Source organism: Streptomyces sp. 3214.6 (assembly GCF_900129855.1).
Lineage (GTDB): Bacteria > Actinomycetota > Actinomycetes > Streptomycetales > Streptomycetaceae > Streptomyces > Streptomyces soliscabiei.
In genome coordinates, this window is sequence record NZ_LT670819.1 from 1,260,490 (window position 1) to 1,317,496 (window position 57,007).

Consider the following 57,007-nt stretch of genomic DNA (forward strand, 5'->3'; position numbering starts at 1 on the left):
CCGCGAGCGGCGGCGGCTCCTCGGGTGCGTCGGGGGGCGCCGCCGGGACGGGAAAGGACGCGGCCGGTGGCGGCTCACCGGGCTCCGGCGGCGGGGCAGGGCCGGCGGCCGGAAGCACGGGCGGGGGGACGGGCGGAACAGGCGGCGGAGGCGGCGGGGGCGGGGGTGGCGGTGCGGGGGATCCGCGCAGCGCTCAGGCCGGGGTCAAGGACGCGGTGGGCGGCGACCCGACGTCCGACACGGTGTACAGCGTCCCGGCCGGTCAGGCGTTCGACGTGACGGACCTCGTGGTGCAGAATCCGCAGGGCGACTCCGGTACCGTCGTCATCTCCTCCGAGAGCCGGACCCTGCTGACCCTGGCGTTGCAGAACTTCCGTGACCAGGACTACCACTTCGTCACCCCGATCGTGGTGCCCGCCGGGGGGCGGATCACCATGACGGTGACCTGCAGCCAGGTGGGAAAGCCGGTGGGCGGCCCGACGCCGGGCCAGTGCGACGAGTCGGTGCTGGTCGGCGGGACGCTGCGGGAGGCGGCCGCACCCAGTCCGAGCACCTCCCCCTCCGCGGCCTGAGCCCGCGCGGCCGGAACTCGCCCGGCACGGCGAGACGGCGAGACGGCGAGACGGTACGGCCCCCCGGGCACGATCCCGGGGGGCCGTGCCTGCTCACGCGTCGCCCGGCTCGTCCTGCTGCTCCTCCTCGGCCCGTTGCACGAACAGCCCCTGGACGTCGGCGGGTTCCTCGTCGACCTCCTCGGCCTGCCGCTGGACCGCCGCGGACGGCTCGGGAGCGGCCGCCGCCCGCTCCGCGCCCTGGGTGGCCGGGGCCGGGGCGGACAGGACGCGTTCGGCGTTCGCACTGGCCTCCCGCTCGAACCGGTCCGAGGGGTCGCTGACCCGGATCCCGCCGGGTGCCGCGGCCCCGTCGACCGGGCCGCTGCGCTGCTGGATCACATGGGTCAGCTCATGGGCGAGCGTCGTGCGCCCGGCATGGGAGGACGGGTCGTAGGCGTCCCGCTGGAAGACGACGTTGTTGCCGACGGTGTAGGCGTGTGCGCCGACGGACGTCGCCGACTCGTGCGCCGCGTCGCCCGTGTGCACCCGCACGTCGGAGAAGTCCGCGCCGAGCCTTGCCTCCATGTCGGAGCGGACATCGGCGCCGAGGCTCTGCCCGGAGCCGGACCCGATGACGTCGTGCACGGGCGAGCGCCGAGGCGAGGAAGCCGACGGGGCCGAGGGGGTCGAAGGGGTCGACGGTGTTTCCTCGTCCTGCTCGCGCTGCAGCATGGCGCCCACCGCACTGTTGCCGACGGCACGCTGCAGCGTGCCCATGCCCGACGGGCCCAGAACATCGGGGCGACCCGCGGCCGCCGCCTTGAACAGCCGCGAGTCGTCGGCCTGGGACCGCCCGTGGCCGGCTTGTTGATGGTCGTGTTCGTGGTCATGGTCGTGGTCGTGTGCGTGGTCAGGCATTCTCGCTCCCTGGGACGTCCAGCGGCAGACCTCACTGACCCTGACACTGCCTCAGGGCGTGCACCAGGTACAGGCGTGCGACCGCTTACGGGAGTGCAGCCGGCGCTGCCCGATGGGGCAGACCCCGGAGGTGGCGCCCCGGGCCTCACGGCGTCGTGTCAGATGGCTGCGCGAATGGCCTGTTCGAAGCCCTCGACGTGACTGCGGGCGAGTTGTGCCGCCTTGTCGGGGTCGCCGGCGACGATCGCCTCGATCAACGGGCCGTGCTCTTCGATATGGCCGGCCATGTCGGTCAGCCGGTCCACGAACAGGCACCAGATGCGGGTGGCCAGGTTGTCGTGGCGGACGAGAGTGTCCTCCAGGTAGGGATTGTGCGTGGCGGCGTAGATGGCGCGGTGCACCTGAAGGTCGAGGTGCATGAGCTCGGCGGCGTCCTGCGGCCGGGAGTCCGGGCTCTGCAACTCCCGTAGGAGGTCCGTCAGCGTCGCCCGGTCCGCGGCCGTGGCGCGGCGCGCCGCCTGGGCGGCGGCCAGCGGTTCCAGTTCCTGGCGCACCTCGGAGATATGGGCCAGGTCGGTGATGTTGACGTCGGTGGCGAAGGTGCCGCGTCGGGGGTAGGTCGCGATGAGGCGTTCGTACTGGAGTCGTTTGAGGGCCTCGCGCAACGGCGTCCGTCCGACGCCGAGGGACTGCGCCAGCTGGTCCTCGTTGATCGGCGCGCCCGGGCGGATCTCCAGCATGACGAGCCGGTCGCGGACGACACGGTAGGCGCGTTCGGCGAGGGACAGCTCCTCGCCCCCTGGCTGCTCGGTCGCCGCCTGCTGCATGAAGCCCCCTTGACCTGTCCGGCGAGCTCCCATACCTTACCGCACAGGCTGATATATCAAATGCTCTTCAGTTGACTCCCAGGATGGTGTGCAGATGGCAACGGACCCGTCGATCACCACGGCCGGCTCCTCCCTCTCCCTCCCGCTCAGCGAGCTCGACCCGGATGTCGCCACCGCGGTGGCCGCCGAGCTGCACCGCCAGCAGTCCACCCTCGAGATGATCGCCTCGGAGAACTTCGCCCCGGCCGCCGTCATGGAGGCCCAGGGCTCGGTCCTGACCAACAAGTACGCCGAGGGCTACCCCGGCCGCCGCTACTACGGCGGCTGCGAACACGTCGACGTCATCGAGCAGTTGGCCATCGCCCGGGTGAAGGAACTGTTCGGTGCCGAGGCCGCGAACGTGCAGCCGCACTCGGGCGCCCAGGCCAACGCGGCCGCGATGTTCGCGCTGCTCCAGCCCGGCGACACGATCCTCGGCCTCGACCTCGCGCACGGTGGGCACCTGACCCACGGCATGCGCATCAATTTCTCCGGCAAGCTGTACAACGTCGTGCCGTACCACGTGCGCGAGTCCGACATGCGCATCGACATGGACGAGGTCGAGCAGCTCGCTCTCGCCCACCGGCCCAAGCTGATCGTCGCGGGCTGGTCGGCGTACCCCCGGCAGCTGGACTTCGCCGCGTTCCGGCGGATCGCCGACGCGGTGGGCGCGTACCTGATGGTGGACATGGCGCACTTCGCCGGTCTGGTGGCCGCGGGGCTCCACCCGAGCCCCGTGCCGTACGCCGATGTCGTCACGACCACCACGCACAAGACCCTCGGCGGCCCGCGCGGCGGGGTGATCCTCAGCCGCGCCGACCTGGCCAAGAAGATCAACTCCGCGGTCTTCCCTGGCCAGCAGGGCGGCCCGCTGGAGCATGTCGTCGCGGCGAAGGCGGTGGCCTTCAAGGTGGCGGCGAGCGAGGAGTTCAAGGAGCGGCAGCAGCGCACTCTGGACGGTGCCCGTATCCTCGCCGGACGGCTGCTGGCCGACGACGTGGCCGAGGCCGGCATCACCGTGCTGACCGGCGGCACCGAGGTCCACCTGGCCCTCGTCGACCTGCGGAACTCCGCGCTCGACGGACAGCAGGCCGAGGACCGGCTGCACAGCATCGGCATCACCGTCAACCGCAACGCCGTGCCGTTCGACCCGCGCCCGCCGATGGTCTCCTCGGGGCTGCGGATCGGCACCCCCGCGCTGGCCACCCGGGGCTTCGGCGAGGCGGAGTTCCGGGAGGTCGCCGACATCATCGCCCAGGCGCTGAAGGAGGAGCGGCTCGACGGCGAGCGCGCGAGCCTGCTGCGCGACCGGGTCGGGAAGCTCGCCGAGGCGTTCCCCCTCTACCCCCACCTGCCTCACCCGTCGCACCCGACCCACCCGTCCCACCTGAACGGAGACGCGGCATGACGACCAAGCCGCTGCCGGAGCATCCGGACTGGCTCTGGCGCAACCCCGAGCCGCGCTCCTCGTACGACGTCGTCATCGTCGGCGCGGGCGGCCACGGCCTGGCCACCGCCTACTACCTCGCCAAGAACCACGGCATCACCAACGTCGCCGTCCTGGAGAAGGGCTGGCTGGCCGGCGGCAACATGGCCCGCAACACCACGATCATCCGCTCCAACTACCTGTGGGACGAGAGCGCGGCGATCTACGAGCACGCGCTCAAGCTGTGGGAGCGGCTCCCCGAGGAGCTGGACTACGACTTCCTGTTCAGTCAGCGCGGCGTCCTCAACCTCGCGCACACCCTGCAGGACGTCCGCGAGGGCATGCGCCGCGTGGGCGCCAACCGCCTCAACGGGGTCGACGCCGAGTGGCTCGAACCGGACGAGGTCGCCAAGGTCTGCCCCATCCTCAACGTCTCGTCCCGCACCCGGTATCCGGTCCTCGGCGGCACCTTCCAGCCGCGGGCGGGCATCGCCAAGCACGACCACGTCGCCTGGGCACTGGCCCGCCGGGCCGACGAGATGGGCGTGGACCTGATCCAGGGCTGTGAGGTCACCGGCTTCCTCAAGGACGGCGACCGCGTCGTGGGCGTCGAGACCAACCGCGGCCGCATTCACGCCGGCCGGGTCGGCCTCGCGGCCGCCGGACACAGCAGTGTGCTGGCCGCGCGGGCGGGCGTCCGGCTGCCGGTGCAGTCGCACCCGCTCCAGGCGCTGGTGTCCGAGCTGCACGAGCCGGTGCATCCGACGGTCGTCATGTCGAACCATGTGCACGTCTACGTCTCCCAGGCCCACAAGGGCGAGCTGGTAATGGGCGCGGGCGTCGACTCGTACAACGGCTATGGCCAGCGCGGCTCGTTCCATGTGATCGAGCAGCAGATGGCCGCCGCCGTCGAGCTGTTCCCCGTCTTCGCCCGCGCGCACGTGCTGCGGACCTGGGGCGGCATCGTCGACGTCACCCCCGACGCCTCCCCCGTCATCGGCACGACCCCCGTCGAGAACCTCTATGTCAACTGCGGCTGGGGCACCGGCGGGTTCAAGGCCACCCCGGCCGCCGGCTGGACCTTCGCCCACACCATCGCCACGGGCGAGCCGCATCCGCTGAACGCCCCCTTCGCCCTGGAACGTTTCGCGACGGGCGCACTGATCGACGAGCACGGCGCCGCAGCCGTGGCCCACTGAAAGCCCGTGGAGAGAAGGACACCGTGCTGCTGATCACCTGCCCATGGTGCGGGCCGCGGAACGAGACCGAGTACCACTACGGCGGACAGGCCCACGTCCCCTACCCCGAGTCCCCCGCCGACCTCACGGACGAGCAGTGGGCCGAGTACGTCTTCTACCGCGACAACCCCAAGGGCCCCTTCGCCGAGCGGTGGATGCACGGCATCGGCTGCCGCCGCTGGTTCAACGTCCTGCGCGACACCGCCACCCACGAGGTGCTGAGCTCCTACCGGCTCGACGAGCCGCGCCCCGCACTGCCCCAGGCCGGAGGGAACCGATGACCGACCAGCCCTTCCGGCTCCCGCGAGGCGGCCGCGTCGACCGCGACACCGTGCTGCGGTTCACCGTCGACGGACGGGAGCTGACCGGCCATCCCGGCGACACCCTCGCCTCGGCGATGCTGGCGAACGGGGTCGTCAAGGTCGCCCCGTCGCTCTACCGCGGCCGCCCGCGCGGCATCGTCACCGCGGGCGTCGAGGAGCCCAACGCCCTGGTGCAGCTCGACGGTTCGTGCTCGGAGGGCATGCTCCCGGCCACGACCGTGGAGCTGTACGACGGTCTGGCCGCCACCACGCTCTCCGGGATGGGCCGGCTCGATCCCACCCCCGACCCCGCCGTCTACGACAAGAAGTACGTCCACACCGACGTCCTGGTCGTCGGCGCCGGACCGGCCGGGCTCGCGGCCGCCGCCGCTGCCGCCGGTTCCGGCGCCCGCGTGATCCTCGTCGACGAACAGCCGGAGCCCGGCGGTTCACTGCACTCCGACACCGAGTGGATCGCAGACGTCTGCACGGCCCTCGACGCCGCCCCCGAGGTCGTCGTACTGCCCCGCACCACGGCTTTCGGGTCGTACGACGACAACTATGTGCTGGCCCTCCAGCGGCGCACCGACCATCTGGGAGCCGCCGCTCCGGAGGGTGTCTCGCGGCAGCGGCTGTGGCACATCCGGGCTCGGCAGGTCGTCCTGGCGACCGGTGCGCACGAGCGCCCGCTGGTCTTCGCCGGCAACGACCGGCCCGGGGTGATGCTCGCCGCGGCCGTGCGCACCTACCTCAACCGGTATGCCGTGGCGCCGGGTTCGCGGGCCGTGGTGAGCACGACCAACGACAGTGCCTACGACACCGTCGCCGACCTGCATGCGGCGGGGATCGACATCGCCGCCGTGGTGGACGCACGCCCGCAGGTGTCCGACCGGGCCGCCGAGGTCGCTGCGGCGACCGGGGTCGGCGTGCTGACGGGCAGCGCGGTCGTCGACACCGCGGGCGATCACCGGCTCACCGGCGTCACCGTCCAGGCTCTCGACGACAGTGGCCAACTCACCGGTGAGTCGCGGTCGTTCGACTGCGACCTGCTCGCCGTGTCGGGCGGCTGGAGCCCGGTGGTGCATCTGCACAGCCAGCGCCAGGGCCGGCTGCGCTGGGACGAGAACCTGGTCGCCTTCGTCCCCGACGGGACCGTACGCGACCAGCAGGTCGTCGGTGCCGCCCGCGGGACGTACGACCTCGACGGCTGTCTGGCCGAGGGCGCGCGGGCCGGTGCGCGCGCCGCGACGGACGCCGGGTTCCCGGCTCCGGTGCCCACGGCCTCGTCCAGGACGGTACGCCCCGAGGTGCGCGCCCTGTGGCTGGTGCCCGCCCCCGCCGGCGAACCCGGCGGCTGGGACACCCACTTCGTCGACCTGCAACGCGACGTCAGCGTCGCCGACGTCTGGCGCTCCACCGGGGCGGGCATGCGGGGTGTCGAGCACGTCAAGCGCTACACCTCGCTCGGCACGGCGAACGACCAGGGCAAGACGTCCGGCGTCAACGCGATCGGGGTGATCGCCGAGGCCCTCGGCGCCGGCGCCTCGCCCGGCGAGATCGGCACGACGGCCTACCGGGCGCCCTACACGCCGGTGGCTTTCGCGGCCCTGGCCGGGCGGGAGCGCGGCGAGCTGTTCGATCCCGAACGCACCACCTCCCTCCACAGCTGGCATGTGAACCACGGCGCGGAGTTCGAGGACGTCGGGCAGTGGAAGCGCCCCCGGTACTACCCGGGGGCCGGCGAGGACATGGACGCGGCCGTGGCCCGCGAGTGCCGGGCGGCCCGTGAGGGGGTGGCGTTCATGGACGCCTCCACCCTCGGCAAGATCGAGATCCGGGGCGCGGACGCGGGCGAGTTCCTCAACCGCGTCTACACCAACGCCTTCAAGAAGCTCAAGCCCGGCACGGCCCGGTACGGCGTCATGTGCAAGCCCGACGGCATGATCTTCGACGACGGTGTGACGCTGCGCCTCGACGACGACCGCTTTTTCATGACCACGACGACCGGCGGCGCGGCAAACGTCCTGGACTGGCTGGAGGAGTGGCTGCAGACCGAGTGGCCCGACCTCGACGTCCACTGCACCTCGGTCACCGAGCAGTGGTCGACGATCGCCGTGGTCGGGCCCCGGTCGCGCGAGGTGGTCGCCCACCTCGCGCCCGACGTCGACCTGTCCGCCGAGGCCTTCCCGTTCATGGCCTTCCGCGAGACCACGCTGGCCTCCGGCGTCCCGGCCCGCATCTGCCGGATCTCCTTCTCCGGGGAACTCGCCTACGAGATCAACGTCTGTGCCTGGTACGGCCTGGCGGTCTGGGAGGAGGTGTACGCGATCGGCCGGCCCTACGACATCACCCCGTACGGCACCGAGACCATGCACGTCCTGCGGGCCGAGAAGGGCTACATCATCGTCGGCCAGGACACCGACGGCACCGTCACCCCGCAGGACGCGGGCATGTCCTGGGTGGTCTCGAAGCAGAAGGACTTCATCGGCAAGCGGTCCCACGCCCGCGCCGACACCTCCCGTACCGACCGCAAGCAACTGGTCGGCCTGCTGCCGACCGACCGCACGACCCGGCTGCCCGAGGGCACTCAGCTCGTCGCTCCGGACGTGCCCCTCACTCCCGAGGCCGGGCCGGTGCCGATGCTCGGCCACGTCACCTCCAGCTACCACAGCCCGGCCCTCGGCCGACCCTTCGCCCTCGCTCTCGTGGCCGACGGACGGGCAAGGATCGGCGAGACCCTGCTCGCCCCCGTGGGCGAGGATCTGGTGCCGGTCGAGGTGGCCGACTTCGTCCTCTACGACCCCGAAGGGACCAGGCGAGATGGCTGAGCCGACGATCGGCGCGGGCGCGGGCGCGGGCCCGGTGGCCCTGCGCACCAGCCCCGTGGCACATCTTCAGGAGCGGATGCGGGCCGCCACGGTCAGCGGCGACCGGGGCGTCGCGCTGACCGAGTGGTCGTTCGTCTCCATGGTGAACGTGCGGGTCGACCCCGCGTCCGAGGGGGCGGACCGCATCGAGAAGACCCTCGGCGCGCCGCTCCCCCGCCAGTGCGGCCACACCAGCGCGTTCGGCCCCCATACGGTGGTCTGGCTCGGTCCGGACGAGTGGCTCGTGCTGTCACAGGCCGAAGAGGCCTCTGTGGCCGCCGAGTTGCGGGAGGCGCTCGGAGCGGACCCGGGGTCGGTCGTGGACGTCTCGGCGAACCGCACCACACTGGAACTGAGCGGCCCGGCCGCCCGGCCGTTGCTGGAGAAGGGCTGCCCGCTGGACCTCCACCCCCGGGCCTTCGGACCCGGTCGGGCGGTGTCCACCACGGTGGGGCCTGTCGCGGTACTGCTCTGGCAGGTCGACGACACGCCGACGTATCGGCTCCTGCCACGGTCCTCGTTCGCCGACTACCTGACGCGCTGGCTGATCGACGCGATGGACGAGTACCGCGGTCCCGAGGTGCCCTGACACCGACCGGGTGACCCGGTGCGCCGCGCGGGCGGGAGCACCGGGTCCGTCGGCGCCGGCGGGCGTCAGACGACGCGGATCTCGGCGAGTTGGAGACGGTACTTGGCGGCCTCGTCGGAGGCGGGTGCGCCGAGCCTGGTGGCCTGAAGTCCCGCCCCCGGCCGCGCCGGTGTCGGTGCGGGGGAAGAGGCGTACGGCGTCGAGGTCGGTGTCGGCCCCGACGCGAGGGCGTCAGCCCGGAGAGGGCGGCGGTCCTCTTCCACGCCGTGCTCAACGGGGCTCCAGTTGCAGTGGGTGCTCGACCAGGACCTCGACATCGTCGGGCCCGTCACCGACTTCGTACGCCTGCTGATCGACGAGGGCCGCGATTCCGCGTGATCACCCCGCGGTGGGTTCGGCCGCCCCGGCCGGTTCGAGGCGCACCACGACGGACTTGGAGGTGGGGGTGTTGCTGACGGCCGCCGTGGAGTCCAAGGGGACCAGGACGTTGGTCTCCGGGAAGTAGGCCGCGCAGCAGCCTCGGGGCGTCGGAAAGGCGACCGTGCGGAAGCCCGGCGCCCTGCGCTCCACACCGTCCTCGTACTCACTGACGATGTCGACGAGGTCGCCGTCGACGAGGCCTCGGGCGGTGAGGTCGTCCCGGTGCACGAACAGCACCCGGCGGCCCTGGTGGATGCCGCGATAGCGGTCGTCGAGCCCGTAGATCGTCGTGTTGTACTGGTCGTGCGAGCGCAGTGTCTGCAGCAGCAGCCGGCCTTCCGGCACGCGCAGGATCTCCAGTGGGTTCACGGTGAAGTTGGCCCGGCCGGTGGCGGTGGTGAAGCGGCGCTCGTCACGCGGGGGGTGCGGCAGCGCGAAGCCGCCCGGCTGCCGCACTCGGGCGTTGAACTCCTCGAAGCCGGGGATCACCCGTGCGACGCGGTCGCGGATGTGATCGTAGTGGGCCTCGAAGTCCTGCCAGGGCACCCGTGGGTCATCGGTTCCGAGGGCGGCGCGGGCCATCCTGCAGATGATCGCCACCTCGCTGAGGAGGTGACCGGAGGCGGGGGGGAGCCGTCCGCGCGAGAGGTGCACCATGCCCATGGAGTCCTCCACCGTCACCAGTTGGGGCCCCCACGGGCGGGAATCGGCCTCGGTGCGGCCCAGGCAGGGCAGGATGAGCGCCTGTTCCCCGGTGACCGCGTGCGACCGGTTGAGCTTGGTGGAGATCTGTACGGTGAGTCGACAGGCGCGCAGCGCCCGCTCCGTCACCTCGGTGTCGGGGGCCGCGGCGACGAAGTTGCCGCCCAGCCCCACGAACACCTTCACTTCTCCGTCGCGCATGGCGCGGATCGTCTCGACGGCGTCATGGCCGTGGTGTCGTGGCGGTGCGAAACCGAACTCGGCGCCGAGCGCGTCGAGGAAGTCCTCGCCCGGCTTCTCGTGGATGCCCATCGTCCTGTCGCCCTGCACGTTGGAGTGCCCACGCACCGGGCACAAGCCCGCGCCCGGACGACCGATGTTTCCGCGCAGGAGAAGGAAGTTGACGACCTCCCGGATGGTCGGGACGGAATGGCGGTGCTGGGTGAGGCCCATCGCCCAGCAGACCACGATCTTCTCGGCGGCGAGCACCTCGCGGAACGCGGCCCTGATCTCCTCCTCGGACAGCCCGGTCGCCTCCAGGACGTCCTCCCAGGAGGTCGTCCGGGCGAGCCCCGCGAACTCCTCGAAGCCGTGCGTGTGCCCGGCGATGAAGGAGGCGTCGAGGACGGTGCCGGGCGCGTCGTCCTCCGCCTCCAGCAGCAGCCGGTTGAAGGCCTGGAACAGCGCCTGGTCGCCGCCCAGCCTGATCTGCAGGAAGAGGTCGGCCAACTGGGTGCCGCCGCCGAGCATGCCGGACGGCCGCTGCGGGTTCTTGAACCGGAGCAGACCCGCCTCGGGAAGCGGGTTGACGGCGACGACCCGGGCGCCGCGCTGCTTGGCCCGCTCCAGCGCGGACAGCATCCTGGGGTGGTTGGTGCCGGGGTTCTGGCCCACGACGAGGATCAGGTCGGCCTCGTGGAGATCCTCCAGGGTGACGCTGCCCTTGCCGATGCCGATCGTCTCGACCAGTGCCGAACCGCTGGACTCATGGCACATGTTGGAGCAGTCCGGCAGGTTGTTGGTGCCCAGCAGGCGGACGAACAGCTGATAGACGAAGGCAGCCTCGTTGCTCGCCCGGCCGGACGTGTAGAACGCGGCCTGGTCGGGGCCGTCGAGAGCGGCGAGCTCCCGGGCGACGACCGCGAACGCGTCCTCCCACGTGATCGGACGGTAGTGGGTGCCGCCGGCCGGACGGTACATGGGGCTGGTGAGGCGGCCCTGCTGGCCGAGCCAGTAGTCGCTGCGGCCGGCGAGCTCCTCCAGGCCGTGCTCTGCGAAGAACTCCGGGGTCACCCGGCGGACCGTGGCCTCCTCTGCGACCGCTTTGGCACCGTTCTCGCAGAACTCCGCACGGTGGCGGTGCTCCGGTTCGGGCCAGGCGCAGCCAGGACAGTCGAAGCCCTCCTTCTGGTTGACGCGGAGCAGCGTGAGCAGGGTGCGTCGTACGCCCATCTGGGCGCTCGCGTGGCTCAGCGAGGAGGCGACCGCCGGAATCCCGGCCGCGTAGTCCTTCGGCGGGCCCACCCGCAGTCCGGCGTCGCCGGGATCCTCAACGGGTGCTGTGCGGGTCATCTGGGGCGCTCCGCGGTGGGGGAGGTGGGGACGTATTCCGTCGCCGCGTCCAGCAGCCAGTCCGCCAGGTAGTCGGCGAAGGACGAGCGGACCAGTACCCAGAAACCGGCCGCGGGTTCGTCACGGGAGACCAGCACGATCTGGGTGCGGCCCAGGGTCGTCTGGACGCAGCGTCCGGGGCCGAAGGCGCGCGGGTGCAGGTCCAAGGCGCAGCCGTGGGCCAGGAGGTCGCGGGCGCGCGGGCCCGCCACGAGGAGCGTGGTGCGTTGGGCGGAGACGTCGGTGACGGAGACCGATTCGTCTCCGGCGGCCTCCCGGACACGGCTCTCCAGGTCGTGCTGTGTCCCCGGCGGGCCGACCAGCAGCCACTCGTCGGGGCCCAGCCACAGCGCCGTCAACTCCTCCGTGCGGACCGCCGTGTTGGGCTCCAGGGGCAGCTGGACGCCCAGTGCCCGCCCTACGGCGTCCCCCGCGGCTCCCTTGGCGTCCAGACGGACGTTCAGCTGGGCCAGGAAGGGGAGTTCGGCCAGCCGGACTGCGCCGCCGGAGCCGCGGGTGGCGTCCGCGAGGCGGTCGGCGGCGTGCGACAGGGGGCTGCTGAGTGCGGTGTCAGCCATCGCGACGGGCTCCCTCGGGGTCGTAGAGGACGGGGCTTGCGACGGTCACCGGGACCAGCCGGTCGCCGACGGGTGCGTAGAGCCGTTCGCCGATGCGGTCCCGGCCGCCCTTGATCAGGGCCAGCGCGAAGGTGCGGCCGAGGGCGGCGCTGCGGTAGCTGGAGGTGACATGGCCGAGCATCGGGACGGGCGGGGCGGGCAGCACGCTGTCGGCGACCAGGTGGGCGCCCTCGGGGAGGAAGGCACCGGGGTCCTCCGGGAGGAGGCCGACCAGGTGCTTGCGGTCACCGCGCGTGGTGTCGGCACGGGCGTAGGAGCGCTTGCCGATGAAGTCGGGCTTCTTCTTCGACACCACCCAGCTCATGCCGAGGTCCTGCGGGGTGACGGTGCCGTCGGTGTCCTGGCCGATGATCGGGTAGCCCTTCTCGGCGCGCAGCACGTGCATGGTCTCGGTGCCGTACGGGGTGATGCCGTACGGGGCGCCGGCCTCGTACAGCGCCTCCCAGAGGGTGCGGGCCTCCCACGGTGACACGTTGATCTCGTAGGCGAGTTCGCCGGAGAAGCTGATCCGGCAGACGCGTGCCCCGATGCCGGCGACGGTGGTCTCGCGCCAGGCCATGAACGGGAAGTCGTCGTTGGAGACCGCCAGTCGGGGCGCCAGCGCGCCGAGGACCGCGCGCGACTTCGGGCCGACCAGGGCGACCGTGGCCCACTGCTCGGTGACCGAGGTGCAGTGGACCTTCAGGTCCGGCCACTCGGTCTGGTGCCACTCCTCCATCCAGTCCAGTACGGCCGCCGCGTTGCCGGTCGTGGTGGTGACCAGGAAGCGGTCCTGGGCGAGGCGGATGACCGTGCCGTCGTCGAAGACCATGCCGTCCGGGCGGCACATCACGCCGTAGCGGATCATGCCGACCTTCAGGGTGCTCATCATGTTGGTGTAGAGCAGGTCGAGGAACGCGCCGGCGTCCGGGCCCTGTACGTCGATCTTGCCGAGGGTGGAGGCGTCCATGAAGGCGACGCCGTCGCGGGCGGCGGCGCACTCGCGCAGGACGGCCGTCTCCATGTCCTCGCCGTCCCGCGGGTAGTACCAGGGGCGCTTCCACTGGCCGACGTTCTCGAACCGGGCGCCCCGCTCGACATGCCAGGCGTGCAGGGGCGTGACCCGGACCGGGTCGTGCAGCGCGCCACGGTGGCGGCCGGCGAGCGCGGCGAAGGAGACGGGGGTGTAGGGGGGACGGAAGGTGGTCGTGCCGAGTGCGGAAATGTCCACGCCGAGGAGTTCCGCCACGACGCCGCTGGTCAGGACGCCGGACGTCTTGCCCTGGTCAAGGGCGGTGCCTGCCGTGGTGTAGCGCTTGGTGTGCTCGACGGAGAGCATGCCTGCGCCGGTGGCGCGGGACAGGTCGTCGACCGTGACGTCGCGCTGGAGGTCGACGAAGCGGGGAGCACCTTCGCGGCCCGGAACGGTGAACACCTGCATCGGCGGCGTGAGCCGGGGCTGCGCGGGCACCTGCGGGAGGCGAGGCGCCTCGCAGGAGTAGCCCTCGGCCTCGATCGCCCGGGCGCCGGCCGCCGCGCCCTGCGCGAGGACATCGGCCAGGTCGAACACACCGCTCGCGCTGCCCGCGACCTCGACGGCCTGACGGCCGGCGTCGGGCACGAAGGTGCCGAGCGCCTCGTCGTAGCGGAGCTTGCCGCCGGACTGGCTGAACAGATGCGCGACGGGGTTCCAGCCGCCGGAGACCAGGAGCAGGTCGGCCGCGAACTCGCGCTGTCCCGTGGTCTCGCCGTACGGGGCGACGGTCACCGCCGTCAAGCGTGCCTCGCCGTCCGTCCCGATGACGGCATGGCCGGGCAGCACCTCGATGCCGGCCGCGCGAGCGCGGTCCGCCCAGGCGCCGGGCGCGGGGCGAGTGTCGACGATCGCCGAGATGCCCACCCCGGAGGCCGCCAGGTCCAACGCCGCCGCGTACGCGCTGTCGTTGGTGGTGAACACGACCCCGTGACGGCCGGGGAGGACGCCGTGGCGGTGCAGGTGGGTGCGGGCGGAGGCGGCCAGCATCACGCCGGGGCGGTCGTTGTCCGCGAAGGCGAGGGAGCGCTCATGGGCGCCGGTGGCGAGGACGACCCGGCGGGCGCGGATGCGGTGGACGCGTTCGCGGGAGACGTTGGCCGGGGCTGCGGCGCCGAGGTGGTTGGTGCGGCGTTCCACGGCGAGGAGGTGGTTGTCGTCGTAGTAGCCGAAGACGGTGGTGCGGCGCAGGACGCATACGTCGGGGGCGGCGTCGAGCTGGGCGCTCAACTCGGCCGTCCAGTCGTCGAGTTCGCCGGTGCCGAGGAGGCTGCCGCCGAGGTCGGGCTCGGAGTCGGCGAGGATGACGCGGGCGCCGCTCTTCGCCGCCGCCGCTGCCGCCGCGAGGCCGGCCGGGCCCGCGCCGACGATCAGCAGGTCGCAGTGGGCGTGTACGGCGTCGTAGCGCGCCGGGTCGGGTTGCGTGGCGAGGCGGCCCTGGCCGGGGAGGCTGGTGGCGGCCAGCCCGTCGTAGAGCTCGACCGTGGTCGCGGGGAGCATCGGCTCGGGGAAGGGTTCCTCGATCTGGACGACGGCGTTGGGTTCTTCCGCGCCGGCGGAGAAGATGCCTCGGGGGCGGCCGAGTTTGATGCTGGTCGCTGCCGCGATGATGCCGTTGGCGAGGAGGGCCGACGCAAGGGTGTCGCCGCGGAAGCCCTGGTACCGGGTGCCGTCGAAGGTGAAGGTGAGTGGTGCGGTGCGGTCGACTCGGCCGCCGGTGGCCAGACGGTGGGGTTGGCTGTCGAGCCGTGCTGGGGGCTCTGCCCCCAGGCCCCCGGTCGGCCCTGAAGAGGCCTCGTCCTCACACTCCCCCAGAGGGGGGACCCCCGGACGGGCTGGATTTGCCGGACCGGGCTGAGAAGTGAGGGGAGGCGACTCAACCGTCTCCGGACGCTCCTCCCCCGTCCGGTACACCGCCAGGATCTCGTTCGTCGCTGTATTGCGTACCGCGTTGAACCAGCGGCGGCAGCCCGCCGCGTGGCTCCAGCGTTCGGCGAAGGGGCCCTTGGTGTTCTCGCGGAAGAACAGGTACTTGGCCCACTCCTGGTCGGTCAGGGCCGACGGGTCCGCCGGGTAGGCGACATGGGCCTGGCCACCGTAGTGGAACTCGGCCTCGTCTCGGGGCCCGCACCACGGGCAGGGGATGAGCAGCATGGTTCGGCTCCCTTGAGGGTCCCTAGTGGGCCACCGCGGCCGCGCCGTGCTCGTCGACGAGCGCGCCGGTGGTGAAACGGTCGAGCGAGAAGGGGGCGTTGAGGGCGTGCGGGGTGTCGTGGGCGATGGTGTGGGCGTAGACCCAGCCGACGCCCGGGGTGGCCTTGAAGCCGCCGGTGCCCCAGCCGCAGTTGAGGTAGAGGTTGTCCACCGGGGTGAGGCCGATGATCGGCGAGGCGTCGGGGCTGACGTCGACGATGCCGCCCCAGGTGCGCAGTACGTGGGCGCGGGCGAAGACCGGGAAGAGTTCCAGGGCCGCCGACATCTGCTCCTCGATGATGTGGAACGCGCCGCGCTGGGTGTAGGAGTTGTACGCGTCGATGCCCGCGCCCATCACCAGCTCGCCCTTGTGCGCCTGGCTGACGTACACATGGACCGCGTTGGACATGACGACGGTGGGGTGCACCGGCTCCAGCAGTTCCGACACCAGCGCCTGCAACGGGTGGCTCTGGAGCGGGAGTTCGATGCCGGCCATGGCGGCGAGGACGGAGGTGTGGCCCGCGGAGCACAGGGCGACCTTGCCCGCGGCGATCGGGCCGAGGGTGGTCTGGACGCCGATCACCCGGCCGCCGACCACGTCCAGTCCGGTGACCTCGCAGTTCTGGATGATGTCGATGCCGGCGGCGTCGGCTGAGCGGGCCAGGCCCCAGGCGACGTGGTCGTGCTTGGCGATGCCGGCCCGTGGCTGGTAGGTGGCGCCCAGGACCGGATAGCGCACGTCCGGGGAGATGTTGACGATCGGGCAGACCTCTTTGACGCGCTCCGCGTCGAGCCATTCCGCGTCCACGCCGTTGAGGCGGTTGGCCTCCACGCGGCGCACGCTGTCGCGGACGTCCTGGAGGCTGTGGGCGAGGTTCAGCACACCGCGCTGGGAGAAGAGGATGGGGTAGTCGAGCTCTTCCGCCAGTCCCTCCCACAGTTTGAGGGCGTGCTCGTAGATGCCGGCGCTCTCGTCCCACAGGTAGTTGGAGCGGATGATCGTGGTGTTGCGGGCCATGTTGCCGCCGGCCAGCCAGCCCTTCTCCAGCACGGCGACGTTGGTGATGCCGTGGTTCTTCGCCAGGTAGTGGGCGGTGGCCAGACCGTGGCCGCCGCCGCCCACGATGACGACGTCGTAGGACCGCTTCGGTTCGGGTGTGCGCCACAGCCAGTCGGGGTGCTCAGGGAGTTCGGCGCCGGGGGTGCGGGGGCTCATCGGGCGGCTCCGTCCGGCGCAGGGGACAGGTTCATAGGGCGCTCGCGTTCCTTTCGGCGGCCTCGACGACGTTGGCGAGGAGCATCGCCCGCGTCATGGGGCCGACGCCTCCGGGCATCGGCGCGACCCACCCGGCGACCTGCATCGCACCCGGGTGTACGTCGCCGACGAGCCCGCTGTCGGTGCGGGTGATGCCGACGTCCAGGACGGCCGCGCCCGGGCGGAGCATGTCGCCGGTGATCAGGCCGGGTGAGCCGGCGGCCGCGACGACGATGTCCGCCTCGCGCACATGCCAGGCCAGGCCCTTGGTGCCGGTGTGGCACAGGGTGACGGTGGCGTTCTCTGAGCGGCGGGTCAGCAGCAGGCCGATGGGACGGCCGACCGTGATGCCCCGGCCGATCACGCACACCCGCGCGCCGGCGATCGGCACGTCGTAGCGGCGCAGGAGTTCGACGATGCCGCGCGGGGTGCAGGGCAGCGGGGCCTCCTCGCCGAGGACGAGGCGGCCGAGGTTGACGGGGTGCAGACCGTCGGCGTCCTTGGCCGGGTCCATGCGTTCCAGTACGGCGTTCGCGTCCAGGTGGCGCGGCAGCGGGAGTTGGACGATGTAGCCGGTGCAGGCGGGGTCGGCGTTGAGTTCGTCGATGACGTCCTCGATCTGCTGCTGTGTGGCGTCGGCGGGCAGGTCGCGGCGCAGGGAGGCGATGCCGACCTGCGCACAGTCGCGGTGCTTGCCGCCGACGTAGGCGTGGCTGCCGGGGTCGTCTCCGACCAGGACGGTGCCGAGCCCCGGCGGCCGGCCGCCGGTGGCGGTCAGCTTGGCGACGCGCTCGGCGAGTTCGCGACGGATGTCGGCGGCGGTCGCCTTGCCGTCGAGGAGTTGTGCGGTCACCTGCGGTACCTCACCCTCACGGTCAGCCACGGAGGCGGGACATGGACGGGTCGAACAGGGGCTCCTCGGCGACGACCGCCTCGATACGCCGGTCGAAGTAGCCGATGTGGAGGGTGGTTCCGGGGGTGGCGAGTTCCGCCGGGAGCCACGCGTACGCGATGCCCTTGCCGATCGTGTAGCCGTAGGCGGCGCTGGTGACGTACCCGACCGCGCGGTCGCCGTCGTAGACGGGCTCCTTGCCCATGACCACCGACTGCGGGTCCTCGATGGTGAGGCAGGTGAGCCTGCGCCGTACCTCGGTCTTGCGGCGCTCCAGGGCCGGCTTGCCGATGAAGTCGCCCTTGTCGAGTTTGACGGCGAAGCCGACGCCGGCCTCGTAGGGGTCGTGCTCGTAGGTCATGTCGGTGCCGAAGGAGCGGTAGCCCTTCTCCAGGCGGAGGCTGTTGAAGGCGCCGCGGCCCGCGATGACGCCGCCCAGCGGCTGGGCCGCCTGCCACAGGGTGTCCCACAGTTTCCGGCCGAGGTCGGCGGTGGTGTACAGCTCCCAGCCGAGTTCGCCGACGTAGGACAGGCGCATCGCCGTCACCGGGACGCTGCCGATGTGGGCGCGCTTGGCGCGGAAGTACTTCAGGCCGTCACCCGAGAAGTCCTCGTCCGTGAGGGGCTGCAGGACCTTGCGGGCGAGCGGGCCCCACAGGCCGATGCAGCAGGTGCCGGGGGTGATGTCGCGGACCTGGACCGTGCCGTCGGCGGGCAGGTGGCGGGTGAACCAGTCGAGGTCCAGGTTGCCGTTGGCGCCGACCTGGAAGAGGTCCGGGGCGAGGCGGGCGACGGTGACGTCGCTGCGGATGCCGCCGTCGTGGTCGAGGAGCAGGGTGTAGGTCACCGAGCCGACGGACTTGGCGACCTTGCTGGTGGTGAGGCCCTCCAGGAAGGCGGCGGCGCCGGGGCCGGCCACCTCCAGCCGCTTGAGGGCCGTCATGTCGTACATCGCGACGGTCTCGCGGGTGGCCTGCGCTTCGGCGCCGACGATGGGCGACCAGTACTGCGCGGCCCAGTCGTTGGGCGTGGGGATGTTGCGGCCTTCGACGAGCCCCGCGTTGGCCTCGTACCACTGCGGGCGCTCCCAGCCGTTCGCCTCCAGGAAGAACGCGCCGTGCTCCTGCTGGCGGTCGTGGAAGGGGCTGGTGCGGATCGGGCGCGGCTTCCCGGACGGCTGGAGCGGGTGGAGGATGTCGTAGACCTCGACGAAGTTCAGGCAGTCGCGGGCCAGCACGTACTCCGGGGAGAGCTGGTGCTGCTCGAAGCGGTTGACGTCGCACTCGTGCAGGTCGAAGGACGAGCAGTGGCCGTCGACCAGCCATTCGGCCATGGCCCGGCCGACACCCGCCGAGTGCGTGACCCAGACGGCCTCGGCGACCCAGAAGCCCCTGACGTCCAAGGACTCGCCGAGCAGTGGGAAGTTGTCGGTGGTGAAGGAGAACAGGCCGTTGATGCCTTCCTCGACCTTCGCCTCCTGCGTGGCGGGGAGGAGGGATCGGGTCTCGGTCCAGGCGGGTTCGAAGTCCTCCTCGGTGAACTTCAGGACCGAGGGCATGTCGGCGGCCTCGTCGACTGAGAGGATCTCGTCGGCGGTGATGGGCATGGGGCGGTGGCCGTAGTAGCCGATGCCGATGCCGTCGAAGCGGTCGCGGTAGTAGAGGTCGGCGTCCTGGTGGCGCAGGATCGGGCGCACCGCCTCCTCGGTCTGGCCCGCGAGGGCCGGTACCGGGCCGGTCCAGGCGAGCTGGTGGGCGAGCGGCGTGAGGGGCAGGTTCATGCCGACCATGCGGGCGATCTTCGGTCCCCAGATGCCGGCGCAGCACACGACGATGTCGGCCGCGATCTCACCCTGGTCGGTGAGGACGCCGGTGACGCGGCCGTCGGCCTGCTGGACGTCGAGGACCTCGTGGCGGGCCAGGAACGTCACGCCGCGCTCGGTGGCCCGGCGGATCTGCGCCTCGACTGCGAGGACGGCCTTGGCGAGGCCGTCGGTGGGGATCAGGAGGCCGCCGAGGACCTTGTCGCGGTTGACCAGCGGGTGCTGCTCGACGCATTCGTCGGCGCTCAGGAGGCGGGCCTCGATTCCCCAGGCGGTGATCCAGCCGTGGCGGCGGTGCAGTTCCGTCAGCCGCTCGGGGGTGGTCGCCACTTCGAGGCCGCCGACCTGCAGGAAGCAGGGCTTGCCGTCGACGTCGAGGGAGCAGAACTTCTCGACGGTGTAGCGGGCCAGCTCGGTCATGGTCTTGGAGGAGTTCGTCTGGAAGACCAGGCCCGGGGCGTGTGACGACGAGCCCCCGGTGGCGGGCAGCGGGCCCTGGTCGACCACGGTCACTTCGGTCCAGCCGCGCGCGGAGATCTCGTCCGCGAGCGCCGCTCCCACGACACCCGCTCCGATGATCACCACTCGGGGTCCCGCCATCGCCGCACCTCCGGAATCAAAACCGATCGAGTTGCTTTCTGCGCAACATGGTTCAGGCTGCGCAACTCAATGTGCCTGTCGTCGAGGAGCGGTGTCAAGGGGTCCGTGACGTCGGAAAACAGCCCGGAAACGGGCCGGAACAGGCCCCGGGACGCGGCAATGCCCGGCGGGCGGTGCACACGTGTGCGCACCGCCCGCCGGGCATGTTCGACCGGCCTGGGGACTCGGCTACTTGAGCCAGGCGTCCACCTTGTCCTTGTTGGCCTCGACCCACTTCTTGGCCGCCGCTTCGTCGGACAGCTTGTCCTGCGCGATGTACTTGGCGACCTCGTTCTGGTCGTCGTTCGTCCAGTTGAAGTTCTTCACCAGGTTGTAGGCGGGGCTGCCGGACTTGGCGAACTTCGTGCTGACGATCTTGTTGAGGTTGTACACGGGATAGTCGCAGGCGATCTTCGCCGCGTCGGCGTCACAGCCCGTCTTGTAGGGGGGCAGGGAGACCTTCTTCAGCGGGACCTCGGACAGGAACCACTGCGGCTCGTAGAAGTAGCCGATCACCCACTTCTGGTTCTTCTCGGCGTCGCGGAAGGCCGTGATGAGGGCAGCCTCACTGCCCGCGTACACCACCTTGAAGTCCAGGTTCAGGTTCTTCACCAGCGCCGCGTCGTTGGTGACGTACGACGGGTCGCCGTCCAGGAGCTGGCCCTTGCCGCCGGACTCGGACGTCTTGAACTTCGAGGCGTACTTGTTGAGGTTCTTCCACTGGAGGATGTCGGGGTGCGCCTTGGCCAGCCACGGCGGCACGTACCAGCCGATGAGGCCCTTGTTGCCGGTCTGGCCGGCGTCCACGGCGGTCTTCTGCTGGTCGATGTACTTCTTCACCAGGTCGGCGTGGCCCCAGTTCTCCAGGACCGCGTCGACCTCGCCGGTGCCGAAGCCCTGCCAGGCGATCTCTTCCTTCAGATTCTTCTTGTTGACCGTGCAGCCGAGGTTGTGCTGCGCGACGTACGCGACGACCGCCGCGTCGGCCTCGTAGCCCACCCAGGGGTTGACCGCGAGGTTGAACGTGCCGCACTTGCCGGAGCTGCCCGCGCTGTTCGAACCCGAGGAGGTGTCGCCGACCTTCGCGCCGCCGCAGGCGGTCAGGGTGAGGCCGAGGACGGCCAGGCCGGCCGCGCCGGCTCGCCAGTGTCTTGCCATGGTGTCCTGCTCCTTTAAGCGCCCGCGCGTCGCGCCGCGGCCTGAGTGATCCGGTCGAACATGACTCCGAGCAGTACGATGGCGAGTCCTGCCGCCAGCCCCTTGCCGTACAGCTCTCCCTGCGAGAATCCGGCCACGACGTCGTAGCCGAGGGCTCCTGCTCCTACCAGGCCGCCCACAACAACCATCGACAGCACGTAGATCAGGCCCTGGTTGGTTGCGAGCGTCAGGGCACTGCGTGACATCGGCAGTTGGACCTTGGTGATGATCTGCCAGGTGTTGCACCCGGCGGAGGTGGCCGCCTCGACGGTGGCCTCGGGCACGGCCCGGATCCCGTCGGCGATGATCTTCATGGCGACGGGCGCCCCGTAGACGATCGCGGCGACGATGGCAGTGAAACGGGTGGCGCCGAACAAAGCGAGGAACGGCACGAGATAGACGAACGGAGGCATGACCTGGGCCGCGTCCAATGTGGGCCGGATCATGCGGTCGGCCATCGTACTGCGGCCCATCCACACCCCGAAGACGATGCCGAGGATCATCACCAGCACCGTCGCGACGAGCGTCGAGGCCGTCGTCGTCATGGCGTCCGACCACAAGCCCGTGGCGACCAGCAGGCCCACGCACACGGCCGTGGTGATCCCGGCCTTCCAGCCGCCGAGCACCACTGCCAGTGCGACCAGCACCGCGCCGACGAGCCACCACGGGGAGTCGGTGAGCAGCGTCTGGAACGGGTTGAGCAGTCCGTTGGTGATGGCGTCGCGGAAGGCGTTGGTCATGCCGGACAGGTTGTCCTGCACCCAGTTGGTCGCGGTGTCCGTCGCGCTCGCGATGTGGCTGCCGACGGCGCCGTCGCCGGGGAAGTCGGCCGCCCACAGGTAGGTGTGCGAGAGGTAGATCAGGACCACCGTGACCACCGCACCGGCGCCGAGCAGCGGTCGCCGCCACTTCGCGAAGTCGTGCTTGGCTTTACGGGCGTTCTCCTCGCGTGCGCTGGCCGCGGTCGTGACCCGGTCCAGCACGATCGCCATGATCACGATGGCCAGGCCCGCGTTGAAGGCCGTGCCGACGTCCAGCGACTGCAGTGCCTGCAGGACGTTCACGCCGAGGCCCGGCGCGTTGATCAGGGCCGCGATGGTCACCATGGCCAGGGCGGCCATGATGGTCTGGTTGACGCCCATCACCACGGTCCGCTTGGACATCGGCAGCAGGACCTTCAGCAGCGACTGACGGCGCGTGGCGCCGAGGGAGTCGGCCGCCTCGACCGTCGTCTTGGAGACGTTGCGGATGGCGTGCGCGGTGATACGGATCGTGGGCGGGGCCGCGTAGATCACGGTGGCGATGGTGGCGGACGCGCCGCCGATGAGGAAGAACAGGGTCAGCGGCGCCAGGTAGACCATGGTCGGCATCGTCTGCATGAAGTCCAGGAAGGGCGTCATGAGCCGGTTGAAGCGGTCCGAGAGACCGGCCCACACCCCGAGCGGGATCGCGAACAGCAGGGCCACGAACACCGCGCACAGGATGAGCGCCAAGGTGTCCATGCTCTCCTGCCACAGCCCCTGCAGCCCGAAGAAGGTGAAGCCCGCCACGGCCAGCAGGGCGACCTTCCAGTTCGCCAGGGCCCAGGAGACGTAGCCGGCCAGGCCGACGACGCCGAGCCAGCCGATCTGCGGGACCGGGCGGGCCCCGGACGGCTGGGAGATCAGGTGCTGGACGAAGGTCACCAGGTTGTCGATGACCAGCCGGATCTCGTTGAAGAAGTACAGGAAGAGCGGGTTGGAGTTGCGGTTGGCGCCGACGGAGTCGTTGAAGTCGTTGATCCACCGGTGCAGGTCGGTCAGATCGGCCACCGCCAGGGACAGGGTCTGCTTGCCGCGCAGGACGGCGAACAGCACCAGCCAGACGACGAGGATCGCGCCGATGACCACGGGCCGGCCGACCTTGCGCACCCGTTTGACGGGCGCGACCGGCTCCACGGCCTGTGTTTTCTCGGGTTTCTCCATGGCGACGGTCATCACGCGCCGCCTTCCTGTCCGGCGACCACCGCGAGGATCTCCTCGTCGCCGACGATGCCGAGCAGCTTGCCGTTCTCGACGACCTTGACCGGCTTGTCGGCCGCCAGTACCGCCCGGGTGGCCTCCTTCACCACGACGTCCGGGCCCAGCTCGGGACCGTCCAGGGCGTCGCCTTCCTCCGGAGCGCGCATGATCCACCGCAGGGTGAGCACATCGCCGCGCGGCACGTCCTTGACGAATTCGCGTACGTAGTCGTCGGCGGGGGCGCCGACCAGTTCGTCGCCGGTGCCACACTGGACCATCTTGCCGTCCCGCATGATCAGGATGCGGTCGCCCAGCTTGAGGGCCTCGGAGAGGTCGTGGGTGATGAACACCATCGTCTTGCCGACCTCGTGGTGCAGCCGGATGACCTCGTGCTGCATGTCACGGCGGATCAGCGGGTCGAGGGCGGAGAACGGCTCGTCGAAGAAGAGGACGTCCGGGTCGCCGGCCAGCGCCCGGGCGAGTCCGACGCGCTGCTGCATACCGCCGGAGAGCTGGTCGGGGTAGGAGTTCTCGTAGCCGGAGAGGCCGACCAGTTCGACGACCTCCAGGGCCCGCTTGGCGCGTTCGGCCCTGCTCATGCCGCGGATCTCCAGGCCGAAGGCCACGTTGTCGACGACCCGGCGGTGCGGCAGCAGCCCGAAGTGCTGAAAGACCATGGAGAACTTGTGGCGCCTGAGGTCGCGCAGGCGTTTGGCGTCCGCGTCGCGGATGTCCTCTCCCTCGAAGACGAGCTCGCCGGCGGTGGGTTCGATCAGCCGGGTCAGACATCGCACCAGCGTGGACTTGCCGGAGCCGGACAGGCCCATGACGACGAAGACCTCGCCCTTGCGGACGTCGAAGTTCACATCGCGTACGGCGGCGGTGCATCCGGCGCGGTCCATGAGCTCACGGCGGGTGAGGCCGCACAGCTCCTCGGAGTCCGGGACCCGGTCGGCCTTCGGCCCGAACACCTTCCACAGCCGGCGCACGGAAATGACCGGAGTACCGTCCGAATCCTGAGGAATGCCGCTCCGCGGCGATACCTCGGTCTGCGTGGGGGTCACGATCGACCTCTTTTCGGCGTTCAGCCGCGGAACCAGTGTTGCGGCCGGGGTTGGATGTTCTGCCAGATGTGCTTGGGCTCTCGGTACTCGTCCAGACCGGTCGGTCCCAACTCCCGGCCCACGCCCGAGTGCCCGAAGCCACCCCATTCCGCTTGCGGCACATAGGGGTGGTAGTCGTTGATCCACACCGTGCCGTGACGCAGCCGCCGGGCGACCCGCTGGGCCCTGCCCGCGTCCTGGGTCCAGACGGCGCCGGCGAGCCCGTACTCGGTGTCGTTCGCGATGCGGACGGCGTCGTCCTCGTCGGTGAAGCGCTCCACGGTGAGCACGGGGCCGAAGGACTCCTCGTGCACCACGCGCATGTCCTGCCGGCACTCGTCGAGGACGGTCGGCGGGTAGTAGTGGCCGTCCGCGAGGGCCGGGTCGTCGGGCCGTGCGCCGCCGCAGCGCAGCACGGCGCCCTCGGCGAGGCCGGCCGCCACGTACGCCTCGACCTTCGCCAGGTGCTGCGCGGAGATCAGCGCTCCGGTCTCGGCCTCGGTGTCGAAGGGGCCGCCGAGGCGGATCTGCCGGGCGCGGCGGACGACCTCGTCGACGAGACGGTCGTGCAGCGAGTCCTCGACGATCAGCCGCGCCCCGGCCGAGCAGACCTGGCCGGAATGCAGGAAGACGGCCGTGAGGGCGAAGTCCACGGCCGTCTCGAAGTCGGCGTCGGCGAAGATCACGTTGGGGTTCTTGCCGCCGAGCTCCAGCGCGACCTTCTTCACGGTCGCGGCGGCCGTGGCCATGATCCGTTTGCCGGTCTCCAGGCCGCCCGTGAAGGAGACCATGTCGACGGCCGGGTGCTCGGAGAGCGGGGCGCCCACCTCGGGTCCCGCGCCCAGGACGAGGTTGGCGGCGCCGGCCGGGAGCCCGGCCTCCGCCAGCGCCCGCATCAGCAGGATCGAGGTGGAGGGGGTGAGCTCACTGGGTTTGAGGACGATCGTGTTGCCCGCCAGGAGCGCCGGAGCGACCTTCCAACTGGCTTGCAGCAGTGGGTAGTTCCACGGCGTGATCAGTGCGCAGACGCCGATCGGCTCGTACACGACGCGGCTGACGGCGTCGTCCCGGCCGGTGTCGATCACGCGGCCGGCGTCGGTTCCGCCGAGCCCGCCGTAGTATCGGAAGCAGGAGACGACGTCGGCGATGTCGTACTCGCTCTCCACCAGCCGTTTGCCGGTGTCCAGCGACTCGGCGCGGGCGAACTCCTTGGCGTCGCGCTCGATGATGTCGGCGGTCCGCAGCAGCAGCGTGCCGCGCTCCCGCTCGGGGGTGCCCGGCCACGGTCCCTCGTCGAAGGCACGGCGGGCCGCGGCGATCGCCGCCTCGGTGTCGGAACGGGTCCCTTCGGAGACGGTCGCGGTGAGCGTGCCGTCGGCGGGACAGCGGATGTCCCGGCGCCCTCCGGCGACCGCGTCCCGCCACTGCCCACCCACATACAGGTCTGCCACGCGCCAAGCCCTTCAGCTGAAATGCGTTGCGCATCATGCATTCAATTGCTTGTGGTGGAACACCATGACGAATGCCGTAGAGCTACGTCAAGAGGTTGGCGGATGACGTTTCAGTCAGGCGGGCACTTGCGCCACCGCCCTTGACCACAGGCCGCCCCGAGCCGACCATGTTGCGTATCGCTCACCATGTTGTGCATTACGCATCAACGGAGGCCGCTGTGTCCACTACGCCCCCTCGCCCGCACCCCGGCCGCGAGTTCGTCCTCACCCTTTCGTGCCCCGACAGCGCCGGACTGGTCCACGCGGTGAGCGGCTTCATCGTCAGGAACTCCGGCAACATCCTGGAGAGCCAGCAGTTCGATGATCGACTCGAGGGCCGTTTCTTCATGAGGGTCCACTTCGAGGTCTCCGATCCGGACGCCGACATGAAAACTCTGCGTTACCGATTCGGTCCGGTGGCCGAGGCGTACCGCATCGCCTGGACCCTCAGCGAGGCGTCGACCCCCACCAGGACGCTGATCATGGTGTCCAAGTTCGGCCACTGCCTGAACGATCTGCTCTTCCGCCGGCGCACCGGCGCCCTGAACATCGACATCCCGGCGATCGTCTCCAACCACCGGGACTTCGAGGGACTCGCGGAGACCTACGGCGTGCCCTTCCACCACATCCCGGTCACGAAGGACACCAAGGCCGAGGCCGAGGCGCGCCTGATGGAGCTGGTCGGCGAGCTGAACATCGACCTGGTGGTGCTGGCCCGCTACATGCAGATCCTCTCCGACGACCTGTGCAAGCAGCTCGAGGGCCGCGCCATCAACATCCACCACTCCTTCCTGCCCAGCTTCAAGGGCGCGCGTCCCTACGACCAGGCCTACGCTCGCGGTGTGAAGCTCGTCGGCGCGACGGCGCACTACGTGACGCCCGACCTGGACGAGGGGCAGATCATCGAGCAGGACGTGGTCAGGGTGGACCACTCGCTCGACTCCGGCGACCTGGTCACGGTCGGCCGGGACGTGGAGGCCCAGGTGCTCGCCCACGCGGTGAAGTGGCACAGCGAGAGCCGGGTGATGGTGGACGGCAACCGCACGGTGGTCTTCCGCTGAGCACAGCGCATACGGAGGAGCGGACCGACTCTCCGGTCCGCTCCTCTTCGTATACGGCTTCCACGGCTTCCACGGCTTCGCGCTCGGCCACGTGCACGGCCCTCGCGCCCGGGCGCGCCCGGCTCAGCCCCGCCCGTGCCCGGAGCGCCGGGCCCAGCGCCGCAGCCGTGCCACGCACCGCGCTTTCGCGTCACTCAGCGAAGCGAGCTCGCCGGCGCCGCTCATGAACGCCGTGACCGGCGTCCACCGGCCGCGCCCCGCCGCCGTTTCCCAGCGGACCGCGGGAAAGTCCGTGACCGCCCGAATCCGCTGCCGCGGTATCGCCCGCGTCCACAGCAGCCCGCGCACCACCAGCCGGTCGGCCTCGCACCTGACGCCGATCCGGTAGCCGCGCACGGTGAGTGTCACGCCGAGAGCGAGGACGACCGCGGCGGCGCCCCATGACAGCGCGTGCGGGTTCTCGGCGCCGTACGCCACGGCCCCCACCGCGGGCACGACCCAGGGCGCCGCGTACGCCACCCGTACCGGCCTCGGCGGCAGTATCTCCACGCCGTTCTCCTTCGGCACGGCCGTGGGCGTCAGCCTGCGAGGCGGTCCGTGAGCGCGCGACGCCAGCGTTCCGTCTCGGCGATCTGGTTGAAGGTGAACAGGTGCAGGCCCGGCACGTCTGCCGCGGGAGCGGTGAGGGCCGGCTCGGCGCGCTCCAGCAGCCTCTCCGGGGAGTAGCCGCCGGGCGTCGCGAACCGCAGGAACCACGAGGCGTGCTTCGTCAGGAAGCGTGTCGACTCGCCCACGCCGATCTTCGTCGCCATCGCGAGCAGCTTGGCCCGCTGCACGGGCCCGGCGACGCCCACGTACACGGGCAGAGTGACGCCCCGCCGCCGTATCCGCGCGACCCACTCGCCCAGCACGCGCGGGTCGAAGCAGAGGTTGCTCACGATGTACGTGGCGTGCTCGCGCTTGTCCCACATGGCCTGGACGGTGACGTCGTCGTGGATGAGCGGATGGCTCTCCGGGTAGCCGGTGACGCCGACGCGGGAAAAGGGGCTGCCCAGCTCGCTCAGCCCGCGCAGCACCGGGAGCGCGCCGTCGTAGGCGCCGGCCGGCGGGTCCGCGTCGCCCGCGGGGACGAAGACGTCGTCCACGCCGGCCTCGCGGAGCCGGTCGACGACCTCCTTCAGGTGCCGGTCGTCGCGCAGCAGCCGCGCGGGCACGTGCGGGACGACGCGGTAGCCGTGCGCCGCGAGCCGCCCGGCGAGGTCGAGGGTCGGCTCCAGGCCCTTGACCGGCGACGCCGTCACGGTGACGACGACGTCGCTCGGGACATGGGCGAGGACCTTGTCCTCGGTCGCCTTCGCGGGCAGGACCTCGTAGCGGACGTTGTCGTTGCGCAGCAGCGTGCTCAGCCCGTCGCCGCCCAAGGTCTACCTGGCCTGCTGCTGGGCGTCACGGTGGCGGTAGTACGCGGCCGCGGAGGCGGGCAGCGGCTCCTTGCCGAGGATCAGGTCGGCGGCCTTCTCGGCGATCATCATCACCGGCGCGTAGATGTTGCCGTTGGTGACGTACGGCATCACCGACGCGTCCACCACGCGCAGCCCCTCCACGCCGTGCACCCGCATGCTGGCCGGGTCGACGACGGCCATCTCGTCGGTGCCCATCTTGCAGGTGCAGGACGGGTGCAGAGCGGTCTCGCCCTCCTTGGCGACCCAGGCGAGGATCTCCTCGTCCGTCTCCACCTTCGGGCCGGGCGAGATCTCTCCGTCGTTGTACGGGGCCAGCGCCGGCTGGTTGAGGAGCTTGCGGGCCACCCGGATCGCCTCGACCCATTCGCGGCGGTCCTGCTCGGTGGAGAGGTAGTTGAAGCGCAGGGCCGGGTGCTCGCGCGGGTCCTTGTTCTTGATCTTCACCGAGCCGATGGCGTCGGAGTACATGGGGCCCACGTGCACCTGGTAGCCGTGGCCGCCGGCCGGCGAGGAGCCGTCGTAGCGGACCGCGATCGGCAGGAAGTGGAACATGAGGTTGGGGTAGTCCACGTCGTCGTTGCTGCGGGCGAAGCCGCCCGCCTCGAAGTGGTTGGTCGCTGCGGGGCCCTTGCGGAAGAGCCACTGGAGCCCGATGAAGGGCGCACGCCACTTCGCCATGTACGGCTGCATGGAGACGGGCTGCTTGCAGGCGTACTGGATGTAGACCTCGAGGTGGTCCTGCATGTTCTCGCCGACGCCCGGCAGGTCGTGGACGACGTCGATACCGAGGGCGCGCAGTTCCTCGGCGTTGCCGACGCCGGAGAGCTGGAGGAGCTGCGGGGAGTTGATGGCGCCGCCGCAGAGGATGACCTCCTTGGCCCGGACCTGCGTCGGGGCGCCCTTGCCGCGCTGGTACTCGACGCCGACGGCCCTTTTGCCCTCGAACAGGACGCGGGTGACGAGGGCGCGGGTCGTGACGGTGAGGTTCGGCCGCTTCTTCGCGGGCTTGAGGTACGCCTTCGAGGCCGACAGCCGGCGTCCGCGGTGGACGTTGCGGTCGAACTTGGCGAAGCCCTCCTGCCGGTAGCCGTTGACGTCGTCGGTGGGCGCGTAGCCCGCCTCCTGGGTGGCCTTGAGGAAGGCGCCGAAGAGCGGGTTGGTGGCCGGGCCGCGTTCGAGGACGAGGGGGCCGTCATGGCCGCGGAACTCGTCGTCCGGGTCGGCCGCGAGACAGTTCTCCATGCGCCGGAAGTAGGGCAGACAGTGGGCGTAGTCCCAGGTCTCCATGCCGGGGTCGGCGGCCCAGCGCTCGTAGTCCATGGGGTTGCCGCGCTGGAAGATCATGCCGTTGATGCTGCTGGAGCCGCCGAGCACCTTGCCGCGCGCGTGGTAGACGCGCCGGCCGCCCATGTGGGGCTCGGGCTCGGACTCGTACTTCCAGTCGTAGAACCGGCTGCCGATCGGGTAGGTCAGCGCCGCGGGCATGTGGATGAAGACGTCCCACGGGTAGTCGGACCGGCCGGCCTCCAGGACCAGGACCCGGTTGGCCGGATCCGCGGAGAGTCTGTTCGCCAGTGCACTGCCGGCCGAACCGCCGCCGACGATGACGAAGTCGTAGTGCAGGGGAGCCATGGTGCCTCGTCTCGCTCGCGCCGTAGATACGCGAGGCATGGTAGTACCGGTAGCGCCATACGCACTAGGTTGCGAACGGCGCAACTTGCAAGGTCTTGGTTTCGGTGCCGTTACTTGCAGTGGCGTTGTTTACTACGCGTATAGTTTTGCTGTGAGCAACCAAAGCCAAGACACCGAAACGTCCAATTCGCAGGCCGGCGGAGTGCAGTCGGTGGACCGCGCCATCAGCGTCCTGGAGATCCTGGCCCAACGCGGCGAGGCGGGCGTCAGCGAGGTGGCCGCCGAGATCGATGTTCACAAGTCCACCGCGTTCCGTCTGCTCGGAGCCCTGGAGTCGCGCGGGCTGGTGGAGCAGGCGGGCGAGCGCGGCAAGTACCGCCTGGGCTTCGGCATCGTACGCCTGGCCGGCGCGGTCACGGGACGCATCGACATCACCCAGCAGGGCCGCCCGGTCTGCGAGCGGCTCGCCGAGGAGATCGGCGAGACGGTCAACATCGCCGTCATGCAGGAGCACTACGCGATCAACCTCTACCAGGTGCGTGGCCCCGGCGCCGTCACCGCGCACAACTGGGTCGGCCAGCTGACCCCGCTGCACGCCACCTCCAGCGGCAAGATCCTGCTGGCCCACCTGCCCGCGAAGGAGCGCTCCGCGCTGCTGGCCGAGGCCGGGCTGAAGAAGGTCACCCCGCACACCATCACCGCGAGGACGAAGCTCGAGAGGAACCTCGCCGAGGCCCGCGAGCGCGGCTACGCGTGGACCCTGGAGGAGCTGGAGATCGGCCTGCACGCCATGGCCGCCCCGATTCGCAACCGCGACGGAGAGGTCATCGCGGCACTCAGCGCCTCCGGGCCCGCCTACCGCTTCACCGAGGAGCGTCTGCACGAGCTCTCCCCGGTGCTGCTCAAGGGCGCCGAGGAGATCAGCCACCGGATGGGCTACCTGGGCTGAGCAGGCCAGGACCGGCTACTGCGGGCGGCTTCCCAGGCGCTCGCTCACCCAGTCGTGGAAGGCGCCGATGTGGTGCTCGCTGGGCACCAACACCCCGCCCTTGGCGTACATGCGGGAGCTCATTCCGGGCTGCGTGCGCTCGCACGCGTCGAAGTCCTGGCGGTTGACCCGGTCGAAGAGTTCCACCGACCGGCTGACGTCCTTCCCGCTCTCGACGACATGCGGAAGGTACAGCCAGTCGCATTCGACGATCGTGCGGTCGACGGCCACCGGGTACATCCGGTGGAAGATCACATGGTCGGGGACGAGGTTGATGAACACCTGCGGCTTGACGGTGATCGCGTAGTAGCGGCGGTCCTGGTCCTCCGCCACCCCGGGGATGCGGTCCAGGCCCTCGGAGCCGTCGACGGTGAAGCCCTGCACCTCCTCGCCGAACTCGGCGCCGTGGCCGACGTAGTACTGGGCGGCGTAGCCGTCGGCGAACTCGGGGAGCACCTCGGTGAGTTCGGGGTGGATGGTGGCGCAGTGGTAGCACTCCATGAAGTTCTCGATGATGAGCTTCCAGTTCGCCTTGACGTCGTAGACGATCCGTTTGCCGACCGAGAGGTTGTCGATGTCGTAGCGCTCGATCGACTCCACATCGCCCAGCCGTGCGACGACCTCGCCGATGACGTCCTCCTCGAAGGAGGGCGGGTTCTCCGCGAGGCACACCCAGACGTAGCCGAGCCATTCCCGGACGGCGACGCTCACCAGGCCGTACTCGGTACGGCCGACGTCGGGCATCTTGGTGAGGTTGGGCGCCGCGACGAGCTTGCCGTTCAGGTCGTACGTCCAGGCGTGGTACGGGCATTGGAAGGCCCGCTTGACCTCGCCGGTCTCCTCCGTGCACAGCTTGGCGCCGCGGTGTCGGCACACATTGAAGTAGGCGCGGATGCTGTTGTCCCGTGCGCGGGTGACGAGGATGCTCTCGCGGCCCACGTCGACGGTGCGGAACGCGCCGGGCTTCGCCAGTTCGGAGGCGCGTGCCACACAGAACCACATGGTCTCGAATATGCGCTCCTGCTCCTGGGCGAAGATCGCCGGATCCGTGTAGGAGGAGCCGGGGAGGGTGGCGATCAGGCTGTCCGGCAGGCTGGTCGAGGTCACGATGCACTCCTCGGGAACGTCGTGGAGGGGTCGGTCACGCGCCGGGAAGAGCGACACCGGGCGGCGTTGTGCAGGGAGCGATGCGGCGTGCATGGGCAGCCGCGGCGGGTGATGCGGGTGGGGCGGGGTCAGGACGTCGCGGCGGTGAGTTGCTTACGCCAGCGGGTGAACAGCCGGGGCTGGTTCATCCCGAGCACGGCGACCGGATGTCCGGCTCGCCGGTAGACGGCCAGGACGTTGCGGTCGTCCGCGGCGCCCTCCTCGACCGTCACGCTGTCGGCGCCGGCCGCGTGGCCGGCGAACTGGATCTTGACGCCGTACTGGTCGGACCAGAAGTACGGCGGCCGGGGCACGCCGGGTTCCACCGCGCCGCCCGCGAGCAGTACGGCGACGGCGGCGTCGGGGCGCTCGCGCGCTCCGGTCCAGTGCTCGACGCGGCGGTGGGCGCCCGCGCGAGGGTCGTACCAGTTGGCGCAGTCGCCGACGGCGACCACCCCGGCGAGAGCGGTGCGGCCGTCGGCGCCGCACTTCACGCCGTTGTCGAGCTCGACGCCGGATCCCGCCAGCCAGTCGACGCACGGCCGGGCCCCCACACCGACGACCACGATGTCGGCCGGGACGCTGCGGCCGTCCTCGAGCAGGACGGCGTCGACGCGGGACTCGCCGCTCAGCCCCTTGACGCCCACGCCGCACAGCAGGCGAACGCCGTGGTCGGTGTGGAGAGCGGAGACGATGGCGCCCATGGTCGCGCCGAGCGGTCCGGCGAGCGGCGTCGGGGCCACCTCGACGACCGTCACGTCGAGCCCGAGGGCGCAGGCGGTGGAGGCGACCTCGGCGCCGATGAATCCGCCGCCTATCACCACCAGCCGTCCGCCCCGGGCCAGTTCGTCGCGCAGGGCGCGGGCGTCGTCCAGGGTGCGCAGCGCGTGCACTCCGGCCAGGCCCTCGGTACCCGGCAGAGTGCGCGCGGCGGCGCCGGTCGCGATGACGATGCCGTCGGCGCGCACCTCCCGTCCGTCGGCGAGCCGGACGGCCCGCTCGGAGCGGTCGAGTCCGGTGGCGCGGACGCCCAGCAGCCACTCCGCCCGCAGGTCCTCGTCATCCGCCTCCAGCGAGAGCTCCGCCTCGCCGAGGGTGCCGGCCAGGAACTCCTTGGACAGCGGGGGCCTGTCGTACGGGCGGTGCGTCTCGTCGCCGATGACGACCAGCCGCCCGTCGTAGCCCTGCTTGCGCAGTGAGCGTGCGGCCGACAGTCCGGCCAGCGAGGCGCCCACCACGGCCACGGTTCTCACGCGGGACCTCCGGCGAGCCGGGAGGCGATGCAGGGCGGCAGGTTCGGGGCGTCCGTGGACACCCGGACATGGATCATGCCGTCCTCGACGACGACCTCGTGCGTCCGGACCGGGAGCTTGGCCGGCGGGGCGTCGACGGCGCCGGTCCGCAGGTCGAACTTCGAGGCATGCAGCGGGCATTCCACCTCGCAGCCCTCCAGCCAGCCGTCGGCGAGCGAGGCGTCCTGGTGGGTGCAGGTGTCGTCGATGGCGAAGAGCTCGCCGTCGTCGGTGTGGAACACCGAGACCGGCGGGTCGATGTCGAGCCGGAAGGCCTCACCTCGCGGGAGATCCGCGAGACGGCACGCGGGAATCATCATGACACCTCGGTGCGTATAGCGAAACGGATTGCGGTTAGCGCAACGCCAGTCTGCGGGCCGCTCCGAACCGTTGTCAAGGCGTCCAAAGGCCTCGTTCCAAGGGCTTGGGCGACCGGCCTCCGGGCAGCTCGAAGCGCCCGAACCACCTGCGCAAACAGGCGGAACGGGCGCCGCACGAGGAACACCGGAAGGCGGTCAGAATCCGCGGTCGATCCACTCCTGAAGGTGCGGAGCCTCGGCTCCGACGGTGGTCGTCTCCCCGTGCCCGGTGTGTACGACGGTGTCGCCCGGCAGCGTGAGCAGCCGACCCCGGATCGAGTCGACGATGGTGGGGAAGTCGCTGTACGAGCGCCCCGTGGCGCCGGGCCCGCCCGCGAACAGCGTGTCGCCGCTGAACAGCGCCGACAGGGCGGGCGCGTACAGACAGACGGCGCCCGGGGCGTGCCCCGGGGTGTGCAGCACGGTCAGCTCGACGCCGGCCACCGCGAGCAGCCGGCCGTCGGCGAGTTCGCCGTCGGGCATCCGGTCCGGGTGGGTCTGCTTCCACAGCGGGAGGTCGTCCGGGTGGAGGAGGATCGGCGCTCCGGTGCGCGCTGCGAGTTCGGGTGCGGCGTCGATGTGGTCGTTGTGGGCGTGGGTGCACACGATGGCGCGCAGCGTGCGCCCGCCGACGGCTTCGGCGATGGCCCCGGCGTCGTGGGCGGCGTCGACGACGATCACCTCGTGGTCGTCGCCGATGATCCACACGTTGTTGTCGACGTCCCAGGTGCCGCCGTCCAGCGAGAACGTCCCCGAGGTCACCAGGTGTTCGATGCGGGCGGCCGTCACAGGACCACGACCGAGCGCAGGACGTCGCCGCCGTGCATCCGTTCGAAGGCCTTCTCCACCTCGTCCAGCTGGATGGTCTCCGTGACGAAGGCGTCCAGGTCGAGCCGGCCCTGGAGGTAGAGGTCGATGAGCATCGGGAAGTCGCGGGAGGGCAGGCAGTCGCCGTACCAGGACGACTTCAGCGCGCCGCCCCGCCCGAACACGTCCAGGAGCGGCAGTTCCAGCTTCATCTCGGGGGTGGGCACGCCGACCAGGACGACCGTGCCGGCGAGGTCGCGGGCGTAGAAGGCCTGCTTGTAGGTCTCCGGGCGGCCGACCGCCTCGATGACGACGTCGGCGCCGAAGCCACCGGTCAGCTCGCGGATCGCCTCGACCGCGTCGTTCTCCTTGGAGTTGACGGTGTGGGTCGCGCCGAGCTTCTTGGCCGTGGCCAGCTTCCGGTCGTCGATGTCCACCGCGATGATCTTCGCCGCGCCGGCCAGGTGCGCGCCGACGACCGCGGCGTCCCCCACTCCACCGCAGCCGATGACGGCCACGCTGTCACCGCGTCCGACGTTGCCGGTGTTGATGGCGGCGCCGAGGCCGGCCATCACCCCGCATCCCAGCAGACCGGCAGCCGCCGCCGAAGCCGCCGGGTCGACCTTCGTGCACTGACCGGCCGCCACCAGCGTCTTCTCCGCGAACGCGCCGATGCCCAGCGCCGGGGACAGCTCGGTGCCGTCGAGCAGGGTCATCTTCTGCTTGGCGTTGTGCGTGTTGAAGCAGTACCAGGGGCGGCCGCGCAGACAGGCCCGGCACTGGCCGCACACCGCACGCCAGTTCAGGATGACGAAGTCGCCGGGCGCGACGTCGGTGACCCCCTCCCCCACCGACTCCACGACACCTGCGGCCTCATGCCCCAGCAGGAAGGGGAAGTCGTCGTTGATGCCACCCTGCCGGTAGTGCAGATCGGTGTGGCAGACCCCGCAGGCCTCGATCTTCACCAGCGCCTCTCCCGGACCGGGATCGGGCACGATGATCGTTTCCAGGCTGACGGGGGCGCCCTTCCCTCGCGCGACGACAGCACGGACCTGATGCGTCATGGCCACTCCTCGGCTGGTACGAGACCTGAGTCGATGTTGCTCATTGCGGCACGTTTTCCATGTGCCGCAACAAAGCATCGTGGAGCACCGACCGGGGGTCAAGACACGTCCCGGCGCGGGCATCCCCGACGAGATTCATCGAAGCGCTTCGACGACTGCAGCGGTCCTGGCACGCTCCCCGCACGGTTCTGGCGCTGGGCAACGTTGTCCACACACCCGTTGACAGGGCACAGTCACACGTGCATTCCTCACCAAGTACCTGGACACGGCCGACGGCCGGGTCACGGTCAGATCCGGCAGGGCGACGCCTCCCCGATCGAACCGGGCGCCGACCCGACCCAGAAGACGGAGGACAACAGCCAGACGGCCCTGCTGTGGGTCCTCAAGCTCGGCTTCTACGAGATCGAGGCCCAACGCCGGGCGCTGGTGGGGCTGTTCTCAGGGAGGAGTGACTGTCGGTGCTTCGTCGCGGGATGACGGGTTCGACGCGAGGCCGGGAGGGCCGCAAGGCTCGTGGGTAACGTTTCTCACCGGGTGGGCCCAGACCCTGGAGAGCGTCCCGCGTGACGTCAAGATGCCGCGCACGCTGCACGGTTGTTGCAGCGACGAGAGGCGCGGCCCGCACCGAAGGGCTACGCGGTCGCGGGCCCCGTCCGTACACTCGACGGCAAACGTTTCCCGACCGGGAGGAAACCGGATGGAGCCGCCGGCACCGCGCCGCCGTGTCACGATCGTCGATGTCGCGCGGCACGCCCAGGTGTCCACGGCCGCCGTGTCCAAGGTGCTGCGCGACGCCTACGGGGCCAGCCCCGAGATGCGGCGAAGGTGCGCCGGGCGATCGACGAGCTCGGCTGTGCGCCACGAGGCGCTGATGGATCTCGCGGGATGAGAGGCCCGCCGCCGGTCCTCGCAGGGACCGGTTGAAGCTGGAGGCAGGCCGAGCCCCGGGTTGGGGGTGAGGCCGGAAGCAGCCTCGACAACGTAGGGGCGGACCGACACCACCAGACGGTTCGTGCCCGCAAGCGAAGACGGAATGGGTGCAAGGAAACTGAACCAGTGGTTGACGTCCCGTGAGTCGTCAGCGGCCTGCCGAACCTGGTGGATGGGCCGCTTTGCAGTGCTGGAGAGTGCTCTATCCGATGGCTTCTCCTCTCCCGCCGCCTTTATCCCATGGGTTTCGGGAGGCCCGGGCCAAGACTGCGATGTGCGGTCCGTGGCGATGCTGCCGGGGTATAGCTGGGCACCGACGCCGTCGCAGAGATCCTCAGCTTGTCCTTTTTCTTCCGGCCTCGAACGGCGTCTCGAACTGACTCGCTCACCTGGGGGTTCGCCGGACGTGGGGGCGGCCTTCGTCTGATCATGTGCTCCGACCAAGGTGCACGTGACCACGACGAAGGCCGTGAGGGTGAGTCTGCTGCCTGATGCTGTCCGCAGGGAAGCGTTCGCGGAAGCGTCACGCTTCTGGGGAGAGTTCTACGAGTGTCTGACCGCCCGGCGCGACGAGTTGTTCGAGCTGGCAGACGCGGTCTGTGTACGGACGGTGCTGTGAAGTCCCCGGTGGACTTGACGCTGTTGCCCGAGCATCGTCGTGAGATCGACAAGGTCGGAAACGTCAGCCAGTCCCGTTATGAGCAGATCGTGGCCGAGCTGCGGGACGTGGTGGAACAGCAGACGCGCGGGCAGTTCACGATCGGGGACCGCGCCCTGGAGATCGAGCCGATGAGGGAGCCGGGCGGCCGCCACGCGGTGGACCCGGAGTGGTCGGTGACCACGACGCTCACACGGCTGGCCGAGGACATCGGCCTGCAGTTCAGCACGGTGAAGTCGGCGAGGTGGACGTCCTCGCGCTGGCCGGCCGACCGCCGGCAGAAGGGCGTCTCCTACACCGTTCACCGGATCCTGGCCTACATCGAGAACGACCAGGAACGGTTCGACGCGATCCTCACGCCGCCGGAGGGCAAGGCCCGGTGGACGCCGGACGACGCCAGCCGGCGGGTTGGCAACCGGGTTGAGACACCGGTGACGCCGAAGGAGAAGATCACCGCGATCCACACGCTCGCTCAGGACGACCAGGTCGCCGCGGCGGTGACCAGCGACTTCCTGAAGCGGCCGGAGGTGACGGCCAAGGTGACCACGGTGGACAAGGCCCGGGTGGTGGAGGAGTTCACCCGCGACGAGCACGTGGCCACCACGGCGGCCACGAACCTGCTGCGCAGGCCGGACGTCGCGTTCAAGGCGATGAGCGACGACACCGCCCGCTTCCAGGTCAACCATGCCCAGGTCGAGCGGTCCCGGCAAGCACGCGACCACTTCGAGGACACCAGCCCGGTCGCCCCGGAGGTGAAGAAGATCGACCGGACGGTGGAGTTCCTGGACCTGGTCACTGCCTGCCACTCGTTCGTGGCCGCGGCCGGCCGGACCGTCCCGGGTCTGCGGGACCGCACGCTCGGCGAGGACGAACGCACGATCGTGCACGAGAACGTGGCGAAGGTGAGGGCGACGTTCTCTGAACTTGCACTGTGACTGAGTCAGTAGCGCCCGTGTTCGCGATTGAGTTCGTGGTAGCCGCGAAAGTCGAAGAAGCGCAGACCGTCGATCACTGCACCAGACACGATTTCCGAAAGGGTCCATGGGTGGGTGGTGTAGTCGTCCGTCGCCACGCCTCCGTGTTCAAGCAGCAGCGCGATCAGTCGGTGAACCTCTGCAGTGCCGTCGATCCGTCCGGAGATGTCGATCTGCACCGCCCAGGCGGGACGGTGTCCGACAGCCGCTTCGAGGATCGTCACGTCCTCGGGATCCCAATCGGAGAAGAGGTAGCCTGTCTGTTCGTCGTCGATGTCGATGTAGAGGTTGCCGTCCAGAGTCCATGGATCGCGCTGCTGGGGCAGGTGCCGATCGAGTGAGGCGATGGTCTCAGCTCGCTCACCTGCGGGGAACACGAACACAGTGCGCATGTCTGGAGCGTAGGCAGTGCAGCTTTGCAGCGACCAAGGATTTTCAGGGATGGTGTGAGTCCGGCGAGGTGTTGGTGCGATTGGCGATGTCGGGAAAGGTTGGCATACCGAGATTGACCGTGGAGGATCGGCGGGTTGCTTCGGCATCGAGCTGGTCCAGCTTGTCCTGGGCTCCGACGAGGCTGACCTGCAGCCCCTCGACTTCGCCCAGCCGCCCTTCGCGTTCGGCCTCAGCGATCCGTGCGATGAGGTTGTCGCGGATCTCGACGAGCCGGGCTCGTTGAGCTGGATCCGGTCTGAGCATCGAGCACCGGATGCAGGCTTCTCTGAACTATTGAAGTTGATGCCTGAGAGTGGATCCAGGCAGCATGATCCGACACCCCGTGGTGGGGTCTGCCCACCAGACGGTGTGGTTGCATCCGATGGGGGGATGGTGGAGGAACCAGAGTTCGACGTGCTGTTGGCCTCGAGCGGAGGCCGGGGGCTCGACCTTGTCCGGGCGATTCGGTCAGTGACTGGGCTGAGCGCGTGGCGAAGCAAGCAGCTGCTTGAAGCCGCTCCGGCGACGCTTGTGGATCGGACATGGTTCGAGGCCGCGGTGGATGCAGCGAGGCGCCTCAACGCGGTTGGTGCGCGAGCTGATTTGGTCTGCAGGTGGTGTGAGCGGGTGATATCTCCGGAAGACTGCCCAATGGACCCGGAGCCGTGCTCATCACCCTTCTTGTCCCCGACCGGCTGCCCCGCGAGCCGACCGAGGGCTTGATCAAACCGCGGCTGTCCTGGCCCTAGTCCGAGGCCGTAGCTGTCCAGGCCGCGGTGACGCACCCTTCCTCCCAGTGCCACCATTCCTTGACTTCGCCGTGTTCCAGCAACCTGCGGATCCGCGGAAGGTCCGCCGTCGGCGGGATGTCCAGCGCGACCATCCGGATCTGCTCAATGCCCTCGCCTGTCGTGCCAAGCCGATGGAAGGTCTCCAGCACGGTCTGCCTAGCTGCTGCCGAACCTCCGTCCTTCAGCACGATCAACCGGATGGTGCAGTTGTCCGAGGCGCGAACGGTCTCCCCGGCCCACCACAAGCCCTCGTCGTCGACCTCGACTTTGACAATGTCGTCGCTCGCGACCCCGCGGACGAACCACGGGGTGTTGTCCAAGCGCACGGTCCCATCGCCCAGGTCCACGGCCCACAGGCTCTCGACTGACGCCGGAGGCCAGCCGTCCTCGTCCACCTCCATTCGGAAGTGAACCTTCACGTGGGCATCGCTGATGTTGCTCATCGCGCCATCATCTATGGCGGTCGACATGAGCGGAAGCGTCGAGATCACGAGTGCCGATCTGGTCGAACGACGGGACTCCGAGGAATGCCTTCGATGACCTTCGGTCCTGCCTGGCGTCGAGCTGCGCGAGCTTCTCCTCTGCTCCGCTGAGGCTGACTTGGAGTCCCTCGACTTCGCCCAGCCAAGTCGAAGCCGGGGTCGGCCAGTTCGAGGCCGAGCAAGTACTTCCAGTCGATTCTCGCTCGTACTGCGTGGGCGACCTGGCGGTCCGTCAGGTTCTCCGCGAACTGCAGCACACTGACCAACGCCAGCTGCCCCGGGGCAACACCAGGACGACCACGCACGCCGAAGGCGGACCTGAAGATCTCGTCGTCGAACAGCGGACCAAGCGCGTCCCGCACCCGCATCGCCAGACAGCCCTTTGGGAACGCAGCCCATGCCACCAGCCGCGTCCCCTCAGGAACCTCCCGACCGGCGCCCGCCCGCATCGACACCCGACCCTCCGCCCCAAGATCGAATCACAGGCTTGCTGCCCAAGCCCCATCTCAGGGTCCACCCCTCGACCACCCGCCAAGACGGAGATCAAAAGCGTTCACCCAATTGGGCAACGGGGTCTCTCGATGAAGGTGAAGATGTCGGCCCGTGCGCTGGCCCGGACGTTCCAGATACGGGTTCCGATCTCTTCCTTCAGGACGGCGAAGAAACTCTCGGCGGCGGCGTTGTCGTAGCAGATCCCGGTGCGTCCCATGCTCTGCCGTAGTCCCAACTCGCCCAGTCGGTACCGGAATTGGGCCGAGGTGCACTCCGATCCGCGGTCGGTGTGGATGATGCAGCCGTCGTCCAGGTGGCCCAGGCCCGCCGCCATGTCGAGGGCGTCGACGACCAGGTCGGCGCGGTGGTGGTCGGCCATCGAGTAGCCGATCACCTCGCGGGTGGCCAGATCGAGCCAGGTCGGCAGGTAGAGCCAGCCCTCGGCGGTGGGGACGTAGGTGATGTCGCCGACCACGCGCAGGCCGGAGCCGGGGCGGTGAAGTCACGTCCGATCAGGTCCGGGGCCGGGGCGGCCTTGCGGTCGGCACGGGTGAAGCTGCGACGCCCGGTGCGGCGACTGTGCCCGGCGATGCCATGTTCACGCATGAGCCGTTCGACGCGCTTGCGGTTCACCAGGCGGCCCCGGCGGCGCAGTTCGGCGGTGACGCGCGGAACGCCGTACGTTTTCTTCGACGCGACGTGGATGACGGTGATCTCGTGGACCAGGGCGAGGTTCTCGCGCTCGCGCACCTCGTGGGCCTGTTCGCCGGCCTCTCAGGCGTAGTACGAGGAGCGGGCCACGCCGAGGACGGCACAGAGCAGGACGGCGGTGAAGTGGGCCTTCTCCGTACGGATGAACCGGTATATCTCACTCACCGGTCGCTCTCCTTCGCGAAGAAGGCCGTCGCTTTTTTCAGGATCTCGATCGTCTTGGCCTGGTCGGCTGCGAGCTTGCGCAGCCGCTTGAGTTCCTCCCGCTCGGCCGCGTCCAGCCCGTTACCGGCGGCCACCGGCGCCCCCGCGGCGGCTTGCCCGACACCATTCGCCTTCTTCACCCAGCCCCGCAGGCTCTCCGAGCTGACGCCGAGTTCCCGGGCGACCTCGGTCACCGTCCGGCCCGAGGATGCCACGAGCGCGATGGCGTCCCGCTTGAACTCCTCCGAGTACCGCTTCGTGTACTTGCTTCCCACCTGGCACTGCTTCCTCTGGGCTCACACGTCCCAGTCTCCAGGTGTCCATGATCAAGCGGAAGCTTCACCTCCCAAGCTCACCCTTGAACAAGCGGATCTCGCACGTCACATGCACGCTGCGAGCCACCCTGCCCCCAGCATCGCCGCCATGCTCGAGGTCGCGACATCGACCATCTACCGCCTCGTACGGCAGCTCCCGGACGCCGTCGAGGACTGACGGCCAGCACACCACCCCTTTCGAGGAGGGGCTCAAGCGGATGGTGTGACCAGGGACCACACACCGAACCACTGTTCGGCACCCCACTCCTCGAACCGTTGCACCTCGGTGAACCCCAGTTTCGCCGCGAGGCGCATCGAGCGGTCGTTGGCGGTCTGAGTGCAGAGCACCACCGGCTCGCCGGGAAGCGCATCGGCGAACCAGCCGAGCGCCGCCGCGCACGCCTCAGCGGCGTACCCGCATCCCCACGCCTCCGGCAGGAACATGTAGCCGAGCTCGGCCTCCCCGGCATCCGGGCGGACGTGCCCTGGACGCTCCGCGTCGCGCCGATCGAGCGTAGTCGTACCGATCATCACTCCGTCGAGATCGATCACGAAAAGGCCAGGACGCCGCCCGGGCACCTCAGGTACCGCGCGTTCGAGCTCGTCACGGGGTCGAGGGCCACCGAGGTAGGTGCGCACCTCCGGCGAGGCGAACAACTCGATGAACGCCGCACGGTCCCGGGCCTCGGACTCGCGGAGCACGAGCCGCTCGGTCTTGATCGGGGCCGGCGGCCAGGCGACGGACCCTAATTCAGTCATGGCGGGCAACCTATCGCGCGCCCGCAAACGCGCTTTCACAACTCACGGACAAAGCCACGGCTCCTCGGCGTCAGATACCGCTGAAGATTCGGCGACGTGAAGCTCAGAAGGTCACACAGGTGACGAACCAAGCTCCCGCAGATAATAGGGCGTTATCTGCGGGGCGACTTCAAAGGGGTCCGGCCCCCGACACTCCGTCAGCTGCCCACCAGGGCCGACAGATCCTTAGCGCCGGTTTTCGTTCCGATGTTCCTCAACCCCCAGATACGGCTGGAAGGGATAGCGGGGTGTTGAGAGACTCCAGAGACTCGTGGTGGACTCTGTCGTGAGCGTATCCAGGTAGGTCCTGAGCAAGGGTGACGCGGTCTGCCGCTGGGGCTCACCAGTACCAGCGCACAGCAACTCCATGATCAGCAGAGCCCGCCCGCCGTGTCGCCAACCCGCCGAGTCCATGACCTTACTGGCAGAGGCTCTTACCAAGCGATCCGGATGTATCCGTTACCGCCCTTTCCTCCGTCGCCGCCATGTTCTCCATCCCCGCCCTTCGTCCCCGGACCGGGCTCGCTGCCGGAGAGACCGGAGCGACTTCCACCGCGGCCTCCCCATCCGCCCTTTCCTCCTGCGCCGCCCTCGCCACCGACGCCAATACTCTGTGGGGGCCGGACCGATCCGCTGACCTGCTTCGCTCCAGCACCACCGGCACCACCAACGCCCGCCGCTCCACCCTCGCCTCCAGTGGAGCTGGTGGCTACTGGGTACCCGCGCGAGCCGCGCTCCCCGGCCGTCCCGGTCTGCCCGGCACTCCCGTCCTGTCCCAACTTTCGTTCCTTCAATTGGGATTGGCGCTCAGGGGCACATCCCGTCAACGCGCCACCACCAGATCCGCCGGAACCGGGATCGCCCACACGGCCGCCAGCTCCACCATCGCCACCATCAGCGCCACCACCGGAACCCCCAGTACCTCCAACACCGTTTCCGCCCCAGCCCCCACCATCCGCGGCCGCTAGGAAACCGCCGAAATCAGAACTTCCGCCGGGTTGTCCGAGTGTCCCGCGGACTCCGTCACGACCAGAAGCGCCTCCCCTCGCAGAAGTATGAATAATCGAGCCGGACGCCCCCGCTCCCCCGGATCCGCCCACTCCTCCATCGCGCGATCCAGGTCCCATCGAACCGCCCTCACCGACGAACACCCGGTAAGTCTGACCAGGATTGACAGTGACACGGCAATGAACATAAGCACCGGAGCCCCCGCCGCCACCACCAATACCGCCAGCCCCTCCTCCTCCGCCACCACCGGGGCCACCAACTTGGTAGCCGGCTCCCCCTCCTCCGCCGCCTCCCGATCCGGCACCACCGCCGCTGCCGCCTCCACCCGCACCCCAGAGGTAGACGTCGACCTCACTGACTCCAGACGGCACCGTGAAGGTGTGGTCGCCCGGAACGTCATACACCGTCTCGCCTGCGGCATGCGCAGGCACCCCAGCCGCCAGACTCACCCCCATCAGGGTTGCCAGCACCGTAGCGGCCACAGCCGCCCGGGACAGAGGACCAGGAACGCCCAATTCCATTACTTATACCCCTCTTCGGAATAGCGGACAGCCCAACGGATCCTGTCCAGTGATCGCCCTCCCAATCAGGACGTCACACTGATTCACCGGTGCGGGTGATAAGACGCGCACTCGGGGCCCTAAAGTTTCGCCGCTACGCTACGCGGCGGTAGCTTGGCTGGTCGGGGTGCTGGGGGGAATAGGGCGGTTGTGGCCTGGGCTGCGGTGATGCCGGTTGGCTCGGCGAGCGGAATACCACCCTCGCCTCCTGCGGCCAGATCGACGTCGACGCCTGGTGGGCCGAGAACAGCGAGCACGGCCGCAACTGTTCGAGGGCCTTCCTCAACTGGGCCATGCAGAGCCGCCATTGCCGATGCTCGCTCTCCATACCCGCGATGAAGGCCACCCGACGAGCCGCGCTGAGCGAAGACGAACGCCTGGACGCCCTCGGCCGGCTGCTGACCGATTAGGACACACCGAAAACCTCCGCGTCGTCGGCGTCGTCGTGTTCCTCTACGCACAAACCCTCACCCGGATCCGGATCGTCCGGCTCACCGTCGACGACGTGGTGCGCGACGGACAAGCGGTGCCTCTGCGGCTCGGGGAACCGGCCTCCCCCATCCCCGAGCCGGCCGCTTCCCTGCTGGAGGGCAGTTCGTCAGCCCGAGCCCCGGTGGACACCCAGGCCGCGAGCAGGGCGCGGTCCCGGTTGTACTTCAACGCGGCGAACAGCGCGTTGAACAACTCGTCCGGGATGCGGCGCGGGAGCTTCTTGGGCACCCGCGGCCGGTAGCGGCCCTGCCGTTGGTGCCGGAACGGCTCCAACGGGTTGTGGTGGATGTTGGCCCGGCCCCGGCGGAAGCGGTCCAGCGGGAACGGATTGATGATCGGCCCGGAGCCCTCGTCAAGGTGGAAGTCATAGAAGGACCGCAGCACAGTCTCGCTGTGCACACGCGTGCTGGGCGCGTACTTCCGGCCCGGCGTCGGCTTGCCCGTCACCGGATTCGGCGTTCCCGGCTCGGCCCGCTGCGCTCCCGCCGACCTGGTCGCGGGGACGGTCATGCCCCGGCGCTGATACCGCCAGTGGACACGGACCGGCTTGTCCGCCGGCTGGAGCCAGCGGGCGAAGTCCCGTGCCTCTGCGCGGGTCGCCCGGTCCCAGGCGACGTCGACCGCCCACAGGAACCTTCTCTGCATCAAGTCAAGCGAGGCGATCGCGGAGGTAATCTTCCTCGGACGGCTGCGCTGCGTGAAACTCCGCGAGGGAGAATGTTCGGCATGACGACTTGACGAGCACCGGCCGGGCGAGAGTGATGGCGAGAGGTAGGGAACTGAAGCACGGTCCCGGACGGTGATCGACGGGTCTGTGCCACTTGCAGAACACCCGTCTGCTCGTATCAGTATCGCGTCCATCCGCCCGAGTCCTCCAACTTCGAGCGCTGCATCGGGCTCGCCTGGTGTCCCAGTTGCATGGTCTACTCCGGCAACATGGTCTACGTTCCGCGGCAGCAAGTCCTGGTCGACCTCCTCGCCTCTCTTCCTCCTCAGCAGCGCGAGCGGCTTCTACGTTCGGAAACGCGAGTGATCGAGTTCCTGGACCGCCAGGCCCGAGGCGGCAGAGGTAAGGGACGACGGCTGGCCGCGATCAGGAGGAGGCGCTTATGCGTGCTCCTTGCCGCAGCACAGTGAGCTGTCTCCGTCCTGAAGTTGCAGTCAGGCTGTGCGCAGTCAGGCGGCGGCATTCACTAGCCTCGATATTTCGTGACGGGTCATCAGCTCTGCTGGAGACCCGTTCCCCCTTGTCATGGGAGGTGCGGGCAGGCGGGTGGCCCGGCTGTCGCGACGGGTGGGCGCCGGCTTCCACGGTTCCGGAGGACTTCGAATGCTCATCGGGACGGTGATCGCTGCTGGTTAGCCGGGGTTCGGGAGCGCGTCGAGGCGTTCGATCGCGGCGGTGATGACATCGGTCCAGGGCCAGTGCTGCGCGAAGCGCAGGTAACGGCGGCGGCCGGTGGTGATCAGGTGAGCAGCGGCGGAGAAGAGCCGCAGCCGTATCCGGCGGGGCTCCCAGAGGCGGGCTTTGCCGGTCAGGGCGAGCAGGGGCAGCCAGGCCAGCAGCTCAAGGGCGAGCTGGACTATCTCCAGCCAGATCCGGTTCTGCGCGGTGTCATGCAGGGGCAGGTTGGTCAGGCCGGTGGTGCGGGCGGCGCGGATGCGGTCCTCGGCCCGCGCCCGCAGGCGGTGGCGCAGCTCCAGCTTCGCGATCGGGGCGTCGGCTGTGTTGGTGGCGAAGCAGGTCAGCCGATGGCCCTCGGCGTCGGTGAAGCGCAACTGGGCGCTGGGGTGCGGACGTTCCTTGCGAACGATCAGCCGCATCCCCTTCGGCCAGCCGTGAAGCACGTCGCCGGCCAGCTCGGCGACCCAGGCGCCGTCGCGGATCTGGCCGTCGGACTCGATCGCCGGGGTCCAGGCGGAGGCCGGCGCCTTGAGCACGGTGGCGTGGATGGCGTCGGTGATGGTCATGCCGACCGAGTACGACAGCCATCGGCCACGCTGGGCGAGCCAGGCCAGGAACTCGTGCGTACCGCCGCCGGAATCGCAGCGGATGAGAGTCTGCCGCCCGCGTCGATACCGCTTGGGCAGCTGGGCCAGGGCCATTCGCGTGGCCTCGATGTGATCGGCGGCGGTGTTGCTCCCGGCATTCCCCGGCCGCAGCAGCGCAGCCACCGGCTCCCCGCTCCCACCCGGGCCGTGGTCGACGAACGCCATCAGCGGGTGATGGCCATACGTCCTCTTCCAGGTCGCGGCGGCGTCCTGCTTGTCGGAGTGCGCGATGACCAGCACTCCGTCGATGTCCACGACCACCTGCCCGCCCGCGTCCGGTGCCGCCTTGCCCGCCAGCTGCCACACCCGCTCGCGAACTTCGGCCCGCGCGGCCCGGATCGCGGACAGGGACCGCTGCCCAGCCGCGGCCAGGACATCGACCAGCCGGGAAACCGTCGGGTCCGAGGCCACCGGACCAAACACTCCAGGCTCCGCCCGGAGCATGCCGACATCGGCCAAGCAGTCGCCGCCCAGCGCGGTCGCGAGCGCCACATCCAGCAGGATCTTGCCCGGGTCGTGCACCGCCCGCGGCTTGCGCCATGTCTCCAGCGCCGAAGAGATCGCGCGATACAGTCCGGTCTTGCTGGCAGTCTCGACGAGCAACACCGCGCCGGCTTGGCCGACGACGCCGCGACCGCCGCCCTCGACGCGGACACGGGGGTAGGACCCGATACGCTGCTTCACCTGGAAAGTGCCTCCGAATCCCGTGCGAACAAGGACCTCGATAATCCTCATTCTCGCTGGTCAGAGGCATTTTCCGCGTTCGTGATCACGATCCGGACAGCCCGCCACGCGAACGCCCGAGACCAGAGCCCGGTGTCGGGATCGGTCAGTCGTGGGGTTTGCCGAACTCTTCGATCAGCACGGGATACTGCTCCCCACCGTGTCCGGCGGCGATCGAACGGTCGGCCATCGCCTTGATCAGCTTCGGCAGTTCGGCGTTGACACCCACCGCCTCGCTCTCCTCGATCAGGTGTGCCATCGCCCGCGCGTCGGTCTCCAGAGCCGATACCTCGGCCGGGAAGGAGCCGCTGTCGATCTGCTTGGCGTACCCAGGCAGCCATTCGGCCACACCGCCGGCGATCTGCTGCGCAAACGGCGCATACGTTGCGGCGTCAACACCGGCCGTCCTGAGCAGGGCAGTGCCCTGGAGCCAGGCGTTCAGGACGCTCCACATCATGGCCAGGCCGGCCACGTCGTACAGGGACGCCAGCCCATGGTCCGCACCGAGGTAGGTGACGGTGCCGAGCGCGTCGAGGGTTGACTTGTGTGCCTCGAAGTCCGACTGCGGCCCGCTGTGCAGAATCACCGCCTCGGCGGTCCCGATCCCCGACGGGATGGCCATGATGGCGCCGTCCAGGTAACGCGCGCCGCGCTGCTCGGCCCACTGGGCGGCCTCCCGGGCCTGGGCCGAGTCGCCCGAGGTCAGGTTGATCAACATCGTGCCGTCCAGCTCGATATCGCTCGCGCCGAGCAGCTCGTGCATGGCCTGGTAGTCGGTGACGCAGATGACCGTCAGGGAACCTGCCTTGAGCGCGTCACCAACCGTCGGCGCCAGCCGCGCACCCTCGGCCACCAACTGGTCGGCCTTGGAGGTCGTTCGGTTCCACACGGTTGTGGGATGCCCGGCTTTCAAGAACGCGTCGGCGAGTGCCTGGCCCATCCGTCCGAGTCCGATGACTGTCACGGGTGTATCGGGTTTGTTGTTCATGGCAGCATCGTCAACGTTGATACCGGTCTGAAGGTCAAGTGAGGTTTCGATGCGGATCGGGGAACTGAGTCGTCGGACGGGCGTCAACGCCCATCAGTTGCGTTACTACGAGGCCCAGGGCCTGCTGGAGGCAGACCGCCGCGCGAACGGATACCGCGAGTACGACGAGAACGCCGTGCTGCGGGTGAAGCAGATCCGGCACCTGCTCGGCGCCGGTTTGTCCTCTGAGGACATTGCGTACCTGCTGCCCTGTGCGGTCGGAGAGGCCCCGGAGCTGCTCGGGTGTCCCGAGTTGCTGGCCGCGATGCGGTCACGGCTGCAGCGACTGGACGATCAGATGGAGAGGCTCGCTCAATCCCGCGACGCTCTTGCCGTCTACATCGATGCGGCCGAGCGGATGGGCAACGAGAGCTACCCACCCTTTGACGATGCTGACCAGGAGCCCGTCCCCGCCTGAGCAGCCGGGGTGCCTCGTCGTGCGGAACCGTCTCGACCAACAGCACCCGCCGGCCTGCGAGACCACCGCCGACGCCCCGGCCTGGACACGAACACGCGGAGACAGAGCACCACGCTTCACCTGGTGAGTGACTTCTTTCCCGCGGTGGACGGAGCCTTCGAAAAGTCCCATCTTCCCAGGTCAGGAGCACTCTCTACCCATTTAATGAGCATCCGGGACGCCCAACACCGTGAAAGCCTCAGGCCAGTGCCACATCAGGCAACGTTGGCCCTGTCGACGACCGCGCGGAGGCGCTGGTCGTCGGCATGGCGGTTTCGCCAGATGATGTAGCGGCGGATCATGCTGCCCTGCTCTTTGTGGGAGGCGTGGTCGGTGCCGTCGAGGGTGAAGTACCGCAGGGCGGTGAACTGGGCCTCGATCCGGTTCAGCCAGGAGGAGTTCGTCGGCGTGTAGGCGATCTCAACGTTGTTGGCCGCGGCCCAGGTGCCGACCCGCTGGCAGCGTTTCGTGGTCAGGTGCGGGAAAAAGTTGTCGCAGACGATCGCGATCCGCACCGTCGGGGGGTAGAGGGTGCGCAGGTAGCGGCAGAACTGCAGGAACTCTGTCCGCCTCTTGACCGGTTTGATGTGGCCGTAGAGCTTGTTCATGGCCAGGTCCAGGGCAGCGAACAGGTGCCGGACTCCGCCGTAGCGGTTGTAGGTGGCCCGGCGCCTGCGGCGCGGATCGCGAGCAGGGTCTTTGTGCCTGCCGCCGCGTTCGGCCCATTGCCGTCCGGGGTGCGGCATCAGGTTGAGTGGACCGAACTCGTCCATGCAGAAGACGACTTCGGGTTCGCCGTCCTCGGTATGACCTCGCCGTCGGCGATTGCGTAGAGGTGTTCGACGCGGGCCTTCTTGGCCGCGTAGTCGGGGTCGCGGGAGGTTTTCCAGGTCTTCAGGCGTTGAAAGGAGACGCCTTCCTCGCGGAGCAGGATGCGTAGGCCCTCGTGGCTGATGTCGTCGACCACCCCCTCGGCGACCAGGAAGTCGGCCAGTTTGGTCAGGTTCCAGGTCGAGAACGGCAGGTCGTGCTCGGTCGGCTTGGACTTGGCGATCTTCTTGATCTCGCGGCCCTCGGGCAGCGTGAAGGTCTTCGGCCGGCCACCGGAGTACTTGGGGTAGAGCGAGTCGAAGCCGTCGGCATTGAAGTTGTGGATCACGTCGCGGACCCGGTCGTCGCTGGTGAACGACACCTCGGCAATCTTCGCTGCCAGCATGCCCTGCGCGGACAGCGGCACCATCTGCGCGCGCCGCCAGGTCACCACGGAGCCCGTGCCTCTGCGGACTACCGCAGTAACCGCCGGCCCTCGTCGTCATCGATCTCGCGAACACGCACTCGTTCTGCCACCCGTAAAGCTTGGCGGCCCGATGCCGCCGGAACGTCATGTTCAGGAGGCGTCGTTGGAGTTGGCCGCCAGCGTCTTGCCTGCGATTCCCGACCGGGTGACGCCGTCGACTGCCACACAGATACCGAAGACACGATCGTGGCTGGTCCAGCCGTTGACACGGCCACGGTTATTGCTGATCTGCACCCGCTTCCTGGCGAGGTCCACAGACGACACCAAGTGCAAGTAGACCGTCCCAGCGACACGGGCGAGGACAATGTCCCCGACCTCCAACTTCGACGGGTCGACCGGAGCAATGACCACCTGCTGCCGACTACGTATCAGCGGGACCATCGAGGAGCCGCTGGGCCGGAACGCCACGGTGGCCCCGCCAGCAATCCTGCCTGCCACTGCATCCAATGCACCCATCCGATGATCCTGGCAGAATCCCCAGCATCACCCAATCGATTTTCTTCTCCGTGCTCCACCAGCGAGGCGAACGTTGCCTGATGCGGCACTAGCTCGGCCAGCCCTGCCTTCGTAGCCCCGGCGCGCAGCTTGACATCGAAGGTGTAGCCATCATCACAGAACACCAGGTCAAGGTCTGCAGGGGCAGCTCGCGGAAGGCAATCGCCAAACCGACGGCTTCGTCCTGCCAGACGTCCATATAGAGGCAGGTGCCGTCCTTGTGCAGGTACGCCTCACCCGGACCGTTCTCCGTCTCGAATTCCCAGCGAAAGCTTTGAACCTCGCTGTGGTGAGTCGAGTCGATCTCGACGGCCGCCCACCGAGCGCAGATTGCCTCCGACAGTGCCTCCCGATCGACACGCCATCCGCCCGCATCACCCTCGACCAACACCAGGAACGTCATGGCCAAGGTCTACCAGGTGCCCCGGACAAGGCGTTGGTCGACGCCGGCCCGAAGTGCGAGAACGGGGGGCACCCCACGTCGGCCTCGAGGTGGTGCACCGGGCTCGCGGCAATCCGCTCGCGCATCGTTTGCCCGAGCGCGTACGGTCTGCGCATGACGAGGACCACGCCGGCCAGACCGGTGTCCGTGGAGGCTGTGTTCCCGGAGCTGGCCCTCTACCGAGTCCGGACGACCCGGTTGCACCCCAGACCGGGGCGGCCCGGTATGCACGACAGTCACGTCGGCGGGCCGATGCTGTGGCCGGACAGAGAACCCTGGCCGCTCTGCCACGAGCCGCACCAGCGCGAGAGCGAAGGGTACGCACCGGAGGAGATCCGCAGTGCCCGGGCCGCAGGGGTCTGGCCACCGAGCCGGTCATGGCCCCCCGCAGCAACTCCCGGACTGGACGGTCCGGTGCCCTTCGTGGGGCTGGCCCAGTTCTTCCGCCGTGACATCCCGGGCCTTGCCTGCGGGCCCGACGGCGCGGACCTGGTGCAGCTCTTCCGCTGCCCCTTCACTCACGGCCCGTACCTGGAGCGCCGCTACCGCCTGCGGTGGCGACAGGCCGGGCAGACCGAGGACGCGGAACGCTTCCTCGCTGCTCCGCCCCACGTGCCCCTGCTTCGATGGGAGCACGAACTCCCCGAGCCATGTGTCCTGCACCCGGAAGAGGTGACCACCTATCCCTGGGCAGAGGACGACACGCTGCCCGCCTCGCTGATCGCGCGCATCGACGCGTGGGACGACGCCCAGGTAGCGGAACACGGCCCCGATGCCCCCAGCTACCAGTGCGACCTGTCGATCCCTCCCGGCTGGCGCGTCGGCGGCTTCCCCAGCTGGGCGTCGACGGGCCCGATGGCCATTGACTGCGCGTCCTGCGCAACCCCCATGCGTCTGCTGCTGACGGCCGAGGGCTACGAGATGGACGCTGGCTCGCACAGCTGGGTGCCACTGGAGGACCGTGACCCGACCCTGAGAGGGAAGGCATCGATCCGGGGTGGCCAATCCGTTGCCCAACCCACTCGGCTCCGCTTCGGCCGGGACCGGGACCTGCACGTTTTCACCTGCCCGGCCGACCCCGGACACCCGCCCCAGTGGGTACTTGCCTAGGGCGTTGGACGGCTTCTCTGCACCAAGTCAAGTGGTCGGCTCGACGGGCCTTGACCGGTTTCTGGGTGTGAGCCAGTCGTCTGTGTCGCGGTGGCGGCCGAGGCCGACTGCGGCGAATTCGTCGACGTGATTGCCCGTTGCGGCGCCGAGCCGCCGCAGCGCCTGAGAGATTGGAGTGCCGGTCGTCGGCGACGGCTCCCCTTCGGCCAGGCGCAATGGGCCAAGGACTGCCTGGCCTGCATCCCAGACCTGGGCTGTCTGGGTCCCTGCCCCGCCGAAGTACTCGGCCTCGATATAGGCCACCGGTCCTGTCTCCGAGCACGTGGTCAGCAGGCGATCAAAGCCCGCCGGTGCCTTCCAGAACCCGTCGAGTTCGAGTGCTCCGGCGACCGTGACCGCATCGAACAGCGCGTCGGTCATCGGCAGGAGCCAGAGGTGCTGCCCGAGAGGAATGATGCACGCCTCTGTCGTGGAGCCGGCCAACTCACGGAGCACGGATTCGGTGGCGATGACCGCCTGCAGGCAATACATCCCCTCATTCTCGCCTGGCTGCTGATCGCGGCGCGATGCCGGGTATGCCGAGGTCGACCGGCGCGACCCTGGCGAGCCGACGGGTCTGGTCTCGTTTCTGGCGCAGGAAGGACAGGGTGAGGTCGATCCCTTCGATCTCACCGAGCCACCCCTCTGCTTCGGCCCGGGCCCGGCGGGCCAGAAGGTCGACTTCGATCTCGTCGAGGCGGGGCAGCATCTTCGGATTGATGTTGATCATGGGACATCTCAGGCAGGCGTGCTCATGCTGGCAAGGTGTTGAGTAGGGGCGGGCGCATCCTCCCAGCTCAACTTTGCGCTGGTCGAAGTGCTCCTCGAAGCCGAGCCATTCGGGTTCGGTGACCGGCCGGTACTCGTCGGTTGGCCTGGCCTGGCGGCGCCGGTCGAGGAATCCCTGGTAGTGCCGGACGACGTCCTCATTGAAAACGGCGACGTAACCACGAGTTGTTTGAAGATCAAATGTCCGAGTAGGGCTGCTCCGATGTGGATCGGGAGCCCGCTGTTGACCAGTTCCGTGGCCAGGAGCCTGCGGAAGTCGTGCGGGGTGAAGCTGGTGGCAAGGAAGCCGGGGTGGTGTTCGGCGAGTTCGGCGCAGTGGCGCTTCAGCATGTTCACCACGATGCTGTCCGACATGACCTCGTGCTTGGTGCCGATCTTGCGCTGGAACAAGAACGGCATGGGCGCGCTGCTCTGACGTTCCTTCGGGTCGTAACGAGGCAACAGCGGGATGGTCTGGCCGCCGGTGGTGTGGGAGCGGACGATGGCCGCGATGACGGCGAAGAGCTCGGCGGACATGGGGATGACGCGTTCCCGGTCGCTCTTCGAGGGAGCGACCACGAGCAAGGCGATGACCTCGCCGTTGGGCCGTTGGTACTGCCGGATGCTGAGATGGGTGAGTTCCAGGGCCTCCTCTATGCGCACACCTGAGTGCCGCAAGACCTCAACGATCGCCCACTTCCAGAAGGCGGCGTCCTCGGCATGCGTGACATTGATGTACTTGCCGCTCTCCAGATCGAGGACGCGGACGTTCGCCAGCCCTCCGAGCCGGACGCGGCGTTCATCTACCCGGCTCCACAGGCGCTGGTAGGTGTGACCCTCCAGCGTGACGGTCTGCGCGCCGGCCGTGTTCGCGGCCTGCGCGAGTAGGTCACGGAGGTGGCCGTACCGGTTCTCCAGGTGTTCCACGAGCGTGTTCAACAGCGGTTGCCGTTGCCTGGTGCGGTCGTCCATGCGTTCTTTGACGCGTCGTTTGCGGATTCCATAACCGCGGACCTCGGCGTCGGAGACCGGACAGGGTGCCACCCAGATCGCCCACTGCTGGGGTTCCGCCGCTGCCCACGCCTGCAGATCGGCGTAGAAGGCGCGGACTGCCCGCAGGATGGGATCGCAGTCGCGCCGCCCTTTTCCGTCCACGCGGACCCCGACCCGGCCCCGCCACCGCTGGTAGAGCTCGCCGTCGATGCGCAGGTCGGGCTGACTGGGGGCGAGTTGCTCGATGGTCGCCCAGAAGTTGCTGGCCAGGTGACGGGACAGGTTGTCCAGCGTCGAGTAGTCCAGCTCGGTTTTGCGCCGCGTCAGATAAGCGACGAGCAGGAGCCGGACCCCGGCATTGCGGATCTTGTAGCGGTCGACCAGCTCTTCGACCGTCAACCGCCCGTTGAGCAGGGCCGCCTTCAGCGTCGCCGGCCCATGGGAGGGGAAGTGGTTCATGGTGTGGAGCACTTGCCAGGCCAGGTGTCCGGGGAACCGGCTGCCGGCTCCGCGTGCCCCCAGGACCAGTCCTAGACGGCGGCACTCCCACGCGTAGCGTAGTGCAGGAAGGCCTCGGGGGTCAGGTCGGCCAGGGCGATGCCCTGCGTGGTGAGGGCGACCGCGATGTCGAACAGCGCGGTCCCGTGGTGAATCGGGTTCACCGGCGTGGCCTGGACCTCGGCCCAGAACTTCTCCAGCAGCGGGTCGTTCTGGGCGGCGAGGAAGCGCTGCCCGTAGTAGAGGAAGGTGTTCGACCGGAATGCCTCCAGCGAGGGCCGGATGATCCGCAGACACAGCAGGCAGCGCCGGTGCCGATCTGGCTTCTCTCTCTGGGAGCCGATCGCAGGACCGAGACGGGGTTGCCGCCCTGGTTGAACCCGCTGGTCTCCCACCGCTCCTGCCAGGTCTCGCCCGGGGAACTGGCTCAGGTGCTGCAGGAGGTCCCGGGCGCCGCGGCTCCGGTTCCATCGGTTGTCGGCCGACTTCGTCGGCCAGGTCGAGCGCACCGCCTGCGCGATCTCCTCGACGGAGGCGCGGGTCAGATCACCTTGGGGACGCGGCGGAACCGCGGGGGCAGGAGCGGGGGCGGCGTTCACGCTGACGAAGCTGCTGACGCCCTTCTTGCTCGTCGGCTGTGTCAGGGTGCCCGGTTCAGCCACCGAACACCGCCTTGATGTCCTCCGGGTCGTACCCGGCGGCGAAGGTGCGCTGGGGACGGGGTATTGGTGTAGTGCTCTTGGCTTGTCGTTTATGGTCCGGTGTCGAACGCGGCTCGAACTTGGTCGGCGTTTTCGCAGTCCAGCGGACGTGAAGGCGGCCTCCGTCTGATCCTGTGCTCCGTCACAGAGTGGATCAGCGCGAAGGCCGTGGTCGTGAGTTTGGTGCATCAGGGCGTCCTGCGGGATGCGTTCGCGGAAGTGTCACACTTCCGGTCGGAGCTGTACGCGTGTCTGACCGCGCGGGGCGACGCGTTGTTCGAGTTGTGCGACGCGCTGTTGTGCACGGACGGGCCAGTGCGGACGCTGGTTGATCTCGCGCTCGCTCCTGAACACCGTCGTGGTCACGGGGCTCTGTACGGCGGGCTGAACCAGGGTCGGATCGATGTCGCGAGGTTGCGTCGTGCCCTCGTCGGGGTGCCGTTGCCGAGGGCGGCGGATGGTCGGCTGGTGCTGGCGGTGGATGTCTCGCCGTGGCTGCGGCCGGACGCCAACACGTGTGCTGACCGGGCCTTTTGCCACACGTTCGGCCGGGGTGAGGGCAAGCACCAGATGGTGCCCGGCTGGCCGTACTCGGTGGTGGCCGCGCTAGAGACCGGCCGCACGTCCTGGACGGCGGTGCTGGACGCGGTCCGCCTGGAGCCCGGCGCCGATGTCGCTGCGGTGACCACGGTGCAGGTCCGCGAGGTCATTGAGCGGCTGGTCGTCGCCGGCCAGTGGCGACCGGGTGACCCGGAGGTCCTGGTCGTGCTGGACGCGGGATACGACGCTCCGCGCATCGCCCACCTGCTGGCGGGGCTGCCCGTCGAGATCGTCGGGCGGCTCCGTTCGGACCGCGTGATGCGGCGTCCGGCACCCTCCCGCAAAGAGTTCGGCCTGGCCAACCCCAAGGGCGGCAGACCGCCCAAGCACGGCGGCGAGTTCGTCTTCGGCGACCCCACAACCTGGGGCGCTGAGCAGGCAGTGACGACTACGGACACCCGGCTCTATGGGAAGGCGACTGCGCAGGCGTGGGACCGGCTGCACCCGCGGCTGACCCGCCGGGCTGCATGGCTCGACCACGCCGGGCCGCTACCCCTCATCGAGGGCACAGTCATCCGCTTGGTCGTGGAGAAGCTGCCGTCCGGTGGAGTCAACAAGCCGGTCTGGCTGTGGTGGTCAGGCACCGGCGCCACCGAAGCGGACGTCGAACGCTGCTGGCAGTCCTTCCTCCGCCGCTTCGATATCGAGCACACATTTCGCCTGTTCAAGCAGACTCTTGGCTGGACCAAGCCCCGGCTCCGCGACTCGGAGGCGGCCGACCGGTGGACATGGTTGGTGATCGCCGCCTATGCCCAGCTCCGGCTCGCCCGCCCACTGGCCACCGACCTGCGGCGGCCTTGGGAGAAGCCGGCCGAACCGAACAGACTGACACCCGCCCGCGTCCGCAGAGGCTTCAGAAACCTGCACGCGAAGACCGGGTCACCAGCCGGTGCACCGAAACCGTCCCGGCCCGGACCAGGCCGCCCTCCGGGTTCGAAGAACCGCCGCCAAGCCACCCGCCATGACGTGGGCAGAGTCCTTGCCACCGGCGAGGCATACAGCCGACCCGCCCACCACAAGATCGGCACCAAACCCCGCAGGACAGGCTGACAAACGACTTCGAGCATCAGCACACTGAGCGGATGCGCTACGAGGAGAAAGCGAAGCTCATCACAGCAAGGGCCCTGGTCCCGGTGGCCATCCTTGTCACCTCGCCAGTGCTGCTGATAGCCGGAGCGCCGATCCGTCGCCGGTACCTCCGCTACGTCTACCGGGATGAAGCCCCACTGATCCTGGACAAAAAGCACGGCCGAATCAGCGTCCACTGGTTCGTGGTCACCAGCCCTCTTCTCGAATGGCTCTGCTGGCCCACAGAGTCACTCGCTCGACTCATCTCACGCCGACGTTAAACGACAAGCTTGGAGCTTGTCGTGCATGTCCTCCACGCGGGCCGTGAGGTAGCGCCCGGTGGTG

General features: G+C 69.3%; 51 protein-coding genes and 4 pseudogenes (1 of these 55 cut by a window edge). 16 read left to right on the forward strand and 39 right to left on the reverse strand.

Annotated elements, in window-relative coordinates:
• Positions 1-572, forward strand: the final stretch of a protein-coding gene (locus B5557_RS43545; RefSeq protein WP_143688143.1) for a COG1470 family protein. The gene continues 823 nt to the left of window position 1, outside the view; only the last 572 of its 1,395 coding nucleotides appear in the window; the start codon falls outside the window, past its left edge; it ends in the stop codon at positions 570-572.
• 93 nt (positions 573-665) lie between these two features.
• Here the strand turns inward: B5557_RS43545 and B5557_RS05635 are convergent, their stop codons facing one another.
• Both B5557_RS05635 and B5557_RS05640 read right to left on the reverse strand, forming a co-directional pair.
• Positions 666-1,472, reverse strand: coding sequence for an eCIS core domain-containing protein (locus tag B5557_RS05635; RefSeq protein WP_079658080.1), 807 nt, complete (start codon positions 1,470-1,472; stop codon positions 666-668).
• Positions 1,473-1,630: 158 nt separating this feature from the next.
• Positions 1,631-2,299, reverse strand: a complete 669-nt coding sequence (locus tag B5557_RS05640) for a GntR family transcriptional regulator (protein WP_079658081.1) — start codon at positions 2,297-2,299, stop codon at positions 1,631-1,633.
• A 94-nt stretch (positions 2,300-2,393) separates the two neighbouring features.
• Between B5557_RS05640 and glyA the strand changes: the two genes are divergently transcribed.
• Genes glyA through B5557_RS05665 form a run of 5 tightly spaced genes read left to right on the forward strand, consistent with a single transcriptional unit; the run spans position 2,394 to position 8,760 of the window.
• Positions 2,394-3,746, forward strand: coding sequence for a serine hydroxymethyltransferase (gene glyA / locus B5557_RS05645; protein ID WP_079658082.1), 1,353 nt, complete (start codon positions 2,394-2,396; stop codon positions 3,744-3,746).
• Positions 3,743-4,963, forward strand: a complete 1,221-nt coding sequence (locus B5557_RS05650) for a sarcosine oxidase subunit beta family protein (RefSeq protein ID WP_079658083.1) — start codon at positions 3,743-3,745, stop codon at positions 4,961-4,963. The genes glyA and B5557_RS05650 overlap by 4 nt, the downstream gene beginning before the upstream one ends.
• A gap of 23 nt (positions 4,964-4,986) precedes the next feature.
• The gene (locus B5557_RS05655; RefSeq protein ID WP_079658084.1) at positions 4,987-5,283 is read left to right on the forward strand and encodes a sarcosine oxidase subunit delta; all 297 of its coding nucleotides are present in this window, start codon (positions 4,987-4,989) and stop codon (positions 5,281-5,283) included.
• Positions 5,280-8,132 carry a sarcosine oxidase subunit alpha family protein gene (locus tag B5557_RS05660; RefSeq protein ID WP_079658085.1) on the forward strand — a complete coding sequence of 951 codons (2,853 nt, stop codon included), beginning with the start codon at positions 5,280-5,282 and terminating at the stop codon, positions 8,130-8,132. The genes B5557_RS05655 and B5557_RS05660 overlap by 4 nt, the downstream gene beginning before the upstream one ends.
• Complete coding sequence (locus tag B5557_RS05665) at positions 8,125-8,760, forward strand: sarcosine oxidase subunit gamma (RefSeq protein WP_079658086.1); 636 nt, start codon at positions 8,125-8,127, stop codon at positions 8,758-8,760. Before B5557_RS05660 ends, B5557_RS05665 begins: the two co-directional genes overlap by 8 nt.
• 65 nt (positions 8,761-8,825) lie before the next feature.
• On the opposite strand, the gene B5557_RS42595 is transcribed toward B5557_RS05665, so the two are convergent.
• From B5557_RS42595 to B5557_RS05715, 11 genes are all read right to left on the reverse strand, one after another.
• Complete coding sequence (locus B5557_RS42595) at positions 8,826-9,023, reverse strand: hypothetical protein (RefSeq protein ID WP_180291400.1); 198 nt, start codon at positions 9,021-9,023, stop codon at positions 8,826-8,828.
• Between the two features lie 115 nt (positions 9,024-9,138).
• A complete protein-coding gene (locus tag B5557_RS05670) occupies positions 9,139-11,454 on the reverse strand; it encodes an FdhF/YdeP family oxidoreductase (protein ID WP_079658087.1) in 2,316 nt (771 codons plus the stop codon).
• The gene (locus B5557_RS05675) at positions 11,451-12,071 is read right to left on the reverse strand and encodes a sarcosine oxidase subunit gamma (RefSeq protein ID WP_079658088.1); all 621 of its coding nucleotides are present in this window, start codon (positions 12,069-12,071) and stop codon (positions 11,451-11,453) included. Before B5557_RS05675 ends, B5557_RS05670 begins: the two co-directional genes overlap by 4 nt.
• Positions 12,064-15,297 carry a sarcosine oxidase subunit delta family protein gene (locus B5557_RS45650; protein WP_079658089.1) on the reverse strand — a complete coding sequence of 1,078 codons (3,234 nt, stop codon included), beginning with the start codon at positions 15,295-15,297 and terminating at the stop codon, positions 12,064-12,066. The genes B5557_RS05675 and B5557_RS45650 overlap by 8 nt, the downstream gene beginning before the upstream one ends.
• 22 nt (positions 15,298-15,319) lie before the next feature.
• Positions 15,320-16,552, reverse strand: a complete 1,233-nt coding sequence (locus tag B5557_RS05685) for a sarcosine oxidase subunit beta family protein (RefSeq protein WP_079658090.1) — start codon at positions 16,550-16,552, stop codon at positions 15,320-15,322.
• 31 nt (positions 16,553-16,583) lie between these two features.
• A complete protein-coding gene (locus B5557_RS05690; protein ID WP_079664608.1) occupies positions 16,584-17,444 on the reverse strand; it encodes a bifunctional methylenetetrahydrofolate dehydrogenase/methenyltetrahydrofolate cyclohydrolase in 861 nt (286 codons plus the stop codon).
• Between the two features lie 22 nt (positions 17,445-17,466).
• Positions 17,467-19,905 (reverse strand): GcvT family protein, encoded by a 2,439-nt coding sequence (locus tag B5557_RS05695; protein WP_079658091.1) that lies wholly within the window; start codon positions 19,903-19,905, stop codon positions 17,467-17,469.
• Positions 19,906-20,133: 228 nt separating this feature from the next.
• On the reverse strand, positions 20,134-21,102 hold the full coding sequence (locus B5557_RS05700; RefSeq protein ID WP_079658092.1) for an ABC transporter substrate-binding protein: 969 nt from the start codon (positions 21,100-21,102) through the stop codon (positions 20,134-20,136).
• Positions 21,103-21,116: 14 nt separating this feature from the next.
• Positions 21,117-23,117, reverse strand: a complete 2,001-nt coding sequence (locus tag B5557_RS05705) for an ABC transporter permease (protein WP_079658093.1) — start codon at positions 23,115-23,117, stop codon at positions 21,117-21,119.
• Positions 23,117-24,205, reverse strand: coding sequence for a quaternary amine ABC transporter ATP-binding protein (locus tag B5557_RS05710; RefSeq protein ID WP_079658094.1), 1,089 nt, complete (start codon positions 24,203-24,205; stop codon positions 23,117-23,119). The genes B5557_RS05705 and B5557_RS05710 overlap by 1 nt, the downstream gene beginning before the upstream one ends.
• Before the next feature lie 20 nt (positions 24,206-24,225).
• Positions 24,226-25,695, reverse strand: a complete 1,470-nt coding sequence (locus B5557_RS05715; RefSeq protein ID WP_079658095.1) for an aldehyde dehydrogenase family protein — start codon at positions 25,693-25,695, stop codon at positions 24,226-24,228.
• 218 nt (positions 25,696-25,913) lie between these two features.
• Here B5557_RS05715 and purU point away from each other — a divergent pair, with 218 nt between their 5' ends.
• On the forward strand, positions 25,914-26,795 hold the full coding sequence (gene purU / locus B5557_RS05720; protein WP_079658096.1) for a formyltetrahydrofolate deformylase: 882 nt from the start codon (positions 25,914-25,916) through the stop codon (positions 26,793-26,795).
• Positions 26,796-26,918: 123 nt separating this feature from the next.
• Here the strand turns inward: purU and B5557_RS05725 are convergent, their stop codons facing one another.
• Genes B5557_RS05725 through betA form a run of 3 tightly spaced genes read right to left on the reverse strand, consistent with a single transcriptional unit; the run spans position 26,919 to position 29,890 of the window.
• Entirely contained in the window at positions 26,919-27,344 is a 426-nt protein-coding gene (locus B5557_RS05725; protein ID WP_079658097.1) for a hypothetical protein, read from the reverse strand.
• Positions 27,345-27,373: 29 nt separating this feature from the next.
• Positions 27,374-28,216, reverse strand: coding sequence for a methylenetetrahydrofolate reductase (locus B5557_RS05730; protein WP_079658098.1), 843 nt, complete (start codon positions 28,214-28,216; stop codon positions 27,374-27,376).
• Positions 28,217-28,219: 3 nt separating this feature from the next.
• On the reverse strand, positions 28,220-29,890 hold the full coding sequence (gene betA / locus B5557_RS05735; RefSeq protein WP_079658099.1) for a choline dehydrogenase: 1,671 nt from the start codon (positions 29,888-29,890) through the stop codon (positions 28,220-28,222).
• 202 nt (positions 29,891-30,092) lie between these two features.
• On the opposite strand from betA, the gene B5557_RS05740 reads away from it, so the two are divergent.
• Positions 30,093-30,839: an IclR family transcriptional regulator gene (locus B5557_RS05740; RefSeq protein WP_079658100.1), complete on the forward strand. Its 747-nt coding sequence runs from the start codon at positions 30,093-30,095 to the stop codon at positions 30,837-30,839.
• A 15-nt stretch (positions 30,840-30,854) separates the two neighbouring features.
• Here B5557_RS05740 and B5557_RS05745 read toward each other — a convergent pair whose 3' ends face one another.
• The 5 genes from B5557_RS05745 to B5557_RS05765 all read right to left on the reverse strand — a co-directional run bounded on the left by B5557_RS05745 (position 30,855) and on the right by B5557_RS05765 (position 35,546).
• The gene (locus tag B5557_RS05745) at positions 30,855-31,985 is read right to left on the reverse strand and encodes an aromatic ring-hydroxylating oxygenase subunit alpha (RefSeq protein ID WP_079658101.1); all 1,131 of its coding nucleotides are present in this window, start codon (positions 31,983-31,985) and stop codon (positions 30,855-30,857) included.
• Between the two features lie 128 nt (positions 31,986-32,113).
• Positions 32,114-33,277 (reverse strand): NAD(P)/FAD-dependent oxidoreductase, encoded by a 1,164-nt coding sequence (locus tag B5557_RS05750; protein ID WP_079658102.1) that lies wholly within the window; start codon positions 33,275-33,277, stop codon positions 32,114-32,116.
• Positions 33,274-33,636 carry a bifunctional 3-phenylpropionate/cinnamic acid dioxygenase ferredoxin subunit gene (locus B5557_RS05755; protein ID WP_079658103.1) on the reverse strand — a complete coding sequence of 121 codons (363 nt, stop codon included), beginning with the start codon at positions 33,634-33,636 and terminating at the stop codon, positions 33,274-33,276. Before B5557_RS05755 ends, B5557_RS05750 begins: the two co-directional genes overlap by 4 nt.
• A 195-nt stretch (positions 33,637-33,831) precedes the next feature.
• On the reverse strand, positions 33,832-34,464 hold the full coding sequence (locus B5557_RS05760) for an MBL fold metallo-hydrolase (protein ID WP_079658104.1): 633 nt from the start codon (positions 34,462-34,464) through the stop codon (positions 33,832-33,834).
• Positions 34,461-35,546, reverse strand: coding sequence for an S-(hydroxymethyl)mycothiol dehydrogenase (locus B5557_RS05765; RefSeq protein WP_079658105.1), 1,086 nt, complete (start codon positions 35,544-35,546; stop codon positions 34,461-34,463). Before B5557_RS05765 ends, B5557_RS05760 begins: the two co-directional genes overlap by 4 nt.
• Positions 35,547-36,243: 697 nt before the next feature.
• Here B5557_RS05765 and B5557_RS05775 point away from each other — a divergent pair.
• From B5557_RS05775 to B5557_RS05780, 3 genes and pseudogenes are all read left to right on the forward strand, one after another.
• A pseudogene (locus B5557_RS05775) lies at positions 36,244-36,440 on the forward strand (LacI family DNA-binding transcriptional regulator); the annotation flags it as partial.
• A gap of 511 nt (positions 36,441-36,951) precedes the next feature.
• Positions 36,952-37,136: pseudogene (locus B5557_RS42605) on the forward strand (NF041680 family putative transposase); the annotation flags it as partial.
• Positions 37,110-38,069, forward strand: a complete 960-nt coding sequence (locus B5557_RS05780; RefSeq protein WP_331716855.1) for a DUF6192 family protein — start codon at positions 37,110-37,112, stop codon at positions 38,067-38,069. The pseudogene B5557_RS42605 and the gene B5557_RS05780, both read left to right, overlap by 27 nt.
• 5 nt (positions 38,070-38,074) lie before the next feature.
• On the opposite strand, the gene B5557_RS05785 is transcribed toward B5557_RS05780, so the two are convergent.
• The gene (locus tag B5557_RS05785) at positions 38,075-38,500 is read right to left on the reverse strand and encodes a hypothetical protein (protein ID WP_079658106.1); all 426 of its coding nucleotides are present in this window, start codon (positions 38,498-38,500) and stop codon (positions 38,075-38,077) included.
• 43 nt (positions 38,501-38,543) lie between these two features.
• Positions 38,544-38,804 carry a hypothetical protein gene (locus tag B5557_RS05790; RefSeq protein ID WP_079658107.1) on the reverse strand — a complete coding sequence of 87 codons (261 nt, stop codon included), beginning with the start codon at positions 38,802-38,804 and terminating at the stop codon, positions 38,544-38,546.
• 126 nt (positions 38,805-38,930) lie between these two features.
• On the opposite strand from B5557_RS05790, the gene B5557_RS05795 reads away from it, so the two are divergent.
• Entirely contained in the window at positions 38,931-39,263 is a 333-nt protein-coding gene (locus tag B5557_RS05795; protein ID WP_231976269.1) for a ribosomal protein L7/L12, read from the forward strand.
• Positions 39,264-39,285: 22 nt separating this feature from the next.
• Here B5557_RS05795 and B5557_RS05800 read toward each other — a convergent pair whose 3' ends face one another.
• From B5557_RS05800 to B5557_RS05855, 9 genes and pseudogenes are all read right to left on the reverse strand, one after another.
• Positions 39,286-39,774 (reverse strand): DUF4265 domain-containing protein, encoded by a 489-nt coding sequence (locus B5557_RS05800; RefSeq protein WP_079664610.1) that lies wholly within the window; start codon positions 39,772-39,774, stop codon positions 39,286-39,288.
• A 185-nt stretch (positions 39,775-39,959) separates the two neighbouring features.
• A pseudogene (locus tag B5557_RS05805) lies at positions 39,960-40,262 on the reverse strand (transposase); the annotation flags it as partial.
• Between the two features lie 104 nt (positions 40,263-40,366).
• A complete protein-coding gene (locus tag B5557_RS05810; RefSeq protein ID WP_159424331.1) occupies positions 40,367-40,780 on the reverse strand; it encodes a DDE-type integrase/transposase/recombinase in 414 nt (137 codons plus the stop codon).
• On the reverse strand, positions 40,696-41,055 hold the full coding sequence (locus tag B5557_RS46130) for an IS3 family transposase (RefSeq protein WP_079658111.1): 360 nt from the start codon (positions 41,053-41,055) through the stop codon (positions 40,696-40,698). The genes B5557_RS05810 and B5557_RS46130 overlap by 85 nt, the downstream gene beginning before the upstream one ends.
• A gap of 122 nt (positions 41,056-41,177) precedes the next feature.
• Entirely contained in the window at positions 41,178-41,495 is a 318-nt protein-coding gene (locus B5557_RS44080; protein ID WP_079658112.1) for a transposase, read from the reverse strand.
• Between the two features lie 249 nt (positions 41,496-41,744).
• Positions 41,745-42,293, reverse strand: a complete 549-nt coding sequence (locus B5557_RS05825) for a GNAT family N-acetyltransferase (protein ID WP_079664611.1) — start codon at positions 42,291-42,293, stop codon at positions 41,745-41,747.
• Between the two features lie 2,060 nt (positions 42,294-44,353).
• Complete coding sequence (locus B5557_RS05840) at positions 44,354-45,037, reverse strand: hypothetical protein (RefSeq protein WP_079658114.1); 684 nt, start codon at positions 45,035-45,037, stop codon at positions 44,354-44,356.
• A 714-nt stretch (positions 45,038-45,751) separates the two neighbouring features.
• Complete coding sequence (locus tag B5557_RS05850; protein WP_079658116.1) at positions 45,752-47,128, reverse strand: IS1380 family transposase; 1,377 nt, start codon at positions 47,126-47,128, stop codon at positions 45,752-45,754.
• A 145-nt stretch (positions 47,129-47,273) separates the two neighbouring features.
• The gene (locus tag B5557_RS05855) at positions 47,274-48,155 is read right to left on the reverse strand and encodes an NAD(P)-dependent oxidoreductase (RefSeq protein WP_079658117.1); all 882 of its coding nucleotides are present in this window, start codon (positions 48,153-48,155) and stop codon (positions 47,274-47,276) included.
• Between the two features lie 49 nt (positions 48,156-48,204).
• Here B5557_RS05855 and B5557_RS05860 point away from each other — a divergent pair, with 49 nt between their 5' ends.
• Positions 48,205-48,612, forward strand: a complete 408-nt coding sequence (locus B5557_RS05860; protein WP_079658118.1) for a MerR family transcriptional regulator — start codon at positions 48,205-48,207, stop codon at positions 48,610-48,612.
• Positions 48,613-48,866: 254 nt separating this feature from the next.
• Here the strand turns inward: B5557_RS05860 and B5557_RS45865 are convergent.
• From B5557_RS45865 to B5557_RS05885, 3 genes and pseudogenes are all read right to left on the reverse strand, one after another.
• Positions 48,867-49,998: pseudogene (locus tag B5557_RS45865) on the reverse strand (IS630 family transposase).
• 40 nt (positions 49,999-50,038) lie between these two features.
• Positions 50,039-50,404, reverse strand: a complete 366-nt coding sequence (locus tag B5557_RS05880; RefSeq protein WP_079658121.1) for a S26 family signal peptidase — start codon at positions 50,402-50,404, stop codon at positions 50,039-50,041.
• A gap of 88 nt (positions 50,405-50,492) precedes the next feature.
• Positions 50,493-50,846 carry a hypothetical protein gene (locus B5557_RS05885; protein WP_197697287.1) on the reverse strand — a complete coding sequence of 118 codons (354 nt, stop codon included), beginning with the start codon at positions 50,844-50,846 and terminating at the stop codon, positions 50,493-50,495.
• Between the two features lie 153 nt (positions 50,847-50,999).
• Between B5557_RS05885 and B5557_RS05890 the strand changes: the two genes are divergently transcribed.
• Positions 51,000-51,995, forward strand: a complete 996-nt coding sequence (locus B5557_RS05890) for a hypothetical protein (protein WP_443031336.1) — start codon at positions 51,000-51,002, stop codon at positions 51,993-51,995.
• A gap of 27 nt (positions 51,996-52,022) precedes the next feature.
• Here the strand turns inward: B5557_RS05890 and B5557_RS05895 are convergent, their stop codons facing one another.
• From B5557_RS05895 to B5557_RS44855, 4 genes are all read right to left on the reverse strand, one after another.
• Complete coding sequence (locus B5557_RS05895; protein ID WP_079658122.1) at positions 52,023-52,526, reverse strand: hypothetical protein; 504 nt, start codon at positions 52,524-52,526, stop codon at positions 52,023-52,025.
• A gap of 4 nt (positions 52,527-52,530) precedes the next feature.
• Complete coding sequence (locus tag B5557_RS44845) at positions 52,531-52,764, reverse strand: recombinase (RefSeq protein WP_190025761.1); 234 nt, start codon at positions 52,762-52,764, stop codon at positions 52,531-52,533.
• An 8-nt stretch (positions 52,765-52,772) separates the two neighbouring features.
• The gene (locus B5557_RS44850; RefSeq protein ID WP_231976272.1) at positions 52,773-54,254 is read right to left on the reverse strand and encodes a site-specific integrase; all 1,482 of its coding nucleotides are present in this window, start codon (positions 54,252-54,254) and stop codon (positions 52,773-52,775) included.
• A 71-nt stretch (positions 54,255-54,325) separates the two neighbouring features.
• Positions 54,326-54,955: a hypothetical protein gene (locus tag B5557_RS44855; RefSeq protein ID WP_079658123.1), complete on the reverse strand. Its 630-nt coding sequence runs from the start codon at positions 54,953-54,955 to the stop codon at positions 54,326-54,328.
• Between the two features lie 213 nt (positions 54,956-55,168).
• On the opposite strand from B5557_RS44855, the gene B5557_RS05910 reads away from it, so the two are divergent.
• On the forward strand, positions 55,169-56,644 hold the full coding sequence (locus B5557_RS05910) for an NF041680 family putative transposase (protein ID WP_231976487.1): 1,476 nt from the start codon (positions 55,169-55,171) through the stop codon (positions 56,642-56,644).
• A 32-nt stretch (positions 56,645-56,676) separates the two neighbouring features.
• Positions 56,677-56,943 carry a hypothetical protein gene (locus B5557_RS05915; protein ID WP_079658125.1) on the forward strand — a complete coding sequence of 89 codons (267 nt, stop codon included), beginning with the start codon at positions 56,677-56,679 and terminating at the stop codon, positions 56,941-56,943.
• Positions 56,944-57,007 lie beyond the last annotated feature (64 nt).

Coding starts and splice junctions, on each gene's coding strand:
- B5557_RS44850 (WP_231976272.1), bottom strand. CDS start 54,254: ATGAACCACTTCCCCTCCCATGGGCCGGCGACGCTGAAGGCGGCCCTG.
- B5557_RS05855 (WP_079658117.1), bottom strand. CDS start 48,155: ATGAACAACAAACCCGATACACCCGTGACAGTCATCGGACTCGGACGG.
- B5557_RS05640 (WP_079658081.1), bottom strand. CDS start 2,299: ATGCAGCAGGCGGCGACCGAGCAGCCAGGGGGCGAGGAGCTGTCCCTC.
- B5557_RS05700 (WP_079658092.1), bottom strand. CDS start 21,102: ATGGCAAGACACTGGCGAGCCGGCGCGGCCGGCCTGGCCGTCCTCGGC.
- B5557_RS05825 (WP_079664611.1), bottom strand. CDS start 42,293: ATGACTGAATTAGGGTCCGTCGCCTGGCCGCCGGCCCCGATCAAGACC.
- B5557_RS05675 (WP_079658088.1), bottom strand. CDS start 12,071: ATGGCTGACACCGCACTCAGCAGCCCCCTGTCGCACGCCGCCGACCGC.
- B5557_RS05800 (WP_079664610.1), bottom strand. CDS start 39,774: ATGAGCAACATCAGCGATGCCCACGTGAAGGTTCACTTCCGAATGGAG.
- B5557_RS05705 (WP_079658093.1), bottom strand. CDS start 23,117: ATGACCGTCGCCATGGAGAAACCCGAGAAAACACAGGCCGTGGAGCCG.
- betA (WP_079658099.1), bottom strand. CDS start 29,890: ATGGCTCCCCTGCACTACGACTTCGTCATCGTCGGCGGCGGTTCGGCC.
- B5557_RS05790 (WP_079658107.1), bottom strand. CDS start 38,804: ATGCTCAGACCGGATCCAGCTCAACGAGCCCGGCTCGTCGAGATCCGC.
- B5557_RS05895 (WP_079658122.1), bottom strand. CDS start 52,526: ATGTATTGCCTGCAGGCGGTCATCGCCACCGAATCCGTGCTCCGTGAG.
- B5557_RS05695 (WP_079658091.1), bottom strand. CDS start 19,905: ATGGCGGGACCCCGAGTGGTGATCATCGGAGCGGGTGTCGTGGGAGCG.
- B5557_RS05665 (WP_079658086.1), top strand. CDS start 8,125: ATGGCTGAGCCGACGATCGGCGCGGGCGCGGGCGCGGGCCCGGTGGCC.
- B5557_RS44845 (WP_190025761.1), bottom strand. CDS start 52,764: ATGATCAACATCAATCCGAAGATGCTGCCCCGCCTCGACGAGATCGAA.
- B5557_RS05785 (WP_079658106.1), bottom strand. CDS start 38,500: ATGCGCACTGTGTTCGTGTTCCCCGCAGGTGAGCGAGCTGAGACCATC.
- B5557_RS05635 (WP_079658080.1), bottom strand. CDS start 1,472: ATGCCTGACCACGCACACGACCACGACCATGACCACGAACACGACCAT.
- B5557_RS05915 (WP_079658125.1), top strand. CDS start 56,677: ATGCGCTACGAGGAGAAAGCGAAGCTCATCACAGCAAGGGCCCTGGTC.
- B5557_RS05860 (WP_079658118.1), top strand. CDS start 48,205: ATGCGGATCGGGGAACTGAGTCGTCGGACGGGCGTCAACGCCCATCAG.
- B5557_RS05755 (WP_079658103.1), bottom strand. CDS start 33,636: ATGATGATTCCCGCGTGCCGTCTCGCGGATCTCCCGCGAGGTGAGGCC.
- B5557_RS05840 (WP_079658114.1), bottom strand. CDS start 45,037: ATGCAGAGAAGGTTCCTGTGGGCGGTCGACGTCGCCTGGGACCGGGCG.
- B5557_RS05685 (WP_079658090.1), bottom strand. CDS start 16,552: ATGAGCCCCCGCACCCCCGGCGCCGAACTCCCTGAGCACCCCGACTGG.
- B5557_RS05670 (WP_079658087.1), bottom strand. CDS start 11,454: ATGACCCGCACAGCACCCGTTGAGGATCCCGGCGACGCCGGACTGCGG.
- B5557_RS05765 (WP_079658105.1), bottom strand. CDS start 35,546: ATGACGCATCAGGTCCGTGCTGTCGTCGCGCGAGGGAAGGGCGCCCCC.
- B5557_RS05885 (WP_197697287.1), bottom strand. CDS start 50,846: ATGACGTTCCTGGTGTTGGTCGAGGGTGATGCGGGCGGATGGCGTGTC.
- B5557_RS05795 (WP_231976269.1), top strand. CDS start 38,931: ATGGTGGAGGAACCAGAGTTCGACGTGCTGTTGGCCTCGAGCGGAGGC.
- B5557_RS05650 (WP_079658083.1), top strand. CDS start 3,743: ATGACGACCAAGCCGCTGCCGGAGCATCCGGACTGGCTCTGGCGCAAC.
- glyA (WP_079658082.1), top strand. CDS start 2,394: ATGGCAACGGACCCGTCGATCACCACGGCCGGCTCCTCCCTCTCCCTC.
- B5557_RS05660 (WP_079658085.1), top strand. CDS start 5,280: ATGACCGACCAGCCCTTCCGGCTCCCGCGAGGCGGCCGCGTCGACCGC.
- B5557_RS05880 (WP_079658121.1), bottom strand. CDS start 50,404: ATGGGTGCATTGGATGCAGTGGCAGGCAGGATTGCTGGCGGGGCCACC.
- B5557_RS05890 (WP_443031336.1), top strand. CDS start 51,000: ATGACGAGGACCACGCCGGCCAGACCGGTGTCCGTGGAGGCTGTGTTC.
- B5557_RS45650 (WP_079658089.1), bottom strand. CDS start 15,297: ATGCTGCTCATCCCCTGCCCGTGGTGCGGGCCCCGAGACGAGGCCGAG.